The sequence below is a fragment of the Helicobacter sp. L8 genome (assembly GCF_003660355.1).
In the GTDB taxonomy this organism is placed as follows: domain Bacteria; phylum Campylobacterota; class Campylobacteria; order Campylobacterales; family Helicobacteraceae; genus Helicobacter; species Helicobacter labacensis.
In genome coordinates, this window is sequence record NZ_QXQR01000001.1 from 173,015 (window position 1) to 230,185 (window position 57,171).

Here is a 57,171-nt window from a genome sequence, read left to right on the forward strand (position 1 = left end):
ATCATTGCGATGATGCTCTATGTGAGTTTTCGCTATGAGTGGCGTTTTGCTCTAGCAGGGGTGATCGCCCTAGCCCATGACACTTTAGTTACGGCGGTGAGCGTGATTGTCTTTAACATTGATCTTAACCTAGAGGTGATCGCCGCTTTGCTGACCTTATTGGGTTATTCTATCAACGACACCATTATTATTTTTGATCGTATCAGAGAGGGCATGCTTGCGCGCAAACAACAGGATTTAAACACCCTCATCAACCAAGCGATCTCTAATACTTTAAGCCGCACCCTTTTAACCTCGCTCACGGTGTTTTTTGTCTTGGCGGTGCTCTATCTCTTTGGCTCTAAAATCCTCATAGGCTTTTCTTTGCCCATGTTGGTGGGCACTGTTGTAGGGACTTATAGCTCGATTTTTATTGCGCCAAGATTGGCTGTGTTATTGGGCTTTGATCTGGGGCGTTACCATGACAACGAACTCAAAAAGCTCAAACGCAAGCAAGAAAAAGAACGCCTAAGACAGCTTTACGAACACGGGCGCGTTTAAGGGAGTGTTATGGATTGGGGTCGTGTCGCTTTTGTGATCTTTAGTTTGGGGAGCACCACTTCAGTGGCTAGTTTCTTTTACGATCCTGGTGTAGTGGTGTTATTTATTGCCCTAGCGCTTAACCTCATCACCACCACACTTAAAATCGGGGTGCAAAAACAATTCGCCTCAGAACTCTTGGGAGGCTCGCTCTGCGCTCTCTTGCACCTCATCCCTGCCTTTATTTTCTTCCAAATCCTCAATAACAATATTTACGCCTCTATGCTGATGATTGGCGCGCTACTGAGCAATGTTTTTTGTTTGATCGTCATCATCATTGATGGGGCTAAAACCACAGATACGGAATACCAATGAAACACTACAATCCACACACTATAGAAGCAAAATGGCAGGACATTTGGGCGCAAAGCGGGGTGTTTGAACCCTTGAGCGATTTTAGCAAACCCAAACAATACATCTTAAGCATGTTCCCCTACCCTAGTGGAGCGATTCACATGGGGCATGTGCGCAATTACGCTATTGGGGACGCGCTAGCGCGCTATTACCGCCAAGTGGGCTATAATGTCTTACACCCGATGGGCTTTGATGCCTTTGGCATGCCAGCAGAAAATGCCGCAATTCAATATGGTATCCACCCCAAACAATGGACTTATGAAAACATCGCTAACATGCGTGCCGAATTTCAAGCTTTGGGCTTTTCTTTTTCTAAAACGCGAGAGTTTGCCACCTGCGATCCCCACTACACCAAGATCGAACAAGGCTTTTTTTATTGAAATGTATAAAAAAGGCTTGGTCTATCAAAAAGAGGCGTGGCTGAATTGGTGTCCTAAAGATCACACAGTGCTAGCTAATGAACAGGTGGTTGAGGGGAAATGTTGGCGTTGTGATACCCCTGTGGTGCAAAAACAAATGCCCCAATACTACTTGAAGATCACTAAATACGCCGAAGAACTCTTAGACGAACTCAAAAACCTAGAGGGGCATTGGCCTAGCCAAGTTTTGCGCATGCAAGAAAATTGGATTGGCAAATCACAAGGCTTAGCCTTTGCTTTTAGTTTAGCCTCTGAAAGTGTCGCCCTCTTGGCAGACACACATGCCCAAATTGAGGTTTTCACCACCCGTATAGACACCATTTATGGGGTAACTTTCATCGCCCTAGCCCCCGGGCACCCCATAGTGAGCGCGCTATTACAAGGGGAGCATTTAGATCAAGCCAGCGCACAAGCCATACTAGAGATGCAAAACACTAGCGCACGCGCGCGCTCAATAGAGAAAAAAGGGGTTTTATTGCCCTTGTATGCTTTGCACCCCTTAACCCAAGAGCGCGTCCCCATTTATGTGGCTAACTTCGTGCTAGAGAGTTATGGGAGCGGGGCTTTGATGGGCGTGCCCGCACACGACACACGCGATGGCGAATTTGCTGCGCTTTTAAACATCCCCATTAAGCAAGTCATCAATGAAAAAGGATTTTTAGAACACAGCGATACTTACAACGGACTAACTCCTGAACAAGCGCGCGAAAAATTAAGCGATCTCTTTGAAAAGCAGAGCTTGGGGCGGCGTATCACCCATTACCGCCTGCAAGATTGGGGTATCTCACGCCAACGCTACTGGGGCGCGCTCATCCCCATGGTGCGTTGCGATCATTGTGGACTTGTGCCTGAAAAACTAGAAAACTTGCCTATTTTGTTGCCTGAAGATGTCAAAATTGATGGGGAGGGCAACCCTTTAGAAAAACACCCTGCGTTTAAAGCTTGTCTTTGCCCTGAGTGTGGGCGCAGTGCCCAAAGGGAATGCGACACGATGGACACCTTTTTTCAATCTAGCTGGTATTTCTTGCGCTACACCACACCCAAAGAGCTTTGGGACACACAAGCCTTTGATCCTAAAGAGCTCGCCTATTGGTTGGGCGTGGATGAATACATCGGCGGGGTGGAGCATGCGATCTTACACCTACTCTACGCGCGCTTTTTTACTAAAGTGTTGCGCGATTTGGGGTATCTCAAACTGGATGAGCCCTTTACTTGTCTGACCACTCAGGGCATGGTGCTTAAAAATGGGGCGAAGATGAGCAAATCTAAGGGGAATGTGGTCAGCCCTCAAGAGATTTTAGAAAAGTATGGCGCGGACATCGCACGGCTTTATATCCACTTTGTCGCCCCGCCTAGTAAAGAGCTTGATTGGAATGATCAGGCACTAGAGGGCAGCGCGCGCTTTCTCAAACGCTTTTATGAAAAGTCTTTTCTAGCCCAACCCTGCGATCACCCCCCCAGAGCACAAAACCTTAACGCCATAGAAAAGCAGGCGCGCGCTAAGGTGCATTTAGCCTTACAAAAATGCCATGCCATTTTTGCAAAAAAACAACCCGGTTACCCCTTTAACACCCTCATTGCTGCGTGCATGGAAGCTCTTAACACCCTAGAAAAAACCACCAACCCCACCCTTTGGAGCGAGGCTTATTACATTTTAACCCATGTGCTAGAGCCCCTTATCCCCCATGTTTGCTTCGAGATCGCTGAGCGACTCTTTAAATGCCAAAATTTCAAACCCCAAGAGGTGGATACCACCGCTCTAGAGCAAGATAATATCGAGATCGCTATTACGATCAATGGTAAAAAGCGCGCGAGTATCATCGTGGCTAAGGATTTAGATCGAAATGCCCTTTTAGCCCAAGCCAAAGAGCAGGCGCATAAATGGCTGGAGGGCAAGGAAATTCTTAAAGAGGTGATCGTGCCTTTTAAGTTGGTGAATTTTGTTTTGCGATGAGAGCGTGGGTTGTGGCGTTAGCATTGGTGATGGGTGGCTGTGGTTACCAACCCATCGCCACTTTTGCGCAAAACGCGCTAGGACAGGGGATTTTCGTGCGTCTAGTTGTCAACCTCCCCAACCCTAAAAACTCTGTCGCTTTTAAGGACATGCTCAACCGCGTGATTGTGCAACGCTTCCAAAACACCTTAACCAGTGAGGCGCAAGCCGATTCGATCATCACCATAGAGATCACTAGGGTGATCGACACCTCTATTAGCCAAAACCAAGAGGGTTTTACTACCTTTTATCGCGCCACGGTGTATGTGGACTACACTTATGACAATAAGAAGGGCGTGGTGAAGAAATTTAAGGATAGCGGGTATTATAACTACGCAGTGTCCTTGCAAAACCCCTTAACCACTTACAATAACCGCTTTTATGCCATCTCCCAAGCTTTGGATCAAACTTTGACTCAATTTGTCTCCCAAATCGCTTATGAGGGCAAGTTAAACAAATGAATTTAAACGCCTTTCTCACTTCTCTAGCACAAGAATACGCGCCCTTTGATCCAACGCGTTTTCCTAGAATTTACGCGCGCTTTTTAGAACGCTTTGAGGATAATGTCCCTAAAATCCAAATTGTGGGCACCAATGGCAAGGGGAGCACAGGGCGTTTTCTCACTTTAATGTTAGAGCAAGCGGGTTTCAAAGTGTTGCACTTCTCATCGCCACATCTTTTAACGCTCAACGAACGCTTTTATAGAGATCGCGCTCTGGTGGGTGATTTAGAATTAGAGCATGCCCACGCGCGTTTGCAAGAACTCCACCTAGACCCTAAGATTAGCTTTTTTGAATACATGACCTTACTTGCCCTCATCCTCGCGCAAGATTGCCATTACTTGGTAGCCGAAGCGGGCTTAGGGGGGGAATGGGATAGCACGACAAGTTTACGCGCGCGCTGTGCGCTGATCTTCACCCCCATTAGCCTAGATCATACCGATCGCTTAGGCGACACCTTGGAGCAGATCGCCCACACGAAATTAAAAGCCCTTTGCACTCTAGCCCCCCATACCCCCATCATTTTAGCCCCCCAAGAACCCCAGATCACCAAGCAAGCCAAGCAGATGGCTCAAGATTACGCTTTGCCCTTATTGAGCGTTAGCCCTCCCCAAGGAATCGCTATTGGTTATGCCAAGCAACACCGCTACCCCCCTTTTTTAGCCCAGAATTTTCAAAGCGCGCTCAGCACTTTAGAAACGCTCAAAATTCCCTACACCCCTCCCATTCCTGCACTCAATTTGCGCGCTCGATTCGAACGCCTAGAAGATCGCTTGATCCTAGATGTGGTGCATAATGTCAGCGGGGCGCAAGCCCTCAAGCTTGCTTTGCAGGAGAATTTTGGAGGTGAAAAAATCCACTTGGTTTATAATAGCTACGCTAGAAAAGACGCGCGGGGTGTCTTGGCATGTCTAAAACCCCTCATCGCGCAGGTGTGGGTCTTGGAATTTAAAGACCCCCAGCTAATAGATACGCAAGAACTCACGCGCATGTTGGAAAGTGTGGGCATAGCATGGGCGCGCTTTAGTTGGGAAGATTTTAAGGCGGTGCGCGCGCTTTGGGTGGTCGGGGGGTCTTTTAGCGTGGTGCGCGCCTTTTTAAAGGGATACTATGCAAGATAAACTCGTGCTCACCATCATTGATGAGGGCGGTTCTAAACAGCTTAGACTCTCTAGAAATCTCAAGCAATACTTGGTGATCGCGCTGTTGATCTTGTGCGTGTGCCTTGTAGTGGGGGGGGTGGGGCTGGGCTATTTAGTCAAAAAACTAGGCAAGATCACTTTAGAAAAGCGTATCAGCGAAGCCAAATACCAAGAACTCTACCACAGAAATGACGCGCTCAAGCAAGACATCCAGCACAAGACTCAAGAGATCGCTATTGTGAGCCACCAAATTAGAAATTTAGAGAACATCTTAAAAATCAACAAAGGGGACACACTCAACGCGCAAGCTTATAGCCGTATTAATTTAAAATCCCTCCCCTTAGCCAGCAAGCATTTAGCCCTAGCCTTGATCCCCAATGGTGTGCCCGTGCCAACTTACACACATAAAGTCTTCACCCCCCCCGTGCCTAACAAGCTCCACACACGCGCGGGCTATGATTTTACCACCTCTCCTAACACCCCCGTTTATGCCAGCGCAAGTGGAATCGTAGATGTGGTGTTACTAGGCAGACAGGGGTATGGGAATTTGGTGCGCTTAGAACATGCCTTTGGCTTTAGCTCTATTTACGCGCATTTGAGCCACATTGCGCTAAAACCCAATAGTTTCGTGCATAAAGGAGATTTGGTGGGCTATAGTGCTGGGTTGCACTATGAAGTGCGCTTTTTAGGGCAGGTGGTCAATATGCCCGCTTATTTGGCGTGGAGTTTAGCCAATTTTGAAAGCGTCTTCCAAACCGATTCGCCTATTAATTGGAAGAATCTCTTTTATAGCATTGAAGACATCGCCCAAACCCAAAACTACACCCCCCGCAATCCCTCTAAAGGTGTGCTAAATGTGGTTAAATAGGCGTTTGATTCTCGTCTTCACTTACCAAGATGGGAGCAAATCCCTCAATGTGTTAGCCATTTACAAGCAGATTGCCTACTATGTTTTGTTATTGGTGTTGAGTGTGATTTTATTTTTGATCGCGGTGCTCTATATCTTTGACACCCAAATAGCGCGCAATAAAGCCCAAATTAAAATTTTGCGCGCCGAATTTCTCAAAAGCTCAAAAAAACACACCTTATTGAGTAAGGAAGTGCAGGGCTATGTGGAAGATTTGCTATTAGCCGGGGAGAAAGTCAATGATTTAGAAAATACTGTGGGTGTGGAAAATGACGCTCAAGAAGACAAAACCCCGTTGAGCGCGCGCTTAGATGTGGCTAGTATCACAGGGGCACAGAAAAGTTTCATCATGCGCTTTATCCCCAATGACAACCCCCTAGAATCTTATAAACGCATTTCTGCCGAGTTTTCTAGGCGTTTCCACCCCATTTTACACCGCATGCAAGATCACACCGGCGTGGATTTAAGCACCCCCATTGACACCCCGGTGTATGCTACGGCTAATGGGGTGGTGGGGTTAGCGGGCAATGGGTGGAATGGGGGTTATGGGCGACTCATCAAGCTTTACCACCCCTTTGGGTTTAAAACCTATTACGCACATTTGCATAAAATTGTGGTCAAAGATGGGGAATTTGTCAAAAAAGGGCAACTCATCGCCTATAGTGGGAGCTCTGGGATGAGCACGGGACCCCACCTGCACTATGAAGTGCGCTTTATGGACAAGCCCATCAACCCCATCTTTTTCATCAAATGGAATATGAGGAATTTTGATTTTATCTTCACACAAGAGAGGAATATCGCATGGCCATCTTTACTAACGACCATAAACAAGCTGCTAACGGATCTGCCACCATCATCGCCCAAGGGAGCAAACTCCAAGGGACTTTGAAGATGGATTGCCACCTACATATTGATGGGGAGGTGGAGGGGACAATCCATTCTAGCAACACCGTTGTGATTGGCAAAAACGGGATTGTAGTGGGGGATATTTTTGCCCCCCGCTTGATCGTGAGTGGCAAATTCAATGGCAATGCCCATGCCGATTTAATTGAAATCATGCCCTTGGGCTTTGTAGATGGCAAGATCGTCAGCTCCGAGCTTGTCATCGAACGCAAGGGGATTTTGGTGGGCGAGAGTCGCCCCAAAGATAACGCCCATCCCTTGTTAGAAAATAGGGCGGATTCTAAAACTTGATTCAAGCCAGCCTTTATAGCGCCCTTTTAAAAGGGCTTGAGAGCACAATACTCATTGTGCAAGATGACGCGCAGGCGCGCCAGTGCGCCCAAGTAGCGCGCTTTTTTGCCCCCCAAAAAGCCCTCTTTATCTTCCCTGAGCTTAGAGCCCACTACTTGGATGACATGCGCGCCTTTAGTGCAGAACTTAGCGCGCTTTTAAGCCAGTTGCGCCTCTTTTATCAAGCCCAAGAAGCCAAACAAGATTGTTTGCTCATCGCCCCTTTGAGCGCGCTTTTATACCCCCTACCCAAGCCCTTTTTATGCCAAAGTTTTAGCATCCAAGCCCTAGAAGTCTATCCTCTATCTGAGTTACAGACACGCCTACGCGCCTATGGCTATGAATTTGTGGAGATGGTGGAGTTGGTCGGAGAGGTGAGCGTGCGCGGGGATATTATAGACATTTTTACCCCCGGATCGCCCAAACCCCACCGCCTAAGCTTTTTTGGAGAGGAATGTGAGGACATTAAAACTTTTAATCTAGCCACCCAACTTAGCGATCCACAACTCTTAGAATGCTTGCAAATCCCCCCCGCGCTCTTTAGCCTCACTGAGCAACAACACGCTACCCTTTTAGCGCGCCTTGAGGGCTTAAACACCGATAGTTTAGTGCCCGATATTGCCTCTTTGGGTTGGTGGGTTTTGCAAGACTTTGGGGTGTATCTATGGCAAGAATACAGCGCACTTTTAAGCCCAGAGGCACACCAAGAAGCCCAAGAATACGCCACTCTAGGGTATAGAGCGCCTCTAGAGAAAATCCTAGCCCTGCCCCAATTAGACACGCCCCCAAACTGCCAAGATTTGAATTTGCCCCTAAAAAACTTAAGCGATTTTTGCGCTTTGCACCCCCAACACCAGATCACGCTATTGCACCGCGCTCATGATAGCTTACCCCCTCTAGAACCCCATGTCAGAACCTGTATTTCAGATTGCGTCCTGCATTTTAGCACCCCCACGCACATTTTTATCTCTCTGCACACCTACCCCAAACCCCCCAAAGCCAAACCCTTAAACTTTGCTTTAAGTGAGCTAAGTAGTGGGGATTTTGTGGTGCATGAGGACTATGGGGTGGGGCTTTTTCAGGGGTTGGTGCAACAAAGTGTTTTGGGGAGTGTGCGCGACTTTATCGCCCTAGAGTATCAAAACCACGATCGCCTCTTTGTGCCAGTAGAAAATCTGCACCTGTTAGAGCGCTACATCGCCCCCAACACGCCCATACTGGACAAATTAGGCAAGGGGAGTTTTAGCAAGCTCAAAGCTAAAGTGCGCGCCGAGTTATTGGGGCTGGCTGGGGATATTATCAGCGCGCATGCCAAGCGCATGCTGCTTGAGGGGGTGCAAATTGTGCCTAATTCTGCCCAATTAAAAGCCTTTGAGCGCGCGCGCCCCTTTAAGCTTACAGAGGATCAAGAACGCGCCATAGAGGAGGTTTTAGGCGATCTAGCCAGTGGGCATGTGATGGATCGCCTCTTAAATGGAGATGTGGGCTTTGGCAAAACTGAGATCGCTCTTGTAGCCATTTATGCGCTCGCCCTAGCCAAGAGACAGAGCGCGCTCTTTGTGCCCACCACGCTTTTATCCAACCAACATTTCGCCACCTTGCAAGCGCGCCTAAGCCCCTTTAAAATCCAAGTTGCCAAACTCGATCGCTTTAGCAAGGACAAGGCACGCATTTTAAAAGGCTTGCAAGAGGGAGATATTGATGTGGTGGTGGGCACGCACGCGCTCTTAGGGGCAGAGTTTCAAAACTTAGGACTGGTAGTGGTGGATGAGGAGCATAAATTTGGAGTCAAGCAAAAGGAGGCGATCAAAACTTTAGCCCAAAATGTGCATCTGCTTAGCATGTCTGCTACCCCTATCCCGCGCACCCTAAGCATGGCTTTAGCACAGATCAAGGATATTAGTTATCTAGCCACCCCCCCAGAGAGCAAACTCCCCGTGCGCACCTTTGTGAAAGAAAAATCCCCGGGGTTGCTCAAAGAGATCATTTTAAGAGAGCTTAGGCGCAAGGGACAGGTGTTTTACATTTATAACCATATTCAAAGCATGCCCATCATCCAAAAGATGTTGCAAAACCTCTTGCCCCATCTTAGAGTGGAGATACTGCACTCTAAAACCCCTGCTGCCCAAGCGGAAAGCTTGATTTTGGAATTTGCACAAGGGGGCTTTGAACTCTTGCTATGCACCAGCATTGTCGAATCGGGGATTCACCTCCCCAATGCCAATACGATCATCATTGATCACGCCCATAGTTTTGGGCTAGCCGATTTGCACCAACTTCGAGGGCGCGTAGGTCGGGGCACGCATGAGGGGTTTTGTTATTTTTTGATAGAGGATAAGCGCGCTTTAAATGAGAGCGCGCAAAAACGCCTGCTTGCCCTAGAGAAAAACGCCCATTTGGGGAGTGGGGCGCATATCGCTTTGCACGATTTGGAGATTCGAGGCGGGGGGAATTTGCTAGGGAGTCATCAAAGCGGGCATATTAAGAGTATTGGGTATGCGCTGTATGCGCGTATGCTTGAAGACGCGTTACAAGAAAAAAGTGGCTCTTTGGGGGCGCGTAGCTGTGTGGAGCTCAAATTAGCCGTGAGCGCTTTTTTAAATGCGCAGCTTATTACCAGTAATGCCCTGCGCTTGGAGTTGTATAGACGGCTTTGCCATTGTCAAGAGGTGGAGCAGGTGCTAGAGATTCAGCGCGAAATTCAAGATCGCTTTGGCGCGCTAGATCGCATGAGCGCGCAATTCTTGGCGATCACGCGTATCAAAATCCTAGCCAACAAACTCCAAATCCCCAAGATCACCCACCACCAACAGCATATCACCTTGCACCTCCCCAAACCCGTGTATCTGCAAGCCCCCAGCAAGGACGATAGCGAGGTGCTAAACACCTTGCTAGAGTATTTAGAGCGCGCGCTAGCTTAATTTGTCCTCTAAAATGTCAATGATGGTATTAGCCACTTTGCGCGCGGTTTTGTCCAAGAACTCTATAGGGGTGGTAAAGCCCACACAAGAGCAGTTGATCTCACCTAAAATATATTTGTCCTTGCCATGCTCATCGGTGTCTAAAATGAAATCGGCTGTCCAAATGAGGGGTAGGTCGTAATTGCCTAGTTTGGTTTGGATGTGGGGGAGTTGGCGCAAGAAGTAATGCACTAGATCGTTCCATTGTTCGGGTTTGTCATAGCGATACTTCGCCCCACTAAAAAGAGTCGCGCTAAACGCGTCTGCGCCCTCAGCGGGTTTTTTATGCACCACATAAATGGGGTGTTTGTAGAGCATTAAAATACGGATTTCGCCCTCTTTAATGCGGGGTAAAAAGGTCATATCCACGAGCATGCCATTATCCCCCACTAAATATTTCTCACAAAAATCCATAAATTCGCCCAGCTTGCGGTGCTCGACATGGTTATCCACCGCTTCAATGCATTTAATTTTAGCATCTAAGGGCACTTGGCTAACCCCTGCAGGCAGAGGCTCTTCTAATTGCACATGCCAAATGCCCTCCCCAGTAGAGCCGCGATTTTGCTTTAAGACTCGCTCACCCTTAGCTAAAGTTTTAGGGAAAGTCTTTTTCAAGTCGTGTTTATCTGCCCAAGTAACCCCAATGCGTTTTGCCTCCTCTTTGTCGTAATAGGCGTAAGTGTCATCGGGCACTAGCTCGGTGTCGGCTAATTTAGTGAGCGCGTCCTTTGCCCCATAGCCAATCATCGCGTCTGGGTGGGGCATGCCAACCACGCCATGATCGCAGAGTTTGCGCAAGAGATCAAAATAGAGTTTTTCCTCTTTGAGATTGCCCGGATTGACTCGGGAAACATAGGCATCGGCATGCGCTTGCACATACTCATAAATGCCCTTGGTTTTCTCAGCATCTTTTAAAATCTCATCGGTGAGTTGCACCACCTCAGCCTGCCAACCCATTTTTTTTAGGTAGTCCATCATGGGCACGCTGTCGCGTCTGTGCCCATCTCTGCCCTTGTCCGTCCCGCCCACTGCCTCAAAAAATACCACATGCTTTTTCATACAAATCCTCCAAAAGATTTTTGCGGTGATCCGCTAGCCTTATTGTAACATTATTGGCAAGGAATTGGGGCAGGTTGCAAGAGTTTCTTGGGGGTGTTAAGGACACCAACGCGCGTTGGTGTTGGGATTAAGCCCCTAAGCAAAGCTTTAGGGCTTCGTGTGCGCTTTTTTGGGGATTAGCCAAAGCCCTCGCGAAGGCTTTTTCTTGCGATCCCTAGCACCTACTAGAGGTTAAGTTCGACCTCTCCCTCAGCATTGACCTTCTTGTAGCTGTTGTCATAGGGCTTGGCAAACGCTCTAAGATTGCCATAGACAAGATCAAATAGCCTATCCAAGCCCTTGCGGTTAGACCCTACACTTTCAGCAAACCAAGCATTGGGGCGCACTAGGGCATTGGTGATCTCAAAGATTTTACTCTTTCCAAGCTCTAACAAGGGTTGGTAAGCCTCAATCGCCCCTAAGCCAATGCGCTTATTAATTGCCCTTGCCAAACTTAGGTTTTCTAACAAGCGCAAAAGCACTCTATGGTGTCTGCACTGCAGGGCGACAAATTCTTGCAACTTCAAGCACTCCATGAGTCTATCCATAAACTCTATAGACTGCCAGACGGCTAGCTCAAAATCCTCTAAATCATCTCTGCCCTCATAAGATAGATTCTCCATAGAGGGGCTTAAGCCACTAGCGCACTTACCACTGCCTAACTTCGCCCCTTGTTTAAGGTAGGCGTTGCTCTGCTCCTCTCTTTCTTCTGCTGTTGCCCTGCCTAGCATGCTTGCATTAAAAAAATGAGCCAAATAGCTATACCCGTCCGCATAACCTAAATCAATAGCCTTTTTGTAAAGGGGGACACTCTCTTGGTTGTCAAAGCCCATAACCTCTTTTGCAATCTCACCTAAAAGCACACAAGCCTCGCCATCGCCCTTTTGGGCTTGGGGTTTTAACAACCTGATGGCTTGCTTGCAATACTCCTTAGCTCTGTCTTCATCATCATAAGACATTTCAGCTAACCCCAAATACCCCCGCCCCTCGCCTAAGCTGACCGCTTTTTCAAAAAGCTCTTTTGCCTTTTGTTCGCAATTAGAAATGTTTTTATCTTTAAAGACTTGGCAGGTTTTAAGGATTGCTAAATAATCCTCACTCTCTAGGTCATCTTTTAGGGGGTTTAGGGCGTTTTCTATCTCTTGCCCGCTAATGGCTTCCCCACTCCCATACTCTAGGATTTGGATGTCCCCATTCTCCACATAAATCTTGCCCAACTCCATCATTGCCTGCACTGAGCCTAATTCTATGGCTTTTTCAAAACAACGCATCGCCACATTGTTATCAGGGTATAAAACAATGCCCTCAACTGCCATCTTGCCTAATTCTAGCCACGCACTAGCACTCCCTGCATCTTTGGCTTTCATGTAATCTTTAAAAGCTTGCAAAGTGTTAGCCCCGTATTTCCATAGAGGTTTGACCTGTGGGGTGTTGTCATTGGGGGGTGTGTTTTGGAGTGTGGGGGTGGCTTGGTTTGAGGGTGTGCTTTGGCTAGTAACACATAAAGAACTAAAGCCCTCTTGAAAAGTTGCTAACAAGATTTCTAAATCCTCTAGGGGTTTAGCAAGTCCATTGGCATGTTCTAAAATCTGTGCGCCCTCTTGAGCACTCTTGAGCGCACTAAGGTGGGTGTTGGTTTTAACTCTTAGGCGTTTGGATTGGGAGAGTAGATCTTCTAAATTGGGATCGTCCTCTGCGCTTTGGTGGTAAGTTTCTTCTAGGGCTTTGTTAAAGGTGTTGAGAGTGTCTAAGAGTTGGCTAAACTTAGCGCTTAAATCGCTAACTTCCTCTTGGAGGGCTTCACCCCCCCCCCCCCCCATATCTTGGGCTAGGGATAAAAACAAGCGGTGGGTGCGCTTGGTGGCTTTGAGGTGTTGGGAGAGTTGGTTGGAAATGTGTTGCATGGAAACTCCTTAGATTTGTAAAGTGAGTGGGTATGATAACACAGGTAGACTAACATACCCACTAAAATCTGAAAGGTTGGGGATTTGCGGGCATGGATTTGGATTAGGACTCATGTTAGAAGGGATGAAAGAGATGACTCAGGGGTTTCGAGGTTAAAGAGCTCTTTGCCTGCAAGCTCTTCTAAAAAGATTGTAGCATAAGCCCCTTTGGGCAAGAAAAAACGCAGTTCACCCTGAATTTTTTGGATATTGTAGTGAAAAGTAATATCCGTGGGGAACACTAGGGCATAGCGGCGATCGCCTTGGATGTCAACTAAGCCACTGTAGGGCTCTTCAAAAAAGCCAGCAATATCTTTGGCAAGCAACGCTCTATACCCCGATAATAACCCCGTGGGGGCAAGTCTGTGGGTGTATAAACGCTCCACATCATGCCCTAAATCCTGGTCGTAGTGATAAAAGCACCGCCCAAAGGGATATTGGCATAGCACATCGCCATTTAAGAGTTTAAAATAGTGCTGTTGGGCTTTGAGAATTTGGGATTGTCTTATACTAAGGCATTTAAAATGGCGCACAATCTCTCTAGGACTAAGTACCCGCACAAGGGTATTCAAGCGCATACGCGCGCTCAACCACTGGTTGAACAGGTAACTTTGTTGTTTAGAAAGCAAGACTCGATCGATCCTTTTATTGTCCTGATTCTGTTTGAAATGATCCGCCCAGCTTTCAAAGTGTTGTATCCCAAAGTAATTGGGGAAACCATAAGCCTGTAAAAAAAGCAACACCCCGCTAATCCTTTCAGCGTTGGTTGGATCGAGTTTTGTAAGGCGCACTGAAAAGTGGTTGCCCTTGAGATGCCCTAGGTGCAATTTATGGGGGTGGGCAGTGCTTCTTAGGATTTTGATCCCTTGCTCGGCAAGCATGGGGACATGCCTGTCTAGTTGGGTTTCATAGCTTTTAGGCATGGAAATGTATTGCAACGCCATTGTGTGTTTGTCTTTAAGCCCGGTATAGCCAAAGACCGAAATATTGCAACCTAGCACTTGCGATAGTAGCGTAAGCATCTCCCAAGTGCTCTTGTTTTTCTTGCGCACCTGCACGATGAGATGATCCCCATGCCCATAGAACGCATGCAGGGGTTCTTCTTGCACCGCGAAGTCCCGAGGGCATTTGTGGAAGTGAAACGCGATGGGCGCGTGGCTGCTGGCAAAAAATCTAGGCAAGTTCATGGGGAGAACCACATCTAAAAGCTATCACTCGTAATAAAAAGCACCGCTTGATATTTTTAGATATTCTAAAAGCAACCCCCCATTTTGTAGGTTGATCAAACCACTTGAGGGTATATGGGTATTTACCCCCCCCCCCCCCCCCCCAATATCCCCGCTGTGTTGCGCGCATCTGGTGGCTTTGGCTGTTGGCTGAGAGTGTCTTGCATGGGAAACTCCTCAAATTCAATAAGGCTATTGTAACATACTATTCTACTAAACACCCGTTTTCAATAAGCAAATGGCGGGCGAAATATTTTTGGGCGATGGCTTTATCGTGGGTAATAGCAATCATGGTGGTTTGGTGGCGCGCTTGGTAAGCCATCAACACTTCCATAATTTCATATTTGAGTTTCTTGTCCAGCGCGCTGGTGATCTCATCTAAGAGCAGGACTTGGGGGCGCACTAACATCGCGCGTGCGATCCCTAATCTCTGTCTCTCCCCTCCGCTCAACTCCCTAGGGTAGCGTTTTAAGAGCGTGGGGGCGAGTTTGGCTTGGTGCATGATCGCCTCTAAATCCTCTTGGATACCAAAGCGCCTACACACACTCCCCAACAAGTCTTTGACCAATTTAGCCGGGTTGAGCGCGCTGAGTTGATCTTGAAAAACATACTGGATAGTCTTTCTAAACTCTTTTTCTTTGAGAGTTAGAACATTGGTTTGTTTGTATAAAATTTGCCCGCGATGGAAACTCTCTAACCTAGCGATACACTTAGCCAGCGTGCTTTTCCCACTCCCACTAGAACCCATTAAAGCCACACATTGCCCGCTTTCCACGCAAAAACTAATGTCCTTTAAAATGGGGTATTGCCCATAGGATTTTTCTAAATGCGCCACTTCTAAACTCATGAAAAATACCCCATCTTGTCCCCAAAATAAGTCATCTGCCCGCTTTCTAGCACTAACACGGTTTCACACAGGGCGTAAGCCACTTCCTCATCATGGGTGATGACAAGCCTTTGGGTGTCTAGTTGCAAGAGTAAATCGATCACGCTTTTGGTGTTTGCGCTATCTAGAGAGCTGGTTACCTCATCTAAGAGTAAAATCTTGGCTTCTAGGGCTAAATTTAGCGCGATTTGGATTCGACTAGCCATGCCTCTACTGAGTTCATAAGGGTAAAGCCCCCAGACTTTACTAGGGATATGGAGTTGTTCAAAAATGGGGGGGGTTTGGGCGAGTTTGTCTTTTAGCACCATTTTAAAGGTGTCTTGGATACTCAGGTAGGGGAAAAAGCAACTGATACAATCTTGGAAGACATAGCCTGCACGCCCATGGGTGGCAAGTTTGGCGTATCGGGCTTTAAGGTGGTGGGGCAAAATCCCACAGATCGCCTTAGCTAGCGTGCTTTTCCCGCTCCCACTACTCCCCAAGATCGCCAAATGCGCCCCAGTGGTGAAACTCACATCGCGCAAGATTTGCGCTTGGGGGGCGTAAATATCCAAGTGCGCCACTTCAACCATGCTTTTGCACCCTCTGCCCCATTAACATAAGCCCAAAGACTAGCCCAAAGACGGCTAACCCGGGAGTTAGCACCAACCACCATACCCCTGTAAAAATAGCTTGGGAAGCCTCATTGAGCATATTGCCTAAGCTGGCTTGCCCCACCATGAGCCCTAAGCCAAAAAAGCTCAACAAGGCTTCCGCGCTGATGGCATGCGCGCAGGTGCTAACAAAGAGCACAAACACGCTACTCTTGGCTACGGGCAAGATTTGGGTAAACATGATCGCAAAACGCCCCGCCCCTAGTGCCCTTTCATTTAGGATAAACTCTTGGGTGCGGATATTGGCAAATTCGTCATGGATCACCTTAGCCACGCTCCCCCAAGAAAACACCGCCAAGAGCAAGCTCAAGCTCAACATGCCAAAGGCGCGCTGGTTGAACGCGCTAAAGAGCAAGATGAGGAGCAAGTTAGGCAAAGATAAAAACCCGTCTAAAAAGCGCAATAATAAGGACTGGATCCACTTGGGCGCGTTCAAAGAGAGGAAGGCAAAACCAAAGGCGATCAACATGGCAAATACCCCGCTTAACAAGCCGATGAAAACAGAGGTTCTGAGCGCAAAGAAGAGTCTAGAGAGTTCATCGCGCCCTAAAAAATCCGTGCCCAGCCAATGCGCGCTAGAGGGGGGGAGTTTGAGCTGGGTTAGATCCACTTGGGTGGGATCAAAGGGGGCTAGATAGGGGAGCAAGATCAGCACAGCCAAAATGCATACCGCGTAAATTGCCGCTGTTTTCATGCTTGCCATCTAGGGTTAAGGAGTTTAGCCATGATCTCCACCAAGAGATTGAACAACACAACTACGATGGTGCTCAGTAAGATGATACTCAAAGCTAGAGGGTAGTCCTTGCTAAGGAGGGCGTTGATCGTGGTGTTGCCTAAGCCCCCTATGGAAAACACGCTTTCTACAATGTAAGTCCCTCCCAAAATCCCAGCCGCATTAGCCCCAAAATAACTAATGATGGGCAAAAGAGAATAGCGCAACACCAATCTTAGCTGGATCACCCTTTCACTCACCCCCCATGAACGATAACTGGTTACAAAGGGTTCTTGCAAACTCTCCAACAAGACGCTGCGCACCAAGCGGATATAAATGGCTAGATGCGAGAGGGTGAGCACGGCGATGGGCAAGACCATGTGCCATGCTAAATCGCCCAAACTCTCATCTCCCCCCAACTCATAAACCCCCGAGCTAGGAAAAATCCCCAAGATCACGCTAAAAAACATGATAAACACCAAGCCCAGCCAAAAATTAGGGATGCTAAAAAAAGCCAAACTGCCCAACAACACCACCTTATCCAGCCAAGACTCTTTAAATAACGCGCTCAACACCCCTAACACAAGGGCTAGCACAAAACTCAACACAAAACTGCTCAAACCCAAAATCAAGGTGTAGGGCAGGCGTTCTTGAATGATCTGCGCCACACTCTGCCCGCTTGCAAAGCTGAAACCAAAATCCCCATGCAAGACGCGCCCCAGCCACTCGAAATAGCGCACCAACAAGGGGCGATCTAGACCCAAATTGGCGATCACGCGCGCTTTGATAGCCGGGTTAAGGGCTTGGATACTATCCCCATAAATTCCAGAGATCACATTCCCACTAGAAAAATGCAACACCACAAAGATCACAAAGCTAAAGACGCATAGCAACACTAACGCCCCTAGCACCCTCTTAGCGATAAAAGCAAGCACTAATGCTTACTCCATTCTTGCACGCTGTAGGTAAAGCGCGCCCCATGGTGTCCCAAAATCGTGGACTGGATGCCTGTAATATTGCTGCGGTAGGCTAGGGGGTAGCGCAAATACACCAAAAAGGCAAAGGGAGGATCTTCATGCAAGGCGCGGATGAATTTGGCATACCACAATTTGCGCTGTTCGATCTTATCTGTGGTGCGCGCCTTGAGCAGGGCTTCATCTACCGCCTTGTCGCTGTAGTGGTTGTAATTCCAGCCATTTTCATTGACGCTCGCGTCCATTTTAGTGCTAAAAACGCGGTAAGTTTGCACATCAGGGTCTAGTGGACTTCCCCACCCGATGATGAAACTATCCACCTTGCTGATCTCAAACGCCCCGTGGTTTTTGGCAATGGCATGGGCTTTGATCCCAACTTTGGCTAATTCGCTTTGCAAAATATTAGCTAAGGTAACGCGCAAGGGATCGCTATTGAAGGCGTAAATGTCAAATTCTAAGGGCTTGCCATCTTTGTAAAACACCCCCCCCTTGAGTTTCCAGCCCGCTTTGCCCAAAATCTCCTTAGCCTTTTGGGGGTTGTAGGGGTAACTTTTGGCATTCTTGTCATTAGCCCAGCTAGCTTGGATGGGGTTATTGGCTGCAAAACCATAACCATGCAAAATCTTATGGGCGATAAGTTCCCTATTGATGGCGTAGTTAATCGCTTGGCGCACCGCCAAAGACTTTAATAGATCGTTATGGAAATTAAACATCAACGCCCGGTAATCCGCGCTTTTCATGTCCATGATCTTGATATGGGGATCGCGCTCTAAAGCCCTGACCAGATTGGGTTCTACAAGCGCCACATCTAAAGAGCCATTTTTGATCTCATAGGTGCGCACATTGTAATCGGGCACGATTTTTAAAATCACCTTCTTGGCTTTGGGGCTTCCTCTATAAAAATGCTCATTGGCTACAAAACTGATATAACTCCCCTTTTGCCACTTGGCGAATTTAAAAGGTCCTGTGCCAATGGGGTGTTGGTTGTAGGCATCGGTGTTCAAATCCTTGCCCTCTAAGAGGTGCTTGGGCAACACGCCTATGCTTAAAGCGTCCAATAAGGGGGGGAAGGGGGATTTTAGGGTGATCTTGAGTTGGTAGGGACCTAGGACCTCTACGCTCTTGACTTCCTCAAAGCTAGCGCGCGCAGGGGCGTTGAGTTTCTCATTAAGAGCCTGTTCGATGGTGAATTTCACATCTTGCGCGCTGAATTTCTGCCCGTCATGCCAGCTGACATCTTGTCTTAGATTAAAAACCCACACCAAGCCGTCCTTGCTCACTGTCCAGCTTTTGGCTAAATCTGGTTCAATTTTCATGTCCGGAGAAAAGCGTGTCAAACCGCTGAAGACAAAGTCTAACGCGCTGTCATGATCCTCATCAAACAGCGGGTTGATGCGCGCGGTTTCATTTTCAATGCCAACCACAATCGTATCTTTGGGCGTGGTGGCAAACATTTGTGCCACCAAGAGAGTGGCTAAGAAAAGCGTTTTAATCATGCATCCCCTTTGCGTATAATCTAAGTGAAAAACCGCACTATTATAGTATTATTGACTTTAACGCTGTGTTAACGCGGTTTGGGCGGAACACTCTTTGCATACTCTATATATTCTATTACACCAAAAGGAGTTTTTTATGTCTAATTTAGACTGGGCTAATTTAGCCTTTGAATATGTCAGGACCGATTTTCGTTTCATCGCCCACTATAAGAATGGCGCATGGGGTGTGGGCAATTTGGTAGAAAATAACCAATTAGTCTTGCATGAAGCCTCTCCAGCCCTACACTACGGGCAACAATGTTTTGAGGGGCTAAAAGCCTACCGCTGTAAAGACGGCTCGATCAACCTATTCCGCCCTGAAGAGAACGCTAAACGGCTACAACAATCCTGCCAACGCCTGCTGATGCCCCCCGTGCCTGTGGATTTGTTCGTGCAAGCTTGCACCCAAGTGGTGAGGGCTAATGAAAAATGGCTAGCCCCCCATGGCTTTGGGGCGACCTTGTATGTGCGTCCCCTAGTGTTGGGCGTGGGCGCGGGCTTGGGCTTGCAACCGGCTAAGGAATACCTCTTTGTAGTGTTTTGCGCGCCTGTGGGACCTTATTTCCATGGTGGCATGCGCCCGGCTAATTTTGTGGTTTCTGCCTTTGATCGCGCCGCACCCAATGGCACAGGGGCGGCTAAAGTGGGAGGCAATTACGCAGGTAGCTTGCTTCCGGCTAAACTGGCTAAAGAACAGGGCTTTAGCGATTGTGTTTATTTAGACCCAGCCACCCACACCAAGATCGAAGAAGTGGGCGCGGCAAATTTCTTTGCTATTTCTAAAAAGAGTGGGGCTTTTGTTACCCCAGCTTCCCCCTCTATTCTGCCTAGTATCACGCGTATGTCCTTAGTGCACCTAGCCAAAGAATATCTAGGTTTAGAAGTGCTAGAGGGAGATGTGTTCATCGATTCTTTAGAAGATTACAGCGAGGCGGGGGTGTGTGGCACCGCTGCGGTGATTGTGCCCGTGGGGGGAATTTTTTATAAAGACAAACTGCATGTCTTTTATAGCCAAGAGAAAGCCGGGCCCACCACCCAGAAACTCTATGATATGCTGGTGGGCATGCAATTTGGAGATGTGGACGCGCCTAAAGGTTGGGTGCTGAAAGTCTCTTAACTTCAAGGGAGATTTGGTGAAGGATTTTTTACTCAAGCTCTTATACGGGATGGCTTTAGCCGTGGTGATCGCCCTAGCGCCCAACGCGATCCTAGGAGGGCTACTCAAGCCCTATAACCACATCCACGCCATTGCGCTATTTTTAGACGCGCTTGTGATCTTGCAGGCTTTAGTTTCGCTGATTACAGGCGTACTTGTGGGGCTTGCCTTCAACTTTAACCCTATGAAATCCAGTATTATTGGCGTGGCGACTTTCATCGCCTCTGGGGTAGTCAAACACGGCGCGCATGGTTTAGCCTTAGTGGGGATTGGGGATTTACTCAATGTGCTTCTCATTGCCGCGCTAGCGGTTTTGTTAACCCAATGGCTGGGCGATAGGTTTGGATCACTCACCATCATTTTACAGCCCATTGTGGTTTCTGCGCTCTGTGGTTCTTTGGGTTTACTCATCTTGCCCTACACCACCAGCGTAACTTTGAACATCGGGCAGGGGATTGTGTATTTCACCCAGCTACACCCCTTGCCCATGAGTGTGCTCATCTCGATCTCCTATGCGATCATCATCATCTCGCCTATCTCCACGGTGGCGGTGAGTTTGATCATCGGCTTGACCGGTCTAGCTTCAGGGGCAGCCAATTTAGGCGTAACCTCCACCACCGCCGTGCTCATCATAGGCTCTTTGCTGGCTAAAAACAAGATGGGCGTGAATGTGGCACTCCTGCTAGGGGGCATGAAAATGATGATCCCCAATCTCTTCAAAGCCCCGATCATGTATGCCTGCATTCTCTCCAATGGAGTGGTGGGAGGCTTGATCGCCTACTTTTTCCATGTTACAGGGGATGCCAAGAGCGCGGGTTTTGGTATTGTGGGATTCATCGGTCCTATTAAAGCCTATGAAGAAGCCCTATTGCACCATTTAGATCAACCCTTTGTGCGCGTGCTAGTGGCTTACGCGCTCTTGCCCTTTTTGGGCGCGCTGATCTTGCATTTCTTGTGTTGCAAACTCTTTAAGGGGTATAACCACCAAATCTACGCCTTTCAGGCTAGTTGATGTTTGCGCCCCTGCTAGAGGCTTATATCGCCTCCATGCATTTACCCCCATGCGCGCACAAACCCCCTCTAGTGGTGGGGTTTTCTATCTGTCCGGAGTTTCGAGCGCATGGCTTTGAATTTATCCTCTCTTCTGCTTATGAGCTAAGTTACCACAATTCCCCCTTTGAGCCTTGCGATCTAGCCTTTGGCGCGTCTTTTAGGCTGGAGGGTTACCACAAGAAAATCCTAGATTTTTCCCAAAAGCGCGTGGGCTATACGGGCGAAAATGAGCGAATCAACTTTGACATTTACGACTTTGGCATGGGCTTTGATCACCTGCACTTCCATGAACGCTATTTGCGCGTGCCTTTATACTACCTGCACTTATTCAAACTCTACAATGTAATTAGCGCGTATCAAGACTCCCCCTTTGGGCTGGCTAGTCCAACTCCTGCCCCCTCCTTTGGGCTAGATTACCCGCATTTGGACTTGTGCGCTAGGCAGGAGTGCGATTTTAACGCACGCGCTTTTGCAAGCTTTGTGGCTTCTAACTCTAATGCGCCTGTGCGCAACCATTTTTACCAAGAATTGAGTGCTTATGCCCCTGTGGCTGGAGGGGGCAAGGTGTTTAACACCACCGGAGAACCCGTAGCCAATAAATGGGATTTTCTTAGCCGTTACAAATTCAATTTGTGCTTTGAAAACACAAAGGGCTTGGGTTACACCACAGAAAAGATTATAGATGCCTACTTTGCCCACACCATCCCCATTTATTGGGGCAACCCAGAGGTGGCTAAGGATTTCAACCCTAAAAGCTTTGTCAATGCCCACGACTTTAAGGACTTTAAAGAAACCCTAGACTTTGTGCGCTACCTAGACACCCACCCCAACGCCTATTTAGACATGCTCTATGCCCATCCGCTCAATAACTATGAAGACCAACCCAGCTTTTACAACCAATTGAGCTTTTCTAAGATTTTAGCTTTTTTGCAAAACGCGATCGCCTGCCAAGAGATTTACCATGAACATTGCTTTGCGCGTGTGGCGCACACTTCTATTAGCCGCGCGTTTAAAAGCCGTTTGCATGCCCTAAAAGCCTATGGACTAAAAGGTTTCACCCACTATGATACCAGCGGACTTAAACACCCCCACACTCCGCATTAAAGCGCAGTTTTTGCTATAATACGCCCTTATTAGCTTGCATAAAGGAATCCAATGGGGCAGGATATTTTAGATCAAATCCATGAGAAACTCGATGATCTCTTGGTGAAATTAGCCCTCCTAGAAGAAGAGGTCAAGGATCTACAGCTCAAAAACGCCGCTTTAAACACCCAGCATGACGAAAAAGATCGCCAAATCAACGCCCTATATGAAGAGATCGCCAACAAGGATAAGCGTCTTGTAGAACTGTATGACAAGATTGTCAAAGTGTTTGAAACATGAACGATGCACCCCCCTTCCAAACCATTGAAGTGAGCATTGGAGGAAGGCGCTACAAGATCACCTTAGACTCTAGCTTTAGCCCGGAAACCGCTAGTGAGCTCAAAGAGACTTTTCATCTCAAGGAGATCGCCCCCATGGACCTTTTCAAAGCCTATTTAACCAAGGTGCGCGACATCTCCAAGCTCAACGCCCAGCTAAACAGACTCAACTCCCAACTCGAACAGCTCTTAGATAAAATCCCCTAACTACTTGACATTCCCCATATCCGTAACCTTACCCCACATCAAGCGGTATTTGCGTTTCATAAATTCGATCTCTTCGCGCAATTTGGTGAGCTCATCTTGCAGCACTTCAATGGTGCGCTTGTCCTCTTCATAGACCTCTTGCATGTCAATCACCGCGTCTTTCAAAAAGCCATTTTCATTTTTGTAGGCGTAAATCGCCTCATCTTTAGCCCCAATCACCTTGTCATGCAAACTCAAAATCGTGTTGATGGTTTTTTCCACAAAGACGGGATCGAGCGCGCTACTCCCCATGTTCTCCAGCAAGGCCGGGTAGCCCGCTTTCACGACATTTTTACCCACCACCCGTTTAGCCAGCACCTGCGTGGCACTGTGTAAATCCACCCAAATACGCTCTTCATCGTGTTTGCTTAGAATACTCTTATCCGCAATGAGGGCTAGAACTCTCTCTTTGGGCAATTTAGACACCTCTAAAAACTCTTCTAACGCTATCCAAGTGGCTTCCTGTTCGTCCATCTCAACCTCCACGCAATGTTTGGATCGCCTTGCTGATCGCATCGGCTAGAAAATCTACATCCTCTAAGGTGTGGCTGTAGTGCAAACTCACGCGCACCCACCCGGGTTTAAGCCCTTTTTCTTGCAAGGTGCAAAAGCTACTATCTTCCATGTCGAGCAAATCATGCCCATAAGGACCCGCGCAAGAACACCCCGCCCTAGTTTCAACGCCAAATCGGTGGCTTAAAAATTGCGCCAAAGTGTAACAAGACACCCCGCTGGCATTAAAAGCCACATTGCCTAAACGGGGCGCATGGGGGTTACCATAGATCTGCACGGCTGGGATTTTAGACAAGGCGTGCATGAAAACCTTAGAGAGCATACTCTCGCGCCGCCTGATCGTCCCCGTGCCGATTTCATCGCGCAATTGTAGAGCCAAAGCCGCCCTGAAGAGTTGCACTAAACCATAAGTGCCCACTTCCTCGCGCACATCTGGGCTTTCTACATACTCTTGCGTGCTACGACTCACATACTTCACCACCCCTCCCCCGCTAAAACTAGGGGGTAAACTGCTATCAATGAGCTGTTTTTTTAAACCCAAAATCCCACACGCCCCCACCCCCCCTAAGAGCTTGTGGGCTGAGAGAAAGAGCGCGTCAAACTCCGCTAACTCCAAATTGTCATGCGGACCAAAGGCAGCCGCATCAAAAGCCAAGCGCGCCTTGTAACGCGCACAGAGTTTAGCGATCTCTTTGTAGGGCACAATCATTCCGGTTACATTAGAAGCCACGCCTATAGAAACCAAGGGGGGGGAACTAGAGGTTTTTTGGGCTTCTTGCAAGGCTTGCTGCAAATTCTCCAAAGAGAATAGCCCCTGAGAATCTAATTCCAAGCGCACCACCTCACACAAGCCCTCCCGCCAAGAAATTTCATTAGAATGGTGTTCATAGGGACCGATGATGACTTTAGGTAAGGCGATGTTTTCTAATTTCCCAATAGTTTGGCGACTCTTGGGGGGGATGTAAATGCCTAAAATCTCCTGGAAGCGTTTGATAGCATGGCTAGCCCCAAAGCTAGCGCTCAAAATGACAAAATCCTCCCCCAAGCGCAGGCTTTTTTTAATGCGCGCCTTGCTCTCCAAATACACCTGTTGCATGAGCGCGGCGTGTTTGGAAAACTCTGAATGCGCGTTGGCATAGTAGGGCAGGAGTTTCAGCACGCGCTTTTCAACCAAGGCACTAGCCAACCCAGAAGCCGTCCAATCGAAGTAACGCACCCCCTTTTTTAAGATGAGACTCTCACGCACGCATGCAAGCTGTTCGCGTTTGGAATGCGCCTTGAGTAAGGGCGCAAACATCTGGGCTAAAAAGCGTTGCGTGTCCTTAGCATTTAGTGGAGTTTGGACCATGTAAGTTTAGCCCCCCCCAAAATGTGGAAATGCAAATGGGGCACTTCTTGCCCTCCATCGCTCCCAACATTGGTGATGAGGCGATAGCCCTTTTCTTGAATGCCCAACACTTGGACGACCTCCAACACAAACGCGCTCATGTTAGCCATGAGCTCTGGGGTGATGGCGTTGAAATCCTTCACACCCACCTTGGGGATCACTAGCACATGCACGGGAGCCTTAGGGTTGATGTCCTCAAAGGCTAGAAAATCTTGATTCTCTAACACCTTCTTGCAAGGCAACTCCCCCGCGACAATTTTTTCAAATACATTTTTTTCTTTCACGCGCCCTCTTTGTAGAAATTTCGGGTATTATAGCTGAATTTAGCCACAACGAGTCCAACTCCCTCTTGTCTAAATCTTAATAGACTTTCTTTGCTATAATCTGGCATTTAAACTAAGGAGTAAACCATGGAAGGATTGGCAGGTGTGGTGGCTGGCTCTTCAGCCATTTGTAACACGCATGAGGGTTTGTGCTACCGAGGCTACCCCATTGAAGAGCTAGCGCACAAAGCGGAGTTTGAGGAAGTGGCTTATTTGTTACTCAAGGGGGATTTGCCCACCAAGCGCGCGCTTGTAGAGTTCAAACAAGCCTTACAAGAATACAGGGAGCTCCCCTGTGTTGTCAAACAGGTTTTAGAAGCTCTGCCCATTAGCACCCACCCTATGGAGGTGCTCAAAGCGGGCATAGTCGCGCTTGGTTGCGTGCAACCAGAACAAACTGATTTCTCTAACCAATACCCATGCGCCCTGCAAATCCTAGGCGCGCTCCCTGCTATACTCCTTTACTGGCATCATTACCACAAACACGGCAAGCGGGTTTGTTTGTCTTCTGACTTGGGCATGGCGCATTACATCTTAGAGCACCTACGCGCCCAAAAACCCCTAGAATCTGAGATCAAGGCGATGGATTCGATGTTAACCTTGTATGCCGAACACGAGTTTAACGCCTCCACTTACGCCAACCGCATCACCGCCAGCACTCTCTCTGATCTGCACTCTTGCGTGGTTACGGGTATTGGCACTCTCAAGGGGCGTTTACATGGGGGGGCTAATGAATTGGCGATCGCTTTTATCTTGCGTTTTAATAGCGTGCAAGAAGCCTTGCAAGAGGTGGATAGATTGTTTGCCTGCAAGCAAAAGATCATGGGTTTTGGGCATCGCATTTACAAGCATGCCGATCCTAGAAGCGCGGTAGGCTTTGAGCTAGCCCAACAACTCAAACACTTAGGCGATCCCAAACTCTTTGACATCGCTTTAGCTATCCGCGATCATGTCAAGCAAGAAAAGGGCTTGCCGGATAATATTGACTTTTTTGGAGGGCTAGTTTACCACTATTTGCGCCTAGAGAGACTCTACTACACCCCCTTTTTCGTGTTCTCTAGGGCGGTGGGCTGGATGGCGCATGCGTTCGAACAACGCGCCCACAACCGCATCATCCGCCCTACCTCCACCTACACAGGCGCGCCCAAACGCCCCTTTGTGCGCGTTTAATCCCCCTTCAAAAAGCAGACCCCAATGTATAATGCGCCCTCAGAGCCTCTGCCATGTTTTATGGATGGCTCCTTTTCTGGTTTCTCTCCCCTTTCAGGGGAGCAAACGCTACGCGTTTCTCCGCTTAAAATCGTAGGTCCCATTTTAGCCAGTTTCTCCACACTCAAATACCTTAACTCCTCTAATTTTAAAACCTTTAGAGCGCATTTTAAGGCGCGCTTTTTGGGGGGCTTTATGTGCCCGGGCAACAGCTTTGATCATGTCAAGGGGAGCTTTCCTATCGGCTTTTTGGTGTGGGACTTGGGCGCGCCCCCTAGCCAACCTACCATCCTAGACATCTATGACTCTAAGGCTAACTTTTTGGGGGTCAAAGAGTTTAGAGCCCTAGAGGGGGTAGCCAGTATTAATGAGTGGGTATTCCAATACAAAACAAGTAGCCCTAACTGGGGTTTTGTGGAGCAGGGTAGGGGCGATGTGCAACACACAAGCTATATCCATCTATCCAATGCCCCCAAAGGGCAACACACCCGCCCCCTTTATTAATGCCACTAATCTACATGCCTTAAGTGTGTATTTCAGCGTGCAACATTGCATTAAACCCACATGGATTAACGATCGCGATCAGTTTTATGAACCCTATGATGACTCTTGGCAGAGAGATAGCGACTTTTTAGGCGATTGTTTAATCTTTATGTTGTTTCACTCCCAAAACCGCATTTCTTGCGCGCTGGGGGCTAATCATTTCATCCCCTTTAAGAGGGTGAAGTCAATCCTAAAGCGCGCTACACGCACCACACCTTGCTAGAGTTTTTGGCAGGCAAAGGCGTAGCTTTTGCTCCCACAAGAGGGCTTTTTAAAGACAATGCCCCTCAAGGCTTGCGCGTTTGCCCCACTTTTAGCCAAAGTGCTCAAGTGGTGTTGCAAGCGGGCAAAAAGCTCTATGCCTATTACCACGCACAAGAGGGCTCTAAGCCTAATGCAAGTTTTTATGACATCAAAGAGTTTTTTGCTGGGCGCAATGCCAAAGGCAAACTCAACCCCCCAAGCAAAGCTACAGATGCGTATTACAAAGAGCTTTATAGCGCGTTGCAAGAGAGTTTAGAGATTCTTGCTTTAGAGATCGCCCCCAAAGTGCGGGAGTTTGGGTTTTTACGCTAAGTTCCAATGCGCTAGAATCCATGCATGCGCCATAGTAATATCTTTAGGGTGTTTTCTCTGCTCTATGTAAGCGCGCCTAAATACATGTGCATGGCTTGTGCCTTGGTTGTGTTAGTGGGCGTGCTCCCTTCCTTGAGTGTTGCCATCACCATTAAGCTTATCAACTTTATCGCGTTGGCGTTGCAACACCACAACCTAGAATACAAACCCCTGCTCACCATTTTATCTCTAGGGGCTTTGGCGTTATTTGGATCGCTACTGGGCTCTCAAATTTTAGCCCATTGGCAAACCTTGATCGCTGAGGCTTTTTCTATGCATATCTTAAGCACGCTGGCAGACAAATTAGAAACAACCCATGATCTGCATTTCTTAGAGGATAAAGAACGCAGTGTGCAAATCAACACCCTTAAAAATGGCTTGCATATCCGTCCACTTAACTATGTCAATAACTTATTTTTTAATTCACAACGCCTCATTGGTTTATTCTCCCTACTTGTGGTGATTAGCTCCATTAGTCTTTATTTACCCTTTGTGATGTTGCTAGCCAGTGTGCCTAGCCTTTTGCTCTCTAATTACATCGCCAAGAAACACAGCCAAGAATTAGATGCCCTCCAAGCCCAAAAAGAAGCCTTACAAAATTATCTACAACTAGCTTGGATAGCGTGAAAAATAAAGATAATCTCTTGTTTAATTTTGTGGGTGCTTTCAAGGCAGATTTTAGAGCTAAAAATAGCTTGTTTTTAAATATTGTGGTGGCGTTGTGTAATGCGGGCTTGTTATTTGCGATGATCCTTGGTTGGCTAAGGGCGTGGGCGTGGGGGCTGTGGTTGGGTATATTCAGGCTTTTAACATGGCTAACCAACAACTCAACGACTTGGCTCTCTTTGGGCGGTGGTTTTTTGTCATCAACACCTATTTTGAGAATTACTTTAAACTCTTAGACAATCAGGTAGAAAAAAAGCAGGTTCTAAAGGAGGCGATCACGCATATTTGCTTTAAAGATGTGTGCTTTTCTTACCCTAATAAGCCTAAACCAGTCTTACACAAGATCAATTATACTTTTAGCGTGTCTAAAATTTACGCCATTGTGGGCAAAAACGCCAGTGGTAAAAGCACTCTGATTAAATTGTTAATGGGTTTTTATACGCCCAGCTCTGGGGAGATTATCATTAATCATCAATATTCTCTCAAAAATTTAGACCTCAAAAGCTATCGCCAACAGCTCAGCGCCATTTTTCAAGATTTTTCTTTTTATACCGGCTATAGCCTTGAAAATAACATTTTCATGCAAGCCCAGCCTAGCCCAGCCCAGCTAACATGCCAAGAGCACGCCTTAGCTCTCCTAAAACCTGCTAGGCAACTTTTAGCGCAATTTGGCAAAGACATTTTGGGTAGCCAATGCAATGGGCAGGATTTTTCAGGAGGGCAGAAACAAAGCCTAGCTACTCTAAGAGCCTTTTTAAAACCCAACTCTTGTATTATTTTAGATGAACTTTCTAGCGCGATTGACCCCATCGCCCAAAAAGACTTTTTAGATTCTATCTTTGCTATGCTAGAGGACAAAATGGCGATTCTCATCACCCACCACATCACCAGCACCAAAAACGCCCATGAAATTCTTGTTTTAGAAGAATGGCACTTAGTGCAACAGGGCAATTTTAACACCCTCTTAAGCCAAAAGGGCTTATTTGCTAAGCTATATATGGAGAGTTTGAGGGGGATGTAACAAAGACTGCATCATTAAAAAGGGCTGAATATTTCCCTTAGCGCGCTGGTTGCATTGCACCAATTCCACCATTAAAACCATGCAACACTAACCGTTTCTACAGATCTATAGTCCTATAATACAACCGCGCGGTTATCCGCGCTCTATTTCAGGAGGCTAACCTGATTGTCCTCTAGGCTTTGGTGCTAAGAGTCTTCTAGGAGGGTATAAAATCCTCGGCTAAAGATAAAAACAAGCGGTGCGTGCGCTTGGTGGCTTTAGCTTGCTGGGTGCATTGGAATACTATTTGTATGGGATATTTGTGTAATAGGATGTGCTAGGGATGGGCATGCCAAGCAAACTTTAAAGGGATTGCCATGCGCTGGTTTAAAATATTCGGCTTGTATCTTCTGAAATTTGGGTTATATCTTCTCTTGTTGTTTTTGTTTCTTTTCAGTTATGCTACTGTGTTGCTGGTGGGCGATCACTTCTTCCCTAGATACGCCATCACAGATGTAGCACTGCCTCCCTATTATTGGCAGGGATTGGCTTTTGTGCATATTGCCAGTTTTTGTCTCTTTGTCTATATCCTCAATAGGCTTTATAAACTAGGCATGCGTCTTAAGATGAATGATCTCTTGTTGCTAGCCATGTGTATGCTATACGCGGTGTTGGAAGGAACTCTTTTACTTGATAGTTATGTGCATTGGAGACAGGGTGGGGGTTGAAACTCATAGGATCTTGGGCATTGATGAAGCCGGGCGGGGGTGTTGGTGTGGATCTTTGTTTGTGGCCGGGGTGGGTTGCGATCAAGATGTCGCCGATGCATTTGTGCGCTTAGGGCTTAAAGAGAGCAAACAACTTAGCCGGGCTGAACGCTTCGCATTTGCTACACAGATTAGCCAAGATAGGCGTATCGCTAGCGTGGTGGTGGCTAAAAACGCGCTAGAGATCGATCACAAAGGCTTGAGTGGGTGCATGCAAGAGGCGATCACAGAGATTATTTTAGCATTGCCCGCTATTGAGCATGTGCGCCTAGATGGGAACACACGCTTTAAACTGGAGTTTGCGCATTTAAAGAGCTTTCAAGCCATTATCAAGGGCGATGACAAAATCCCCCAAATTGCCATGGCTTCTATCTTGGCTAAGGCGCATAAGGATCAGGAGATGTTAGCTTTAGATGAACTGCACCCTGAGTATGGTTTTGCTAGGCATTGTGGTTATGGCACGCGCGCGCATGCCCTAGCTATAGCTAAGTACGGGCTTATCAAGCAACACCGCAGAAGTTTTAAGATGGCTGGTGTGGATTCTCAAGCGCGTGTTTTGAGGTAGGCTTTCACATTTTCAATCGTGGCGGCGATGAGCTTTTTAATGCTATCCCCATAGCCCCAAGCAATATGGGGGGTGAGCAAGAGTTTATGCTGGATACTGGGGTTTAAAAAGGGGTGGTTAGCGTGCATGGGTTCTTGTTCAAACACATCGGTGCCATAATAAAAATCCTGTGTTTCTAATGCCTTAGCGGCTTCTTTTTCATTGACAATCCCCCCACGCCCCACATTGATCAAGATCGCCTTTTCTTTTAAGAGGGGTAAATTAGAGGCGTTGATGAGATTATAGGTGCGATCGTTGAGCGGGGCGTGGATGCTGATCACATCGCTGGTTTTGAGCAGGGCATCTAAAGATTTTTGGGGGTAGGTGTCATCGTGGTTGCGCCCACTTGTAGAGGTGTAACTCACATGCGCACCAAAGCTGCTAGCAATACGGGCGACATTTTTGCCAATATTGCCCAGCCCCACAATCCCCCATTGCTTGTTTTCAAGGGCGTATAAATCCTTGTTAAAGTGGGTGAAAACTTGGCTTGTGCAATATTCCCCACTCTTGCAATAGCGATCGTAATAGGGCATGTTAGACAAAAAGGTAAAAACCAGCGCGAAGGTGTGCATGGTTACGCTATGGGTGGCATACCCCTCTACATTTTTAATTTGGATACCCAGTTTTTGCGCGCAGGCGTGATCGATGACATTAGTCCCTGTGGCGGTTATACAAATGAGTTTGAGCTTAGGCAGGCTTTGGAGTGTGGGCGCGTCCATCACAATTTTATTAATGATAATAACCTCTGCATCCTGACAACGCTCTAGCACCAACTCCTTAGGCGTGTTAGGATAATAGATTAAATCCACAAACTCTTCTAGGGGGGCGAGCTTATTGGTGCGCCCCAAAGAATCCCCCTCCAACACCACCGCTTTAATTTTCATGCCAAACTCCTTTGATCCTGAATTTCTAAGATAGCCAACACCCTCACTTGACATTCTCCATGCGTTGGGCTACTTTGTCGCTGGCTTCTTTGATCTTATCCATCAAGGTTTTGCTTTGTTGGGACAATTCCACGGTTTTATCTGAAGCTTCCATCCCTGCCGTGATATGCCCCACCACTTGAGAAGTGATCTCGCGAATAGAGCCAATAATCGCCCCAATTTCGGCTACCGATTTGCCCGTGCGCTCGGCAAGTTTGCGCACCTCATCAGCCACCACCGCAAAACCTCTGCCATGCTCGCCCGCCCGGGCGGCTTCAATGGCAGCGTTCAAGGCTAACAAATTAGTTTGATCGGCGATGTCTTTAATGGTCTGGGTGATAGAGGAGATGGATTCTGATTGCGCGCTTAGAGTGTTGACTAGATCGGTGCTATTTTTCATGGTTTCAGCCACGCTTTGGATATTGGCGGTTGTCTTTTCTACCATCGTGCTCCCCTCATCGGTGAGGCGTTGGTTTTCCTTGATGAGATCCAAGGTCATGGCGAGCTTGTCCTTCGTGTTGTCCTCCTTTTTGGTTACATCGCGCGCGATTTTGATGATCTTATACACCTTGCCTTGATCGTCAAAAACGGGGTTGTAAGTGCCCTCCAAATACACAACTTGCCCGCTTTTAGTGATGCGCTTGAAGGTGGAGGCTAAAAACTCCCCAGCGCGCAATTTGTCTTGATTTTCCTTATAAGTGGGAGTTTTGGTGTATTCAGGATCGCAAAACATGGCATGGTATTTGCCCTTGATCTCATTGAGGGTATAACCCATCAATTTCAAAAAATTCTCATTGGCATTGATCACATTGATTTGGGTGTCAAATTCCACCATCAACATGGAGCGATTCACCGCGTTATAAACCGCCTTGAGATCGTTGTATTCTAAGATTCTTGCTGTGATGTCAGAAGCGAATTTGAAAAACTTGCACAATTTGCCTTGGGCATCTCTAACGGGGGTGTAATTAGCCTCTAAGAAAACGACCCGTCCCCCCTTAGCCACACGCTTGCACATCCCGCATTTGTGTTGCCCTGAAAACAGGGTGTCCCAATCCTTGCGGTATTCAGGGCTATTGACATAGGCGGGGTCGCAAAATATCTCGTGGGATTTGCCCTTGATTTCCTCTAAGGAATAGTCCATTAATTTTAAGAAATTCTCATTAGCCGTGATCACCTTGCGATCCAAATCAAATTCCACCATAGCAACAGATTTATCAATCGCGTTGTGAATCGCTTTTAACTCGCTGTGTTCTTCAAGGGCAACACAGATTTCCTCTTTCTCTTTCTCTTTCTTTTTCTTATCAAAAAACATGCGAGACTCCTTTCTTTAAATATAATTCCCATTATTATAGGATTGCTCAAGGTCTATACACCTTAATTGCGCCCATTGTATTACAACTCTATTAACCTTGCTACAATTACAAAGAAAATAATACCAGCAAAGCGTGGAAGCAACGCCCCCGCTGGGGGGGGGGGGGGGGGAGTAAAGCGCGCCAACATCATTAAAAAATCACGCTTTTGGGGTCTAGATCATCTCCATAAACGGGTTTGAGAGTCGCGTCATAAGCCTCTTTGATAAACCCGCTTTGTGTGAGCGTGTCGATCTCTTTATTGAGCCACTCTAAAAGTGCCTTATTGCCCTTTTTGACCGCTGGGGCGATCACATCTTGATCCCCCAAACTAGGAATCCCCACCTTAAACTCCGGATTCTTTTTCACCCATGCAAATAAAAGCGTGTTGTCATGGGCTAGGGCTGCCCCGCGGTTGTTTTTCAATGCCAAAAAAGTTTCGGTGTTTTGGTCGTATTTGAGCAAGGAGATACTAGGGTAATTTTTGGAAAAGTAAAAATCTGCCGTAGTGCCCTTGTTAACGATTAGGTTTTTGCCCTTGAGATCGTCTACACTTTTGATCGCCCCGTCTTTAGACACCACCCCCAAAGCCACTTTCATGTAGGGTTTGGCAAAGTCCACCACCGCCTCTCTCTCCTTAGTCTTGGTAAAATTTGCCATGATCACATCCACTTTATTAGACTTCAAGAACTCCACCCGTGCAGCCGCCTCCACAGGGACAAATTCTATTTTCTTAGCATCGCCTAGCAAATCCTTCGCCATGCGTTTGGCGATGTAAATATCAAAACCTTGAAATTGCCCCTTGCTATCCACAAAGCCAAAGGGGGGTTTGTCGCTAAACACCCCCACTTTCAACACCCCGCGTTTTTTAATCAGGGCGATGCTATCCTCTTTGGCTTGTGCCTTGTGATCAGAACACCCAACCAACACCAAACCCATGAGGGCTAACAACACCCCTAAACTCTTTGCCCATGCCCGCATGCGCACTCCTTAAAATGTAATAAGAAGCCTATCTAGCATAATAAACTCAACAATCCCCTAAAAAATTAAAAATTTCTAAAAACTTCTGGGCACGCTCAGACTTGGGGTTCTCAAAAAAGCCCTGCGGGCTATTTTCTTCCACCACCATTCCCTGATCAAAAAACACAATGCGGTGCGCCACTTTTCTAGCAAACTTCATCTCATGGGTTACAATGACCATGCTCATGCCCTCTTTAGCCAACTCTAAAATCACCTCTAAAACTTCTTTAACCATCTCTGGATCAAGGCTGGCGGTAACCTCATCAAAAAGCATCACTTCAGGTTGCATGCACAGCGCGCGCACAATGGCGACTCTTTGCTTTTGCCCCCCGCTGAGTTCTCTAGGATAAGCGTTTTTCTTGTGTTCTAGTCCCACGCGTTTTAACAGCGCGATCGCTTGCTCTTGTACCTCCTCTTTGGCGCGTTTTTGCACCTTCAAAGGGGCTAGTAAGATATTTTGTAACACGCTTAAATGCGGGAATAACTCGTAATTTTGAAACACCATGCCGATCTTTTGGCGCACAGCATTCCAATTAGTCTTGGGCGCGCTGATCTCTTGGCTATTAAAGAGAATTTGTCCGCCTTGAATTGCCTCTAGTCCATTTAAACAGCGTAAAAATGTGCTTTTGCCACACCCACTAGGTCCTAAAATCACCACCGCCTCCCCCTTTTCTAAGGCAAAATCAATCCCATTTAGCACCACATGATCGCCATAGTGTTTTTGTAATTGGATGGTTTGCAAAATTGCCATTTAAGCTCGATTATATTGGTATTTTTTCTCTAGGTATTGGCTCAAATACGATAGGGGGTAGCAAAGCATAAAGTAAAGAGCAAAGATCAAGCCATAGACATAGAAACTCGCATTAGGGATTTTTAAAATATTGATCTCAATGAGTTGTTGCCCCACTTTGAGCAATTCTACCGCACCGATGAGACTCATTAAAGCGGTGGTTTTAATGATCCGGCTAAACAAATTGATACTAGCAGGCATGAGGGCTAAAAAGGCTTGGGGGAAGATAATTAGCCAAATGGTTTGGCTTTCGCTCAAGCCCAAGGCGCGCGCGCTTTGTATTTGGTGCGTGTTAGTGGAGGTGAGCGCGCCCCGGGTTAAATCCATCATCTCAGCTGCCCCCCACACCCCAAAGACGATAATGCTCGCCAAGATCGCATGCAAGTGCCAGCCAAATACAGTCGCCGATCCAAAAAAGACTAAAAAGAGCCACACAAGAAGCGGAATAATGCGCACACTCTCCAAATACACCCGGCACACAAAGCGCGCGATTCTGCCCCCAAAAGCCATCACCACCCCCAAGCCCACCCCGCCTATTAGAGCGATCACAATGGAGATCAAAGCCACCTGCAGGGTTGTAAACAAACCCTCAGCCAAGCGCGCCAAATTATCCAGCTCAAAAACCCCCAAACCCTCTAGCATACACGCCTCTTATAATACTTCTCTAAGGCTACAAATAGCCCACTTAAAGGGAGCAAGACCACCAAATAAGAGAGCACCAATAACACCAATGCCTCATTCGTTTTATAATAAATCCCTATCAAATCTTTAGCCACAAACATCACATCCACCAAAGCGATCGCGCTCACCACTGAACTCTCTTTAAGCAAAAAGATCACATTAGCCCCCAAAGAGGGCAAGCAGATCGCTAAACTTTGGGGGAATAAGACATATCTTAACGCCTGCAGACGGCTTAAGCCCAAACTAAGAGCGGATTCTAATTGCACCTTAGGCAGAGCCTTAAGCCCGAGCAAAAAACTCTGCGCCATATATCCCCCGCCCAAAAAACCCAAACCCAAAATCGCGCACGCCTTTGCGCTCAAGGACAACCCAATTTGGTTAAGTCCATAATAAAGAAAAAAGAGCTGGATAAGCAGGGGCGTGTTGCGCGCGATTTGCACATAGCAAGCTAAAAGAGGGCTATAAAATCCCTTAAAATACAGCCCCAAAGCCACCCCAAAGCCCACCCCCAACGCGCACACAATACCGGCAAACGAAATATACAAGGTGAGCCAAAGCCCCCAGCCAAAAGCCCCCAAAGCATGGCGCATAAACTGCCAATCTAAATCCACGATCACACCCTTTACCCCTCCAAAACCAAGCTACAACGCGAAATGCTCCATCAAGTGAAAATTCATGTAACGATAGATTTCTGCTTTGCGCGCCTCTAGTTTGTCTGCCACTAGACCTAGATACTCTTGTGGGGTGGGGATTTTACCCAAAAGCGCACACACCGCGCCCAATTCTGCACTGCCCAAATACACCTGCGCGCCCTTGCCCATGCGGTTATCAAAATTGCGCGTAGAAGTGGAGAAAACCACCGCATTATCGCGCACGCGTGCTTGATTGCCCATGCACAAACTGCATCCGGGCACCTCTGTGCGCGCCCCAGCAGCCCCAAATAAAGCAAAATACCCCTCTTTAATGAGCTGTTGCTCGTCCATTTTAGTGGGGGGCACAATCCAAAGGCGAATAGGGGATGCCCCTGCTCCCTTGACAATCTCCCCAAAGGCTCTAAAATGCCCAATATTGGTCATGCAACTGCCAATGAAAACCTCATCAATCTTTTGGGGGCGTTTGGGGTTGCTCAACACCTCGCTTAGAGTGGCGACATCATCCGGATCATTGGGGCAGGCTAAAATGGGCTCTTTGATCTCAGCTAGATCGATCTCAATGACCGCGGCATATTCTGCATCTGAATCGGGTTCTAATAACACGGGGTTATCAATCCACGCCTGCATTTTTTGCGCGCGTCTTTTTAAGGTGTCTTTGTGTTCATACCCGCTAGCAATCATCTGCTCGATGAGCTGGATATTAGAGCTCAAATACTCAATGATGGGTTCTTTATTCAGGCGCACCGTGCAAGCAGCCGCACTCCTCTCAGCACTCGCATCGCTAAACTCAAAGGCTTGTTCGATCTTAATGTCGCCCAAGCCCTCGATCTCTAAAATCCGCCCATTAAAAATATTTTTCTTGCCCTTTTTCTCCACCGTGAGCAAACCCTGTTTAATGGCATAATAGGGGATGGCATTGACTAAATCCCTAAGAGTGATCCCCGGCTGCATTTGCCCCTTAAAGCGCACCAGCACGGATTCGGGCATGTTCAAGGGCATAGTCCCCGTAACTGCTGCAAAAGCCACTAAACCACTCCCAGCTGGAAAGCTAATGCCAATGGGAAAACGCGTGTGGCTATCCCCGCCTGTGCCTAGCGTGTCGGGAAGTCCCATGCGATTTAGCCATGAGTGGATAATCCCATCTTTAGGCTTGAGAGCCACCCCGCCCCGACTGGTAAAAAACTGAGGCAGAGTGGCTTGCAAACTCACATCAGAGGGTTTAGGATAGGCGGCGGTGTGGCAAAAGGATTGCAAGACAAAATCGGCTTCAAAACTCAAGCTAGCGAGCTCTTTGATCTCATCTCTTGTCATCGCCCCGGTGGTGTCTTGACTGCCCACGGTGGTGGTGATAGGCTCACAATAAGTGCCCGGGCGCACGCCTTTTAGCCCGCAAGCGCGCCCCACCATTTTTTGCGCTAAAGTGTAGCCTTTGTGGCTATCAGTGGGTTGTTTGGGTTTAGCAAAGACTTCTGAGGGCTCTAGCCCTAAAAATTTACGCGCCTTATTGGTCAAACCACGCCCAATGATTAAAGCGATGCGCCCGCCTGCTCGAAACTCATCCGCTAGTGTGGTGGGCTCTAAGCTAAAGGTGCTCACCACTTGTCCTTGCTTGTGTATCTCACCCTTGTAAGGATAAACCTCAATGATGTCGCCCTCGTGTAAGTCTTTGACATCTGCCACTAGAGGCAACGCCCCGCTATCCTCACATGTCGCAAAGAAAATAGGCGCGATCACCCCCCCGATCACCACGCCCCCACTGCGTTTATTGGGCACATAGGGGATGTCTTGCCCAAAGTGCCACATAATGGAGTTGGTCGCGCTTTTGCGTGAGCTACCCGTGCCCACCACATCGCCCACATACACCACAGGCACGCCCTTAGATTTAATGTTTTTTAGGCGTTCTTGGTAATTTTCTATGCGGTTTTTGAGCATGGCATTAGCGTGTAGGGGGATGTCGCTACGGGTAAAGGCATCACTAGCCGGGCTCAAGTCGTCCGTATTAGTTTCTCCATCAATTTTAAGCACGCATAGCTCTAATTTTTCAGGCAGGGCGGGCTTGTTAATAAACCATTCTGCATTTGCCCAAGACTCTAGCACCTCTTTAGCCAGTGCGTTTGTCTTGCTCAAATTAGCGATGCTCTCAAAGGCGTTATAAACTAAGAGTGTGGTTTTTAAGGCTTGGCAAGCCTCTTTGGCAATTTCTTGATCGCCACTTTGCAGTGCCTCAATGAGGGGAGCGACATTATACCCTCCTAGCATAGTGCCTAAATACCTCACCGCCTCTAGGGGGCTAAAGTGCGCACATTCACACTTTTTAAGCGCAAGTTTGCCTAGAAACTGGGCTTTGACTTGCGCGCCCTCATCCACGCCCGGGCTCACTCTGTGAATGAGTAAATCCTTAGCAAAAGCGCATTCATCGCCACTTTTAGAGTGCATTAAAATTTCTACCACGCTCTCAACTTGTTTGGCGTTTAAGGGCAGGGGGGGGATGTTTTCTTGTGCCCTTTCTTGTAGGGCGGCTTGGTATTCTTGGATAAAAGTTTGCATACAACTCCTTAATGAAATGGTGTTTGTTGTAGTATATAATAATTTGAAACACTTGTAGAGTGGCTCTAAGGATGAGATAATGCCTAACCTAGTTAAAATGCTCCCTCTAGCTTGCCTAGCCTGCCAAATCCTCTTGGCTGAACCCCTAGATTTTAACGCCCAATTTGAGATTTTAAAGCAAGTGCGCTTGCACGCCCCACTCCCCTTTCAAGCCCTCTTAGTGCAAGATCGTAACACAAAAATCCAACAAGTGTTGTTGGCTGATCTTAAGAGTCCCCTAAAGGTGCAAGTGGGCGAGGATTTTATTTTGCCTAATAAAGAGGATGACGCGCTGCTTAGAGAAATGCGCCGTTTAGTTGTCAAACATAATTTTTTTACCAAACATAGCAAGGATTTTAAGACCTTGATCAAGACATTGCCCTATGACAATGTCATCACTCTAGAGCCTCTATCCCAACACGCCTCTAAGGAGTTTATCTTGCTTGTGAAAGAGGGGTTAGATGAAAAGTTGGTGTCTAAGCTAGAAGATAAACTTAAAAACGCGCGGGTGTATCTGGTGCTTTTGGGCGCGTTTCCAGACGAGGAGGATAAAAGCGACTCCTTTGATGCAGCCGCCTATCTCAAGGGCTTACATGGCACTTCTAGCACGCTAAAGAAACTTACGCTCTTAAGATCGGGCTTGCAAAATGTCGCTACAGACCCGCTAAAAGAGCCCTTTTTAGATCGCATCCAAGAAAATGCAAACGCAGCGTCCGAACTTGGCTTGTTAGAGGGTATTGGTCCCTATTTGCCTTTATTTTATGAAATCCACTAAAGGGAGTTCTATGCGCTTAGTGTGTCTTTTGATTTTTGCTTTGAGTCTTATAAAGGGGGTGGATCTTGAAGATGCCACATTTAAGAAACACTTAGCGGGCTTAGGGTTTAATGTCAATCGCCTAAAGCTTTTAGAAAACACGAGCTTAAATGGGGACCTTAGGGTGCTCATCTTGCAAGAAATGAGCACTAGGGGAGTCAAAACCCATGCATTGGTGCTCAACCAAGACAACACCCAAGTGTCCTTGGCTAAGGATTTTTTAAAACGCGCCACGCCTAAGCAAAAAGCTTTCATCCAAGCGCGCCAAAAAGAGGCGCGCGCCCTAGAAGCCACACCCCCTAAAATCACGCATCTCTTTAAGTACGAAGGCAATGTGGCTCTTTTGTCTTTAAAACCCCTACCTGGGACCCCTTTTCAGATCGCTTTTGTAAAAGATTACGATCAAGCGCATCTTGAAAATTTTTATGGGCAACCGACCCTCACTTACAGCGCGTGGCTTGTAGATCAAGACTTGAGCTTTGCTATCCGCCTTGAACACGCCTTTGGCTCTAAGGGCATGCAAGATGCCATAAAGCAGAGTGTTAAAGAGGCAAAAAGTGCCAATGAGAGGTATCTTACCCACGATTTCAACACCCTTTTTGATCGCATCCCTAAATCTAGCATCATCACTTTACGCTCTGAAAATCCTCATGCCAAGCAACTCTACATCATTTTAGCGACCGCAGATGGCGACAAATCCAGCGATACGCGCGCCTACAAGCGTAGCCTAGAGATCGTTAAGAACTTGCCCCAAATGCTCAAAAACGCAACCCTCCACCTCGTGCCCACACTGGGCAAATCAACTTACGATAATTACCACATACAACCTCTGATCCAAAAAGCCAACTGTCTTAAGGACAACCGCGCCAAAATCGCGTGGATTCAAAGCGTTTATAACGCCTTGGAGCGTAGCGGTGGGTATGGTGGTTGTGGGGATGAGGGTTTTTATCTTGGAGATAAGGTTTGTGTCGTTGCGCCTAGTTGCCCCGCTTTAAAAGATTATGGAGAACAGCAAGAATGGCTAGAGATCTTTTTTGGGCAGGGGGCTTGCGGGGATGGTGTGAAAGATTGGTATCCCTTGCCCATAATCTATGAATACAAAGAAGATTGAAGAGTTTAAGCGCGGGCTTTTGGGGTAAAATGGCATAAAAAGGTTTAGCATGCGTTTTGGCAAGATCGATTATTTAAATTTATTGCCCTTTGATGTGTTTATCAAAGCCTACCCCCTGCGCTTGTCCGGGTTTAAAACTTTTTTGCACCTCAAAAAAACCTACCCGGCTAGGCTCAATACAGATTTTCTCTTCAGGCGCATCGATGCGGGGTTTATCTCCTCTATTGCCAGCCTGCGCGCCCCGCACGCCTTAGATTGTGGGATCATCGCCTCTAAGCAGGTGCGCAGTGTGCTAGCTCTCAAACAGCCCCCCCAAAATGATCACGAGTCGGCGACCTCTAATGCCCTCTGCCAAGTTTTAGGGCTCAAGGGGCAGGTTGTAATCGGGGATAAGGCTTTGTGTTTTTACTACCAAGAAAAACCTAAGGCGGACTTTGTGGATTTAGCCACGCTATGGCACACCAAGACGCGTCTGCCCTTTGTCTTTGGGCGGCTGTGTTGTGGGTGGCGTTATGTGGGTATCTATGCCCCCCTAGCGCGCGCCTTCAAACGCGCCAAGCCTAAAATTCCCCACTATATTTTGCAGCAACGCGTAAAGCAGAGTGGGCTAACAAGAGGACAAATCCTAGAGTATTTGGGCTGTATCTCTTTTGGGATTCGCTCTAAAGAACGCTTGTCCTTGCGCCGTTTCGATCGCGCCCTACGCTTCAAGGGGCTTAAAACTCCTCAGCGCTTTTGAGGCGCACTAAAACACATGGTTGACCCCTAATTGTTGTGCGCGTTCTATCACACTGTCCTTGCCGGTTTTGAGGGTTTGGCTGACTTTGTTGTAACGATCTTGGGTAGTTTTAATGCTCTTGCCTAATTCGCCCACTTGCCCCCACAAATCTTCTAGTCTAGCCCCCAGTGTGCTAAGTTGTTTTTGCAAGCGCGTGTAATCTCGATCCATTTGGGAGTGTTTCCACAGTTGGTGCACCAGCATTAAGATCGCCATCAAGGTTCCCGGACTGGCTAAAATCACTTGGGCTAAACGGGCTTTTTCAAAGAGGTTTACCCCCTCTGATTCCAACATTTGTAAATACACCCCCTCTAGGGGGATGAACATAATGGTAAAATCCACACTATTGGCGATCTCATTGTGGTAGCGCTTTGTTTCTAGTTCTTGGATATGTTTGTAGACCCCTTCTGTGAGCGCCTTGAGAGTTTTGGGATTGGGCGCGCTTTGCAAATCCATGTAGGCGTTGAGATTGAGTTTAGAATCAATAATGAGACTCCTGTTTTCTGGCAGGTGCAGGACAATATCTGGGCGTAGCGTGGTGTGTGTCTTAAAACTCTGTTGGGCGAAAAAATGCTTCCCCTTGATGAAACCATGCTTTTCTAACAGACTCTCTAGCAACATTTCCCCAAAATCCCCGCGTTTTTTAGGATCCCCCTTGAGGGCTTTGGCTAGGTCTTGGGCTTGCTGGGCTAGGTGGGTGTTGCATTGCTGGAGTTGATCCAATTGGCTTTTAAAATAGCCTTGTTGGTGGATTTGGGTTTCTTTAAGAGTTGTGATGAGGTTTTGGCAGGTTTTAAGTTCAGCTTGCAAGGGGGCTAGAGTCGCTTGTTGGGCTTGTTGGAATTGGTGGCTCTGATCGCTGAATAATTGCGCGCTGGCTTGCTTGATCTCAAGCACTAAATTGTGCTTGATCTCTTGGATTTCCCTGCTTTGTTCTTGGAAGGCTTGTAATTTCTTGGCTTCATCTTGGAGTTTTTGCTCCAAATAGGTCTTTGTTTGCGCACTCTCAATCTCTTGGCGCGCCAAAGCCATTTTGAGGCGCACCCCCCACCAAACAAGCCCCCCAACCCCACACCCTCTAGCACCACCCCCCATACCCACCACTCCATGCCACTCCTTAATCTTATTCTTAGGGCTATTATACTACACTGCTAGAAAGTCCATATAGAGAAAACGCTTGTTGAAAATACATTTTTCCCCCCTAGTGCTGATGGTAGTCGCGCTTGTATGCGTGGGCGCGCAGGCAGCAGGTTCTAAAGTGGAATCGGTGAGTGGCGAGCAGGGATCTGGTTCTAAAAACAGCTCCAAAAACCTAGACGAACAGATTCGCCAATCCATTAGCCAAACCCCCAAGCCCCCCAAGGAGCTCTCCTCTAAAGAAAAAACCCCTCCTAACAAATCCCAAGCAGATGATTTTGTGGAGGATCGCAAAGATGGCATTGTGGGAGGGATCGCCATCACGGTCAACAACGCCCCCATCACCCTTTACCAAATTGAAAGAGAGGAAAAGGAACACCACATTAGCCGCCAGCAAGCCATTAACGCGCTGATCTTGCAACGCATCCAAGCCCAAGAAATCAAGCGGCTTAAAATCGACATTGAGGACGATAAAATCGATGCCGAGATTGAAAACATTGCCAAGCACAATGGCATGAATGTCAACGACTTCATGCGCACCTTGGTGAGTGAGGGGATCAACCCTGTTACCTACAAAGAACAGCTGAAAAAACAGCTGGAAACTAGAGAGTTGCTTAGAAATATCTTGCTCTTCAATGTCAATACCCGCAATGAAACCAAAATGCGCGAATATTACAACGCCCACAAAAGCGAATTTAGCGTGCCTAGTGAGATTGTAACCGTGCGCTACACCGCCAAAGACACCCAAACACTCACAAAGGCTTTAGAAAACAAGGACTTAGCCATTGAGGGGGTGAGCAAAGTGGAAGAAAAGATCAATGTCAAAACTCTCAACCCCCAGATCGCCCAAATGTTTTTAAGCACAAAAGAACACACTTTCACCCCGATCTTGAACGCGGGTGGGGGGAATTTTGTTTCCTTTTACATCAAGGAAAAATTAGGCAAAGAAGAAGTGTCTTTCAACCAAGCGCGCAATTTCATCGCTAACAAGCTCATTGAGGAGCAACAGGACAAAATCTTAGCCGAGTATTACGAAAAATTGCGGGTCAAGGCAAAAATTAGGTATTTGCGCCAGTAGGTTGCGTGGAGCAGTTAGCCTATGTTTATAAGGATTCGCTCTTTAGTATCGCGTTGCTGATTGCGGTGATCGGGGCGGTGGTTTTGATCGATCATTTCCGCTCCCTTCTCAAGCACAAGAAGAATCTCAAGGCTCTCAACGCCCTATCTCTCTCCTATGCTCCCATTGATTTAGTCTTTGAGGTGCAACAACTCCTAGATAAAGAACAAGAGAGCGCTTCAGAAGTGCTAGGTCTTAAAACTTGGTTGTTCTTAGCCAAGCACTATAGTAGCCATGGGAGCGCAGAACAAGCCATCACGATCTATTTGCGCCTGCTCTCCAAGTACCCCAAAGATCGCATCACGCTTTTAAAGCATTTAGCCCAAACTTACATCGCTATGGGTTATATGCAAAAGGCGCATGATATTTTGGTGGAGGTGTTGCGTATCGAGCCTAGAAATATTGACGCGCTCAAAGAGATGGTGCGCGTGTATGAAATGCTGTGCGCCCCCCAAAAAGCCCTAGAGGTGTTAGAATGTTTGGACGCGCTAGAAGCCCAGGGATTATTAGAAACCTACCATTACTTGCAAATGCAGGTGTTGATCCAAGAAGACTTGAGCTTGCAAGATCGCAGCGCGCGCATTTTAGCCCTAGGGCACAAACACCCCAGCCTTTACAAATGCGCCCTTAGACATTGCAAGGCTTACCACAGGGCGTTATTTTTGCAAGAATTGCCCGGTTTGCAACAAGGCATAGACTATGTGGATTTGCTTTGGGATTTACCCCTAGAAGAAATCCAGCCCCTGCTATCCCAACTGCACCCCCCCGTGCGCGAAATCTTTGTGGCTAAGGGCTTTATAGAGGGAGAGTGCATGCATTGGCAATTAGAGGCGTTTCACACCTTCAAGGACAAATACCCCCTTGATCTGAGCTTTAGCTACCAATGCGGAGCCTGCAAGAATCTCTCCCCCTTTGAGAGTCATCGTTGCGTGGTCTGTGGCGCGCTGGGGGTGAAACAAGTCGTGTTGAATCTCAACACCCAAGCTCCTCATTACAGCCAACAACTCAATCTCAACTAGGAGGCATGATGAAACACATTGAAATGTTTTGCGATGGATCGTCTTTGGGTAACCCGGGGGCGGGGGGTTACTGCGCGATTTTGCGCTACCAAAATCAAGAAAAAATCATCACCGGGGGCGCGCCCACACCACTAACAACCGCATGGAACTTAGCGCGCTCAATGCCGGGCTCAAAGCCCTGAAAGAACCCTGTAAGATCGCGCTTTATAGCGATTCGACTTATGTGTGCGATGGGATTTCTAAATGGCTTAAAGCTTGGCAGGCGCGCGCCTTTGCTAAGGTCAAAAATGTCGATCTTTGGCAAGAATTTTTAGAGCTATCCACCCCCCATCACATCACCCCCCATTGGATCAGAGGGCATGCCGGGCATGCGCACAATGAACGCTGTGATGCTTTAGCCAAACAAGAAGCCCTAGCTTACCAAGCACAAAATAAAGGAGTTTCATGTTAGATCGGCTACAAGAACTGCTGGGCTATCGTTTTAAGAGCGCGCAACTCTTAGAGCAAGCCCTCACGCATAAGAGCACAAAGGCACGCGTCAATAATGAGAGACTAGAGTTTTTGGGCGATGCGGTGTTGGATTTGGTGGTGGCAGAAATCTTATTTGCGCGTTTTGAGGGGCTCCAAGAGGGCGATCTCTCTAAGATGCGCGCCGCCTTAGTCAATGAAAAGGCGTTTTTCAAACTTGCCTCTTTGTTGCGCTTGCAAGATCATATTTTGATCTCTCCAGCGGAGGCTAATAACCACGGGCATACCAAACCCTCGATCTTGGCTAATGCCTTTGAGGCTTTAATGGGGGCAATCTATTTAGAAAGCGGGTTAGAGCCGGTTAAAACCTTGATGAGTCATTTTTTAGACAAGATTTACCCCGATCTCTCTTTGCAAAGCACCTTTATGGACTATAAAAGCGCGTTGCAGGAGCTCACCCAAGCGCGCTTTAAAGTCGTGCCCACTTATACGCTCAAAAGCGAGAGCGGTCCTGATCACGCCAAACAATTTGAAATGCAAATCTTTATCTTAGATAAACTCTATGGCACTTGCACGGCTAAGAGCAAAAAAGAAGCCCAGCAACTGTGTGCCCAAATCGCCTATGAGCAACTCTGTGTGGAGGGGAGCGCGTGAGCTTGATACTACGCACCTTTGGGGAGTCGCATGGGGCTTTGGTGGGGGGCGTGTTGGAGGGCGTGCCTGCTGGACTCAAACTAGATTTAGAATTTATCCAAGCGCAGGTTAATAAGCGTAAAAGCGTGAATGCCTTCACCACCCCGCGCCAAGAAGAGGATAAAATTGAGATTGTGAGTGGGGTTTTTGAGGGGGTGAGCACGGGCGCGCCCATTGGGCTCATAGTGCGCAATAAAAATGTGCGCTCCCAAGATTATGACAATCTCAAAGAGAGCTTTCGCCCCGGACATGCCGATTTTACCACCTTTGCCAAATACGGCATTAGGGATCATAGGGGTGGGGGGCGTAGCTCAGCTAGGGAGAGTGTGATCAAAGTGGGTGCAGGGGCGATTGCTAAATTGCTTTTAAAGGAGGTGGGCATAGAGATAGAGAGCGGGGTTTTTAGTGTGGGGGGTGTGCAGGCTCAAGAGTTAGACTTTGAGCACGCGCTAAAAAGCCCCATTTTTAGCCTAGACAAACACGCCCAACTAGCCCAACAAGAGGCGATCTTGCAGGCAAAGAAAGCAGGGGATAGTTTAGGGGGGGTGGTGTTGGTGCGTGCGCAGGGGCGTGCCTTGCTAGGTTTGGGCGAATTTGGCGATCGCTTGGACGCGCGTATCGCCTATGACTTGATGGGGCTCAATGGGGTCAAGGGGGTGTTTATTGGCACACCACAGGCTGCGAGCATGCAAGGGAGTGCTTACAATGACGCGCTAGGTTTGCATGGGTTTAAAAGCAATCATTGCGGGGGGGTGTTGGGGGGTTTTGGCAATGGGTCGGATTTAATCGTGTGGGTGCATTTCAAGCCCACTTCTAGCATTGCCCTGCCCCAAGAGAGTATCACTATACAGAGAGAAAGCACGCAAATCACCCTTAAGGGCAGGCATGACCCATGCATTGCCATTCGGGGGAGTGTGGTGTGTGCGGCTCTATTGGCTTTGATCTTGGGGGATTTTGTGCTAAGCAATACCCATGCGCGCTTGGATCACATTAAAAGCCACTATGGCTATTAGGGATTTTGTGCTAACATGGGGGCGAAAGGCGGTAAATATGGATAACACTTCTCAAGCTAGGTTGAGCCCTAGCGACATGCAAGCAATTTATCAAAGCTTAGAATCGGGTAAAAACAAGGTGCAAGCCAAAAGGCTAGCCCCCAACCAAGTGCTTTTAGAATCTAAGGAGGGCACTCTTGATGCCAAAGAGGCTTGGTTTGTGCAAGATGAGCAGGATCAACGCTTTGTCGTGGTGCCCGAGATTTTGTTGCAATACATTGTGCAGGTGATCCAAAGGGCGTATGAAGAAAAGATCATGGTGGAGTTGGAGCGCGACATGGCAACCCTCACCCCTGTAGATTTCAAGGACGCGATGGCGGTCGCTTTTAGAAAATTAGAGGGCATGCGCGGGAGCGATGGGAGTTTGCCTAAAATCTCTTCATTGGACTTTGTCAAGCAACTCAAAAGACAACACCCTAATTTGTTTTTCAACCTAGCCGAGTTTCTAGAGTCTAAGAAAGATGGCTTTGTAGATTTAGAAGATGTGGAGAATATCCCCTTTTGAGTGCTCTAGACTTCCAGCAATTTGCCCACCACTCTAAACCCGGTCCTAGATACACCAGCTATCCCACGGCAATAGAATTCCATGCGGGTTTTCAAGAGCGCGATTTGATCCAAGCCTTAGCGCGCACCCCTAAGCAAACCCCCCTTTCTTTGTATTTTCACCTCCCCTTTTGCAAAAGTCCTTGCTATTTTTGCGCCTGCAATGTGATTTATAGCAGTAGCGAGCGCAAAAAAGAACGCTATATCTCCTACCTACAAAAAGAACTCACACTTCTAAAAGAGCATTTGGACATAGAGCGCGAGGTGGTGCAATTGCATTTTGGCGGGGGCACGCCCACTTTTTTTAGCGCGGCGCAACTAGAACGCATTATTGGGAGCATTGAAACCACTTTTACTAACTTTGCGCCCGATGCCGAGTTGGCTTGTGAGGTCGATCCGCGCCACTTTAATCGCGAGCAAATGCGTGTGCTCAAAGAACATGGCTTTAACCGCCTGAGTTTTGGGGTGCAGGATTTTGAGCTAGAGGTGCAACAAGCGATCAACCGCTTGCAAAGCTTTGATCTGGTGCGTGAAAAAGTGGAGCTAGCCCGTGAGTTTGGGATCAACTCGATCAATTTTGATCTCATCTATGGCTTGCCTTTTCAAAGTGTGCAGAGTTTTCAAAGCACCCTAGAGCAAGCCCTGCGCCTAGAGCCCGATCGCCTAGCTGTGTTTAATTACGCCCATGTGCCCTGGATCAAACACACCATGAAAATAGACCCCACCACCCTGCCCACCCCCAGCCAAAAGCTAGAGATTTTGCAATTCTTGATTGCCTTTTTAACCCAACATGGTTATGAAATGATTGGCATGGATCACTTTGCTAAAAAAGGTAATGAACTCTATTTAGCCCTGCAAAACAAACAGCTCAGGCGCAATTTTCAGGGCTACACCACTAAAAAATTCTCCCAAACCATTGGGGTAGGTGTAACGAGCATTGGAGAGGGATTGGACTATTACACCCAGAATTTTAAGGATTTAAAGGCGTATGAAAATGCGCTTGATGCGGGGCATTTGCCTGTTGAGCGGGGTATCCTCTTAAGCGAGGAAGATCGTCTAAGAAAAGAGGTGATCATGCATTTGATGAATAATTTAGAGCTAAATTTTGGTGTCATTGAGCGCGCCTTTAACATTGATTTTAAAACCCATTTTAAACAAGCCTTAGAGGCACTAAAACCCTATGAGCAAGAGGGTTTGGTGAGTGTAGACGCGCATGGCTTGAAAACCAGTCCTACGGGGGCGATGTTAGTGCGCAATATCGCGATGGTCTTTGATGCGTATTTGGACAAACACCATGGGGATCAAAAATTCAGTAAAACCCTCTAAATTAGAGGCGTGGTTAGATAGCGACATAGAGCGCACCACGCAAGCTTGTGTGAAGTGTGGTAAATGCGTGCCTAGTTGCACCATTTATCGTATCCATAAAGACGAAACCACCTCCCCGCGCGGGTTTTTAGACCTCATCGCGCTTGTCAAACAAGAGAGTTTAGAGCTCAACACCTCCCTAAAACATATCTTTGAGAGTTGTTTTCTCTGCACCACCTGCGTGCAGGTCTGCCCTTTTCATTTACCCATTGATAGCATGATTGAAAAAGTGCGCGTTTTGAGCGCGCGCAAACACGGGATCGCTTGGCATAAAAAACTTTACTTCTATCTGCTCAAACACCCCCGCTTGATGGACTTTGTCTTTTCACTCTGTAGCGTGAGCGCGCCCTGTGCCTTTAAGCAAGTGGGGGATAAATTGCAATGGCGTTTCCAATCCCTAGCACCCAAAGTCCTAGCCAAACGCGCGCTTTTCCCCTTTGCACGCACTAGCTTTTTACGCACCCATCAGGGCGTGATTCCCCCCAAAGCCCCCCTAGAAAACATGCCCGCTCAAAGTGTAGGGATTTTCATTGGCTGTTTGGGCAATTACAACTACCCTAGCGTGGGTAAGAGCTTATTAAGCATCTTAGACAAGCTCAATATCAGCGCGCACATTCCTAAGCAATTTTGCTGTGGCGCGAGCGCGTTTTTCACCGGGGACATGCACACCGCCCTTTTTTTAGCTCAAAAAAATGTAGATTTGCTCACAGAGCTAACCACGCACACAGAGGCGATCTTAGTCCCCGAGGCAACTTGTATTAGCATGCTTAAAAAAGATTATGCGCATGTCTTTGAGAGCATTCCTGATTCTAAGGCGCGCCAAGAGTGGCTAGAAAAATGGCACAAGGTGGCAGATAAATTACAATTTGCCTCTAGCTTTTTAACCCATAATAGCGCACTCCTAGAAGTGCTTAAAACCTACCCTAAAAACCCTCTGACTCTGACCTACCACGACCCCTGCCATGCCAAAAAAGTCTTAGGAGTTTATAAAGAGCCGCGCGCGCTACTAGGGGCAAATTTTAGTCTAAATGAGATGGCTGAGAGCGATCGTTGCTGTGGCTTTGGGGGGGTGAGCATGCAAAGCGATCACTACGCTTTGAGCGTGCAGGCGGGTTTGCCTAAAGCTAAAGACATCGCTAGCACCAAAGCCCAAGTGGTGAGCGCGGAATGCTCAGCTTGCCGGGTGCAACTCAATAACGCCTTGCACCAGATAGACGCACCCACGCAGTTTCTACACCCCCTAGAGCTCATCGCGCAGGTTTTACAAGCCCCGCATAACTAGATTTAAAAAAAATATGCTAGAATAAAACGACATCATCAATATCAGTAAAGAGGACGCATGAATAAGACATTTTCTAACTTCATCAAGGGTGTGGCTGTTTTGGGCGCGCTTTCTGTCCCCCTGTGTGCGGAGAGGAATGCGTGGTATGTGGGCGCGAGTTACCAAGTGGGGCAGGTGGCGCAGATGATCAAAAACCCTCCCCCCGGCGATCCACTCAATTACGCGAAGTTTCCCAGCGGTCATTACACTTATGCGGCTGTTATGCAAGGGCTTGGGATCAGTGTGGGTTACAAGCACTTTCTAGGCAAGAAAAAATGGTTTGGCTTTCGCTACTATGGTTTCTTTGACTATGGGCATGCGGTCTTTGGGGCTAATGCGTTGACTAATCTTGGGACTTCAAGCAATCCTTCTTACAGCACGGTGGCTAATCTTACCGACATGTTCACCTATGGGGGCGGTATTGATACCCTTTATGACATCATCAATAAAGATAGTGCCACTTTCGGGCTTTTCTTTGGGGTGGCGATTGCGGGTAACTCTTGGGGGAACACCACAAGGGCGTTTTTGAAAACCAAGGGGCATGTTGATCCGGCCATCTTCCAATTCTTGTTCAATGCGGGTTTTCGCACCACCATCGCCAAGCACCAAGAATTTGATTTTGGGGTCAAGATTCCCACCATCAACGACTATTATTTCCACAATGGTCCCTTGACTTTCACCTACCGCAGACAATATAGCCTATATGTGGGCTACCGCTTTAATTTTTGATGAAGGGTTGTCATGGCGCACATTCCAGCTAGGGGTTTTGCAATCCACTCCAAAGAGGGCAAGTTTGAGAGACTTGACTTCACGCGCCACCCTTTAGGCGCAAAGGATATTCTAGTGGAGATCGCCTTTTGTGGAATTTGCCATAGCGACATCCACTCTGCCTATGGCGAATGGGGAGAGGCGATCTACCCTATGATCCCCGGTCATGAGATTGCAGGCGTGGTGAAGGAAGTGGGCTTTAAGGTTTCTAAATTCAAGGTGGGGGACAAAGTGGGTGTGGGGTGTTTTGTGAATTCTTGTAAGGTGTGCGAGGCGTGCACTAGCCATCAAGAGCAGCTCTGTGCCAATGGCAAGGTTGTCTTCACCTACAACTGCCTAGACTACTTCCATGACAATCAACCCCATATGGGCGGGTATTCAGATAAAATCGTGCTAGATGAAGACTATGCCATTAAGATCCCCCATGACGCGCCTTTAGAGAAGATCGCCCCGCTCTTTTGTGCGGGGATCACCACCTACTCTCCTTTAAAATTCTCTAAGGTCAAAGAGGGCTCAAGGGTGGGAATCGCGGGTTTTGGAGGGTTGGGGCACATGGCTCTCAAATATGCCCTAGCGATGGGGGCGCAGGTGAGCGTCTTTGCGCGCAGTGAGGCTAAGAGGGAACAAGCCTTAAGCATGGGTGCAAAATATTACTACACCAGTCCCAAGGATGCCAAGCCTTGGAGTTTAGACCTCATCATTTCCACTATCCCCACAAGCTACAAGATTCTAGACTATGTTAAATTGCTCGCTTACAATGGGGAGCTTGCCATTGTGGGCGCACCCCCTAAAGAAGTGATGCCTAGCATTAGTGCCATTGAATTGATCAACCAGGGTAATAGAAAAGTCTATGGCTCGCTCATTGGGGGGATTAAGGAAACCCAAGAAATGCTAGATTTTTCTGTGCTACACAATATTTATCCCCAAGTCCAGCTCATTGAGGGCAAGGACATCGATCAAGCCTATTACAATCTCACTCACTCCAACGCGCCCTTTAGGTATGTCATTGACATTAAAAAATCCTTGGGGGGTTGATGGGGCTTGCGCCTAAGAGAGATAGCCTCTTTGGCTATCTTTACACACTCAAGCTATTTTGCGCTCCCCTAGCATTAACCTCTCTACACGCCTTTGATTATAAATTAGGAGGGTTTGCCAACCAAGCTTCTGTGATCGGGTTTAACCAACACCCTGTAGAAAAGAGCGAGGGGATTTACCCCATGCAGCAATACGCCACAATCGCGGGCTATCTCTCCCTTGCTTTTAACCTTCTGCCCAAAACTCTAGCTGGGCATAGCCTAAATGGGCGCATCGGGGGCATGGTGGGGGGAGTGCTTTACGATGGCACAAAAAAATTTTACGGAGGATCGGTGGTTTACCAAAACTTCGCCTATTACGATGGGTATTTGGGCGGAGCAGCCGATGTCGTGCAAAGCGATGATGTGTGGGCTAAAAACCGCAAACTTAGCCAATACAGCCATTTCTATGTCTTCAGCGATGCCTACTTAGAATACGATTACAAACATTACTTTGGGATCAAAGCAGGGCGTTATCTCTCCCAAGCTGCTTATAAAAGCGGACAGACCCAAGGGTTTGAAGTCTACGCCCAGATTAAGCACATGCGCTTGTGGTGGTTTAGCTCTTGGGGACGCGCTTATGCGACCGGAGTGCAGTTAAGAGATTGGTATGCCCCTAGGGTGGTTTATAGTGGGGGTTACCACAAAAACGCCCAAGGGGGCTACACTCCCAGCGGGCACAAAGTCGCTTACGGCACGCATGCTATCCAGCTTACCTACCAGAAGCACCACTTTTTAGCCGAAGGCTTTTTTTACTTTTCACCCAAAATGTTCAACGCACCGGGTCTTAGGATAGGTTGGGATAGCAACCCTAACTTTGAGGGCAAGGGGTGGCGTTCTAACACCCAGATTAGCGCGTTTTTCCCCCTTTATTACCCTTGGATGGTGCTTAACACTGCAGGGAAGGCGATTTATCGCTACGACAACCCGGCCACGCCCAATGGGCAGAGTCTCATTATCCGCCAACGCTTTGACATCGGTCAGTTCTTTCTCATGGGGACTTTTTATAAGAATTTTAGCAACGCCAACGCGTGGGTGGGCAACACAGGTAACCCCGCTGGTGTAGAACTCTATGGTAATAGCCTTTGGGCTGGTTACGCAGGCACCGCCCTTAAAGCCAACGCAATAACCGGGGCACTCATTTACGGGGGCACGCATTTTAAAAAGGCTTTTGCATGGCGGATGACTTGGCAGTGGTCTAGCGCGCCAGTGTCTTATGAGGGGCGCGTGATCCTCTCGCTAAGCTACCAATTCACTCCCTATCTCAAGGGCTTGCTAGATTTAGTCTACTATGGAATCCATACCAACAAGGGCTACCAAGCGGGCTTGAATGCCTATTGCAACCCTAGCACCACCTACTGTGGGGGTGGCTATCAAGATCGCAGCGCGCTTTATACCCAACTCATTGCCTCTTTTTAGCTCTCTTGTAGTTGCGCTAACTCTTGGGGGCTAAACACACGGCTTGTGAGGCTAAAACTCTTGCCCGTCCCATAGGCTAGGGAGAATTCACTCCCCTCTATGGGTTGGATGTCTAAGATGAGTTGGGTGTGCTGTTGGTAGTTGTATTGTTCTTGGTGCATGTAAAAGGCGACCCCCTCTATCTCCCCTAGACACACATCATTTTGCCCTAGCTTAAAATCCCCCTTAGCGTAGGCATAGACCACACTACCATCACAACACCCACAAGAGTGGTAGAAAATAAACCCCTCTGGGTGGGCAATTTTGAGCTCTGCAATGAGAGAGAGCGCTGCCTTAGTCGCTACCACGCGCTCAGACATTAAAAGAATCCTAGTTTGTGCGGGCTATAGCTCACCAAGATATTTTTAGTTTGTTGGTAATGCTCTAACATCATCTTATGTCCCTCACGCCCAATCCCACTTTGCTTATACCCCCCAAAGGCGGCATGGGCAGGATACATGTGGTAGCAATTCGTCCACACTCTCCCAGCCTTGATCGCGCGCCCGAAATGGTAAGCCCGGTTGATGTCGCGCGTCCACACCCCCGCTCCTAGCCCAAACATGGTGTCATTGGCGATCTCTAGAGCCTCTTTCTCGTCTTTAAAGGTGGTAAGGGCTAACACAGGACCAAAGATTTCTTCTTGGAAGATACGCATCTTATTATGCCCCTTAAAAATAGTGGGCTGGATATAGCACCCTTTTTCTAAACCGGCGATGTGGTTTCTAGCCCCCCCAATAAGGCACTGCGCCCCCTCTTGATGGGCTAATTGGATGTAGTTTAAAATGGTGTTGACTTGGTTTTCATCCACCTGCGCGCCTATCATGGTTTCTAAATCCAGTGGGTTACCCGTTTTGATCGCCTTGATCCTCTCTAACACCTTGCCTATAAAGTCCTCATAAATACTCTCATGAACCAAAGCGCGCGAGGGGCAGGTGCACACCTCGCCTTGATTAAGTGCAAAAAGCACTAGCCCCTCAACAGCTTTATCTAAAAACGCGTCCTCATGCTCATAAATATCCGGGAAGAAAATATTAGGACTCTTACCCCCTAGTTCTAAGGTGCAAGGAATGATGTTTTCTGTAGCAAATTGCATGATTTGTCGCCCCACTGCGGTGGATCCGGTGAAAGCCACTTTGGCGATCTTGGGGCTAGTGGCTAGGTGTTTGCCAATTTGTCCCCCGCTACCATTGACCACATTCACCACCCCAGCGGGCAAGAGATCCCCGATGATCTCTAGCAGCACTAGCGCGCTAGCCGGGGTGGGGGATGCGGGCTTGAGCACCACCGCATTGCCTGCAGCCAAAGCCGGGGCGAGCTTCCATGCACACATCAAAATGGGAAAATTCCAGGGGATGATCTGCCCCACCACCCCTAAGGGTTCGTGGAAATGGTAGGCGACTAAATTCTCTTCAATGTCGCTAATGCCCCCCTCTTGGGCACGGATACAGCTAGCAAAGTAGCGGAAATGATCGATGGCTAGGGGAATATCTGCGGCTAGAGTTTCGCGAATGGGTTTGCCATTGTCCCAAGTTTCTGCATAGGCGAGCTTTTCTAGATTAGCTTCTAAGCGATCGGCAATTTGGAACAAGAGGCGGGATCGCGTCTCAATGGGGGTTTTGCCCCAAGCGTCCTTCGCTTTGTGCGCGCTATCTAGGGCTTTATCAATGTCTTGGGGGCTAGATAGGGGCACTTCACACAGCACCTCCCCATTGATAGAACTCTTATTGGCTTTATACTTCCCCTCCACAGGCTTGACCCATTCCCCCCCGATGTAGTTTTCATAGCGGGGCTTAAAAATCTGGCGGCTATCTTTATAAACACTCATGTTTTCTCCTCAAAAAATGTGCCCCGATTCTAATCTCTAAACATTAATGCTTTTGATCCTAAATTTTTAATCACCTCCAAAAGAAAGGCGGTGTTACTAATAGTGATAGTGCCTAGTGCCTTTGTTTGAGTAAGAAAAATAAACCTAGTAACAAACCCAACCCTACTAAAAAGCCCAACATTTTAGACAGACTCAAACTAGCCACTAAAAAAGCCACTAGGGCGCATAGCGCGCTCAAGCTCGCGTAGGGTAATTGGGTTAAAAAATGGCTTTGCACAGAACAACCCGCCCCTGTGGCAGAGAGAATTGTGGTGTCTGAAATGGGCGAGGCATGATCCCCATAAACAGCCCCTGAGAGAATAGCCGCGATCACCAACACCAAATCCCCCCCCAGCCCCGCGCTCATGCTAACCCCAATGGGCAACATGATCGCAAACGCGCCCCAGCTAGTGCCTGTGCTAAAGGCGATAAAACCCGAGATCACAAACAACACCACCCCCAGCCACTCTCCCACCCCTTGAAAATGCCCCACAAGACTAGCTAGATACACCCCCGTTTGCAAGTCATCGCGAATCAGGGACCCAATTGCCCATGCTAAAATCAGCACCAAGATCGCGCCTTGCATGCTCTTAAAACCTTGCACCACAAGGGGGATTAGTGCGCCCACATACTTCCTTGCTAGAATCAAGGTGGTGCCCAGAGAAATCAACCCCCCTATAAAGAGAGAAAAGCTAGTTTGGGTGTTTTTAAGCAAGTCCAAGAGATCGCCACTTGGGGCGTTGGTATAGCCCGTATAAAAGATCAACGCGCAGGTGCTAAGAATCAAGATTCCCACACTGCTCAACAAGAGCCAAACGGGGGCTTTGGGGCTTTGGAGATTTGCAATAGGGCTTAAATCTTGCACCCCTACATTTCTGTAGCGCACCATAGCGGGCAAATTGATCTGCCATAAAATCGTCAAAAACACCGCGATAAGCGCAAACCACGCGTAATAATTGCTAGTGATACTAGCAAGCAAAAGCGCAAAACTATCTTCAATCCCCTCGTTTTGCATCACCCCCACAATATAAGCCCCCCAGCTAGAGATGGGCATGAGCATGCACACGGGCGCGCAAGTGGAATCGATAATGTAAGCTAGCCTTTCACGGCTACTTTGGTGCGCGTCATTGAGAGATTTACTCACCTGCCCTACAATGAGGGCGTTAAAATAGTCGTCTAAAAAAATCACCAACCCCGCAAAGAGGGCGACAAATTCGCACTGGCGCGCGCTTTTGACAAATTGACGCGCCTTGAGCACAAAAGACGCGCTAGCTCCAGAAGCGCTAATCACTTGGGTTAACACCCCCAAGAGCACTAAAAAGGCAAAGATATAAAGACTATTGGTATTGAGGCTAAAAGTGGGGGTGTTGCTGTAAAACACCGCACTCAATTTGGCATAAATGACGCTTAAGGTGCCCCACAGGCTATCACTCACCAGCCACGCCCCCAAGACAATCCCGCTAAAAAGCGAGAGAGCCACGCGTTTAGTCAACACCACCATGGCGATCACGCCTATAGGCACTAATAAACTTAAAATCGAATGCCCCATCAAAACCTTAAGAATGATAGAAGATGCTGGCCGGGAGAGAGGGATTCGAACCCCCGGAGGTATGACCCTCAACGGTTTTCAAGACCGCCGCTTTCAACCACTCAGCCATCTCCCGTTAAAAAGTAAGTCATATTGGAGGCGACACCCGGACTCGAACCGGGGATCAAGGTTTTGCAGACCCATGCCTTACCACTTGGCTATGTCGCCATGGTGCCCAAAGCCGGACTTGAACCGGCACGGTATTGCTACCGAGGGATTTTAAGTCCCTTGTGTCTACCTATTCCACCACCTGGGCGCATAAACGCCGTTGCAAGGGCGTTAAAGGGCTATTAATCGCCCTTGACAATTGTTGTGTAGTGGCCATAAAGTCCAATTACATTGAAAACCTTACGATCCACTGATTTAATGGTTGTAATGCCACC

Annotated in this window: 57 protein-coding genes, 3 tRNA genes and 2 pseudogenes (2 of these 62 only partly in view); 36 read left to right on the forward strand and 26 right to left on the reverse strand. The window is 47.8% G+C overall.

The window, feature by feature from the left end; genetic code table 11:
* The 9 genes and pseudogenes from secF to EAO37_RS00855 form a co-directional block, all read left to right on the forward strand.
* Positions 1-540, forward strand: partial view of a protein translocase subunit SecF gene (gene secF / locus EAO37_RS00815; RefSeq protein WP_120950983.1) — the 3' portion only. Its footprint begins 432 nt before the window's first position; the window shows 540 of its 972 coding nt (coding positions 433-972); its start codon lies beyond the left edge, outside the window; its stop codon occupies positions 538-540.
* Between the two features lie 9 nt (positions 541-549).
* On the forward strand, positions 550-894 hold the full coding sequence (locus EAO37_RS00820; protein WP_120945843.1) for a DUF6394 family protein: 345 nt from the start codon (positions 550-552) through the stop codon (positions 892-894).
* Positions 891-3,306, forward strand: a pseudogene (gene leuS, locus EAO37_RS00825) (leucine--tRNA ligase). The gene EAO37_RS00820 and the pseudogene leuS overlap by 4 nt, the downstream one beginning before the upstream one ends.
* The gene (lptE, locus tag EAO37_RS00830) at positions 3,303-3,806 is read left to right on the forward strand and encodes an LPS assembly lipoprotein LptE (RefSeq protein ID WP_120950985.1); all 504 of its coding nucleotides are present in this window, start codon (positions 3,303-3,305) and stop codon (positions 3,804-3,806) included. Before leuS ends, lptE begins: the two are co-directional and overlap by 4 nt.
* Positions 3,803-4,966, forward strand: coding sequence for a Mur ligase family protein (locus EAO37_RS00835; RefSeq protein WP_120950987.1), 1,164 nt, complete (start codon positions 3,803-3,805; stop codon positions 4,964-4,966). The genes lptE and EAO37_RS00835 overlap by 4 nt, the downstream gene beginning before the upstream one ends.
* Positions 4,956-5,855, forward strand: a complete 900-nt coding sequence (locus EAO37_RS00840; RefSeq protein ID WP_120950989.1) for a M23 family metallopeptidase — start codon at positions 4,956-4,958, stop codon at positions 5,853-5,855. The genes EAO37_RS00835 and EAO37_RS00840 overlap by 11 nt, the downstream gene beginning before the upstream one ends.
* Positions 5,842-6,783 carry a M23 family metallopeptidase gene (locus EAO37_RS00845; RefSeq protein ID WP_120945848.1) on the forward strand — a complete coding sequence of 314 codons (942 nt, stop codon included), beginning with the start codon at positions 5,842-5,844 and terminating at the stop codon, positions 6,781-6,783. Before EAO37_RS00840 ends, EAO37_RS00845 begins: the two co-directional genes overlap by 14 nt.
* Complete coding sequence (locus EAO37_RS00850; protein WP_120950991.1) at positions 6,696-7,088, forward strand: polymer-forming cytoskeletal protein; 393 nt, start codon at positions 6,696-6,698, stop codon at positions 7,086-7,088. Before EAO37_RS00845 ends, EAO37_RS00850 begins: the two co-directional genes overlap by 88 nt.
* Entirely contained in the window at positions 7,085-10,048 is a 2,964-nt protein-coding gene (locus EAO37_RS00855) for a DEAD/DEAH box helicase (protein ID WP_205589713.1), read from the forward strand. Before EAO37_RS00850 ends, EAO37_RS00855 begins: the two co-directional genes overlap by 4 nt.
* On the opposite strand, the gene EAO37_RS00860 is transcribed toward EAO37_RS00855, so the two are convergent.
* From EAO37_RS00860 to EAO37_RS00895, 8 genes are all read right to left on the reverse strand, one after another.
* Positions 10,040-11,146, reverse strand: coding sequence for a Cj0069 family protein (locus EAO37_RS00860; protein ID WP_120950993.1), 1,107 nt, complete (start codon positions 11,144-11,146; stop codon positions 10,040-10,042). The genes EAO37_RS00855 and EAO37_RS00860 overlap by 9 nt on opposite strands.
* 224 nt (positions 11,147-11,370) lie before the next feature.
* On the reverse strand, positions 11,371-13,089 hold the full coding sequence (locus tag EAO37_RS00865; protein ID WP_120950995.1) for a tetratricopeptide repeat protein: 1,719 nt from the start codon (positions 13,087-13,089) through the stop codon (positions 11,371-11,373).
* Positions 13,090-13,199: 110 nt separating this feature from the next.
* Positions 13,200-14,315 (reverse strand): tRNA pseudouridine(13) synthase TruD, encoded by a 1,116-nt coding sequence (locus EAO37_RS00870; protein WP_120950997.1) that lies wholly within the window; start codon positions 14,313-14,315, stop codon positions 13,200-13,202.
* A gap of 244 nt (positions 14,316-14,559) precedes the next feature.
* On the reverse strand, positions 14,560-15,201 hold the full coding sequence (locus EAO37_RS00875; RefSeq protein WP_120946298.1) for a dipeptide/oligopeptide/nickel ABC transporter ATP-binding protein: 642 nt from the start codon (positions 15,199-15,201) through the stop codon (positions 14,560-14,562).
* Entirely contained in the window at positions 15,198-15,812 is a 615-nt protein-coding gene (locus EAO37_RS00880; protein ID WP_120946296.1) for an ATP-binding cassette domain-containing protein, read from the reverse strand. The genes EAO37_RS00875 and EAO37_RS00880 overlap by 4 nt, the downstream gene beginning before the upstream one ends.
* Positions 15,805-16,587, reverse strand: a complete 783-nt coding sequence (locus EAO37_RS00885; RefSeq protein WP_120950999.1) for an ABC transporter permease — start codon at positions 16,585-16,587, stop codon at positions 15,805-15,807. The genes EAO37_RS00880 and EAO37_RS00885 overlap by 8 nt, the downstream gene beginning before the upstream one ends.
* On the reverse strand, positions 16,584-17,540 hold the full coding sequence (locus EAO37_RS00890; protein ID WP_120946293.1) for an ABC transporter permease: 957 nt from the start codon (positions 17,538-17,540) through the stop codon (positions 16,584-16,586). The genes EAO37_RS00885 and EAO37_RS00890 overlap by 4 nt, the downstream gene beginning before the upstream one ends.
* Positions 17,540-19,075 carry an ABC transporter substrate-binding protein gene (locus EAO37_RS00895; protein ID WP_120951001.1) on the reverse strand — a complete coding sequence of 512 codons (1,536 nt, stop codon included), beginning with the start codon at positions 19,073-19,075 and terminating at the stop codon, positions 17,540-17,542. The genes EAO37_RS00890 and EAO37_RS00895 overlap by 1 nt, the downstream gene beginning before the upstream one ends.
* A 136-nt stretch (positions 19,076-19,211) precedes the next feature.
* Between EAO37_RS00895 and EAO37_RS00900 the strand changes: the two genes are divergently transcribed.
* From EAO37_RS00900 to EAO37_RS00920, 5 genes are read left to right on the forward strand one after another with little or no spacing between them, the layout of a single operon-like run.
* A complete protein-coding gene (locus tag EAO37_RS00900) occupies positions 19,212-20,231 on the forward strand; it encodes a branched-chain amino acid aminotransferase (RefSeq protein ID WP_120951003.1) in 1,020 nt (339 codons plus the stop codon).
* 16 nt (positions 20,232-20,247) lie between these two features.
* On the forward strand, positions 20,248-21,282 hold the full coding sequence (locus tag EAO37_RS00905; protein ID WP_120946290.1) for a PTS sugar transporter subunit IIC: 1,035 nt from the start codon (positions 20,248-20,250) through the stop codon (positions 21,280-21,282).
* Positions 21,282-22,427, forward strand: coding sequence for a glycosyltransferase family 10 (locus tag EAO37_RS00910; RefSeq protein WP_205589715.1), 1,146 nt, complete (start codon positions 21,282-21,284; stop codon positions 22,425-22,427). The genes EAO37_RS00905 and EAO37_RS00910 overlap by 1 nt, the downstream gene beginning before the upstream one ends.
* A gap of 51 nt (positions 22,428-22,478) precedes the next feature.
* Positions 22,479-22,706 (forward strand): DUF904 domain-containing protein, encoded by a 228-nt coding sequence (locus EAO37_RS00915; protein WP_120946289.1) that lies wholly within the window; start codon positions 22,479-22,481, stop codon positions 22,704-22,706.
* The gene (locus EAO37_RS00920; RefSeq protein ID WP_120946288.1) at positions 22,703-22,951 is read left to right on the forward strand and encodes a hypothetical protein; all 249 of its coding nucleotides are present in this window, start codon (positions 22,703-22,705) and stop codon (positions 22,949-22,951) included. Before EAO37_RS00915 ends, EAO37_RS00920 begins: the two co-directional genes overlap by 4 nt.
* On the opposite strand, the gene EAO37_RS00925 is transcribed toward EAO37_RS00920, so the two are convergent.
* The 3 genes from EAO37_RS00925 to EAO37_RS00935 are packed head-to-tail and all read right to left on the reverse strand — an operon-like array spanning position 22,952 to position 25,174.
* The gene (locus tag EAO37_RS00925) at positions 22,952-23,464 is read right to left on the reverse strand and encodes a DUF3972 domain-containing protein (protein ID WP_120951005.1); all 513 of its coding nucleotides are present in this window, start codon (positions 23,462-23,464) and stop codon (positions 22,952-22,954) included. It lies immediately after the preceding gene.
* Between the two features lies 1 nt (position 23,465).
* A complete protein-coding gene (locus EAO37_RS00930; protein ID WP_120946286.1) occupies positions 23,466-24,851 on the reverse strand; it encodes an aminotransferase class V-fold PLP-dependent enzyme in 1,386 nt (461 codons plus the stop codon).
* Complete coding sequence (locus EAO37_RS00935; protein ID WP_120946285.1) at positions 24,833-25,174, reverse strand: histidine triad nucleotide-binding protein; 342 nt, start codon at positions 25,172-25,174, stop codon at positions 24,833-24,835. The genes EAO37_RS00930 and EAO37_RS00935 overlap by 19 nt, the downstream gene beginning before the upstream one ends.
* A gap of 126 nt (positions 25,175-25,300) precedes the next feature.
* On the opposite strand from EAO37_RS00935, the gene EAO37_RS00940 reads away from it, so the two are divergent.
* The 8 genes from EAO37_RS00940 (at position 25,301) to EAO37_RS00960 (ending at position 30,578) form a co-directional block, all read left to right on the forward strand.
* Entirely contained in the window at positions 25,301-26,383 is a 1,083-nt protein-coding gene (locus EAO37_RS00940) for a citrate/2-methylcitrate synthase (protein ID WP_120946284.1), read from the forward strand.
* 24 nt (positions 26,384-26,407) lie between these two features.
* On the forward strand, positions 26,408-26,926 hold the full coding sequence (locus EAO37_RS09485) for a hypothetical protein (protein WP_240451672.1): 519 nt from the start codon (positions 26,408-26,410) through the stop codon (positions 26,924-26,926).
* 37 nt (positions 26,927-26,963) lie between these two features.
* On the forward strand, positions 26,964-27,188 hold the full coding sequence (locus EAO37_RS09880; protein WP_162982899.1) for a hypothetical protein: 225 nt from the start codon (positions 26,964-26,966) through the stop codon (positions 27,186-27,188).
* On the forward strand, positions 27,182-27,541 hold the full coding sequence (locus tag EAO37_RS09885) for a hypothetical protein (RefSeq protein ID WP_162982900.1): 360 nt from the start codon (positions 27,182-27,184) through the stop codon (positions 27,539-27,541). Before EAO37_RS09880 ends, EAO37_RS09885 begins: the two co-directional genes overlap by 7 nt.
* Before the next feature lie 24 nt (positions 27,542-27,565).
* Positions 27,566-28,207 (forward strand): ABC transporter ATP-binding protein, encoded by a 642-nt coding sequence (locus EAO37_RS09140; protein ID WP_205589716.1) that lies wholly within the window; start codon positions 27,566-27,568, stop codon positions 28,205-28,207.
* 148 nt (positions 28,208-28,355) lie between these two features.
* Positions 28,356-29,267: an ABC transporter ATP-binding protein gene (locus tag EAO37_RS09145; RefSeq protein ID WP_162982921.1), complete on the forward strand. Its 912-nt coding sequence runs from the start codon at positions 28,356-28,358 to the stop codon at positions 29,265-29,267.
* 356 nt (positions 29,268-29,623) lie between these two features.
* The gene (locus tag EAO37_RS00955) at positions 29,624-29,974 is read left to right on the forward strand and encodes a hypothetical protein (RefSeq protein ID WP_120951007.1); all 351 of its coding nucleotides are present in this window, start codon (positions 29,624-29,626) and stop codon (positions 29,972-29,974) included.
* The gene (locus EAO37_RS00960; protein ID WP_235853049.1) at positions 29,964-30,578 is read left to right on the forward strand and encodes a ribonuclease HII; all 615 of its coding nucleotides are present in this window, start codon (positions 29,964-29,966) and stop codon (positions 30,576-30,578) included. Before EAO37_RS00955 ends, EAO37_RS00960 begins: the two co-directional genes overlap by 11 nt.
* On the opposite strand, the gene EAO37_RS00965 is transcribed toward EAO37_RS00960, so the two are convergent.
* The 7 genes from EAO37_RS00965 to acnB form a co-directional block, all read right to left on the reverse strand.
* Positions 30,557-31,501, reverse strand: coding sequence for a D-2-hydroxyacid dehydrogenase (locus tag EAO37_RS00965; RefSeq protein ID WP_120951009.1), 945 nt, complete (start codon positions 31,499-31,501; stop codon positions 30,557-30,559). The genes EAO37_RS00960 and EAO37_RS00965 overlap by 22 nt on opposite strands.
* Before the next feature lie 43 nt (positions 31,502-31,544).
* On the reverse strand, positions 31,545-32,852 hold the full coding sequence (locus EAO37_RS00970; protein ID WP_120951011.1) for a PAS domain-containing methyl-accepting chemotaxis protein: 1,308 nt from the start codon (positions 32,850-32,852) through the stop codon (positions 31,545-31,547).
* A gap of 190 nt (positions 32,853-33,042) precedes the next feature.
* Complete coding sequence (locus EAO37_RS00975; RefSeq protein WP_120945268.1) at positions 33,043-33,870, reverse strand: cysteine ABC transporter substrate-binding protein; 828 nt, start codon at positions 33,868-33,870, stop codon at positions 33,043-33,045.
* Positions 33,871-33,916: 46 nt separating this feature from the next.
* The gene (locus tag EAO37_RS00980) at positions 33,917-34,660 is read right to left on the reverse strand and encodes an amino acid ABC transporter ATP-binding protein (protein ID WP_120951013.1); all 744 of its coding nucleotides are present in this window, start codon (positions 34,658-34,660) and stop codon (positions 33,917-33,919) included.
* A complete protein-coding gene (locus tag EAO37_RS00985; RefSeq protein WP_205589719.1) occupies positions 34,661-35,329 on the reverse strand; it encodes an amino acid ABC transporter permease in 669 nt (222 codons plus the stop codon).
* 5 nt (positions 35,330-35,334) lie between these two features.
* On the reverse strand, positions 35,335-35,991 hold the full coding sequence (locus EAO37_RS00990) for an amino acid ABC transporter permease (protein WP_120951017.1): 657 nt from the start codon (positions 35,989-35,991) through the stop codon (positions 35,335-35,337).
* A 30-nt stretch (positions 35,992-36,021) separates the two neighbouring features.
* Entirely contained in the window at positions 36,022-38,580 is a 2,559-nt protein-coding gene (gene acnB / locus EAO37_RS00995; RefSeq protein WP_120951019.1) for a bifunctional aconitate hydratase 2/2-methylisocitrate dehydratase, read from the reverse strand.
* 79 nt (positions 38,581-38,659) lie between these two features.
* On the opposite strand from acnB, the gene EAO37_RS01000 reads away from it, so the two are divergent.
* The 3 genes from EAO37_RS01000 to EAO37_RS01010 are packed head-to-tail and all read left to right on the forward strand — an operon-like array spanning position 38,660 to position 41,283.
* A complete protein-coding gene (locus EAO37_RS01000; protein WP_120951021.1) occupies positions 38,660-39,394 on the forward strand; it encodes a hypothetical protein in 735 nt (244 codons plus the stop codon).
* Positions 39,395-39,404: 10 nt separating this feature from the next.
* On the forward strand, positions 39,405-40,544 hold the full coding sequence (locus tag EAO37_RS01005; RefSeq protein WP_120951023.1) for a hypothetical protein: 1,140 nt from the start codon (positions 39,405-39,407) through the stop codon (positions 40,542-40,544).
* Between the two features lie 49 nt (positions 40,545-40,593).
* Positions 40,594-41,283, forward strand: a complete 690-nt coding sequence (locus EAO37_RS01010) for an MqnA/MqnD/SBP family protein (protein ID WP_120951025.1) — start codon at positions 40,594-40,596, stop codon at positions 41,281-41,283.
* Positions 41,284-41,289: 6 nt separating this feature from the next.
* Here EAO37_RS01010 and EAO37_RS01015 read toward each other — a convergent pair whose 3' ends face one another.
* Positions 41,290-42,417, reverse strand: a complete 1,128-nt coding sequence (locus tag EAO37_RS01015; protein ID WP_120951027.1) for a DNA recombination protein RmuC — start codon at positions 42,415-42,417, stop codon at positions 41,290-41,292.
* Positions 42,418-42,499: 82 nt separating this feature from the next.
* Between EAO37_RS01015 and EAO37_RS01020 the strand changes: the two genes are divergently transcribed.
* The 11 genes and pseudogenes from EAO37_RS01020 to EAO37_RS01070 all read left to right on the forward strand — a co-directional run bounded on the left by EAO37_RS01020 (position 42,500) and on the right by EAO37_RS01070 (position 53,297).
* Positions 42,500-43,537 carry a peptidylprolyl isomerase gene (locus tag EAO37_RS01020; protein ID WP_235853048.1) on the forward strand — a complete coding sequence of 346 codons (1,038 nt, stop codon included), beginning with the start codon at positions 42,500-42,502 and terminating at the stop codon, positions 43,535-43,537.
* Between the two features lie 5 nt (positions 43,538-43,542).
* On the forward strand, positions 43,543-44,595 hold the full coding sequence (locus EAO37_RS01025; RefSeq protein ID WP_120945250.1) for a hypothetical protein: 1,053 nt from the start codon (positions 43,543-43,545) through the stop codon (positions 44,593-44,595).
* 8 nt (positions 44,596-44,603) lie between these two features.
* Positions 44,604-45,046, forward strand: a pseudogene (gene rnhA / locus EAO37_RS01030) (ribonuclease HI).
* Positions 45,040-45,717, forward strand: a complete 678-nt coding sequence (gene rnc / locus EAO37_RS01035) for a ribonuclease III (RefSeq protein WP_120945248.1) — start codon at positions 45,040-45,042, stop codon at positions 45,715-45,717. Before rnhA ends, rnc begins: the two are co-directional and overlap by 7 nt.
* The gene (aroC, locus tag EAO37_RS01040) at positions 45,714-46,769 is read left to right on the forward strand and encodes a chorismate synthase (RefSeq protein ID WP_120951029.1); all 1,056 of its coding nucleotides are present in this window, start codon (positions 45,714-45,716) and stop codon (positions 46,767-46,769) included. Before rnc ends, aroC begins: the two co-directional genes overlap by 4 nt.
* A gap of 37 nt (positions 46,770-46,806) precedes the next feature.
* The gene (locus EAO37_RS01045) at positions 46,807-47,313 is read left to right on the forward strand and encodes a DUF2603 domain-containing protein (RefSeq protein WP_235853047.1); all 507 of its coding nucleotides are present in this window, start codon (positions 46,807-46,809) and stop codon (positions 47,311-47,313) included.
* Entirely contained in the window at positions 47,310-48,677 is a 1,368-nt protein-coding gene (gene hemN, locus EAO37_RS01050) for an oxygen-independent coproporphyrinogen III oxidase (protein ID WP_120951033.1), read from the forward strand. The genes EAO37_RS01045 and hemN overlap by 4 nt, the downstream gene beginning before the upstream one ends.
* On the forward strand, positions 48,625-49,998 hold the full coding sequence (locus EAO37_RS01055; protein WP_346427012.1) for a (Fe-S)-binding protein: 1,374 nt from the start codon (positions 48,625-48,627) through the stop codon (positions 49,996-49,998). The genes hemN and EAO37_RS01055 overlap by 53 nt, the downstream gene beginning before the upstream one ends.
* Positions 49,999-50,055: 57 nt before the next feature.
* On the forward strand, positions 50,056-50,766 hold the full coding sequence (locus tag EAO37_RS01060; protein ID WP_120945240.1) for an outer membrane protein: 711 nt from the start codon (positions 50,056-50,058) through the stop codon (positions 50,764-50,766).
* 12 nt (positions 50,767-50,778) lie between these two features.
* On the forward strand, positions 50,779-51,840 hold the full coding sequence (locus tag EAO37_RS01065; protein ID WP_120945238.1) for an NAD(P)-dependent alcohol dehydrogenase: 1,062 nt from the start codon (positions 50,779-50,781) through the stop codon (positions 51,838-51,840).
* On the forward strand, positions 51,840-53,297 hold the full coding sequence (locus EAO37_RS01070) for an outer membrane family protein (RefSeq protein ID WP_120951035.1): 1,458 nt from the start codon (positions 51,840-51,842) through the stop codon (positions 53,295-53,297). The genes EAO37_RS01065 and EAO37_RS01070 overlap by 1 nt, the downstream gene beginning before the upstream one ends.
* Here the strand turns inward: EAO37_RS01070 and EAO37_RS01075 are convergent.
* From EAO37_RS01075 to EAO37_RS01105, 7 genes are all read right to left on the reverse strand, one after another.
* Entirely contained in the window at positions 53,294-53,656 is a 363-nt protein-coding gene (locus tag EAO37_RS01075) for a DUF779 domain-containing protein (protein WP_120951037.1), read from the reverse strand. The genes EAO37_RS01070 and EAO37_RS01075 overlap by 4 nt on opposite strands.
* Positions 53,656-55,161 carry an aldehyde dehydrogenase family protein gene (locus tag EAO37_RS01080; protein WP_120951039.1) on the reverse strand — a complete coding sequence of 502 codons (1,506 nt, stop codon included), beginning with the start codon at positions 55,159-55,161 and terminating at the stop codon, positions 53,656-53,658. Before EAO37_RS01080 ends, EAO37_RS01075 begins: the two co-directional genes overlap by 1 nt.
* A 112-nt stretch (positions 55,162-55,273) precedes the next feature.
* Positions 55,274-56,749, reverse strand: a complete 1,476-nt coding sequence (locus tag EAO37_RS01085) for a Na+/H+ antiporter NhaC family protein (RefSeq protein WP_120951041.1) — start codon at positions 56,747-56,749, stop codon at positions 55,274-55,276.
* Between the two features lie 27 nt (positions 56,750-56,776).
* Positions 56,777-56,864 (reverse strand) — tRNA-Ser (locus EAO37_RS01090).
* A gap of 18 nt (positions 56,865-56,882) precedes the next feature.
* Positions 56,883-56,956 (reverse strand) — tRNA-Cys (locus EAO37_RS01095).
* A gap of 1 nt (position 56,957) precedes the next feature.
* Positions 56,958-57,044: transfer RNA gene (locus EAO37_RS01100), tRNA-Leu, on the reverse strand.
* Positions 57,045-57,078: 34 nt separating this feature from the next.
* A protein-coding gene (locus EAO37_RS01105) for a TRL-like family protein (RefSeq protein WP_240451673.1) crosses the window boundary here: on the reverse strand, positions 57,079-57,171 show its end. 219 nt of this gene lie beyond the right edge of the window; 93 of the gene's 312 nt are visible here — the last part of the coding sequence; its start codon lies beyond the right edge, outside the window; the stop codon is at positions 57,079-57,081.

Bases quoted from the DNA above. Each gene is read 5' to 3' on its own strand.
- EAO37_RS01010 (WP_120951025.1), top strand. From the start codon at position 40,594: ATGCGTTTTGGCAAGATCGATTATTTAAATTTATTGCCCTTTGATGTG.
- EAO37_RS09485 (WP_240451672.1), top strand. From the start codon at position 26,408: ATGTATAATGCGCCCTCAGAGCCTCTGCCATGTTTTATGGATGGCTCC.
- rnc (WP_120945248.1), top strand. From the start codon at position 45,040: ATGTTAGATCGGCTACAAGAACTGCTGGGCTATCGTTTTAAGAGCGCG.
- EAO37_RS01085 (WP_120951041.1), bottom strand. From the start codon at position 56,749: ATGGGGCATTCGATTTTAAGTTTATTAGTGCCTATAGGCGTGATCGCC.
- EAO37_RS00980 (WP_120951013.1), bottom strand. From the start codon at position 34,660: ATGGCAATTTTGCAAACCATCCAATTACAAAAACACTATGGCGATCAT.
- EAO37_RS00925 (WP_120951005.1), bottom strand. From the start codon at position 23,464: ATGGACGAACAGGAAGCCACTTGGATAGCGTTAGAAGAGTTTTTAGAG.
- EAO37_RS00860 (WP_120950993.1), bottom strand. From the start codon at position 11,146: ATGAAAAAGCATGTGGTATTTTTTGAGGCAGTGGGCGGGACGGACAAG.
- EAO37_RS01000 (WP_120951021.1), top strand. From the start codon at position 38,660: ATGCCTAACCTAGTTAAAATGCTCCCTCTAGCTTGCCTAGCCTGCCAA.
- EAO37_RS00820 (WP_120945843.1), top strand. From the start codon at position 550: ATGGATTGGGGTCGTGTCGCTTTTGTGATCTTTAGTTTGGGGAGCACC.
- EAO37_RS00910 (WP_205589715.1), top strand. From the start codon at position 21,282: ATGTTTGCGCCCCTGCTAGAGGCTTATATCGCCTCCATGCATTTACCC.
- EAO37_RS00845 (WP_120945848.1), top strand. From the start codon at position 5,842: ATGTGGTTAAATAGGCGTTTGATTCTCGTCTTCACTTACCAAGATGGG.
- EAO37_RS00900 (WP_120951003.1), top strand. From the start codon at position 19,212: ATGTCTAATTTAGACTGGGCTAATTTAGCCTTTGAATATGTCAGGACC.
- EAO37_RS01070 (WP_120951035.1), top strand. From the start codon at position 51,840: ATGGGGCTTGCGCCTAAGAGAGATAGCCTCTTTGGCTATCTTTACACA.
- EAO37_RS00955 (WP_120951007.1), top strand. From the start codon at position 29,624: ATGCGCTGGTTTAAAATATTCGGCTTGTATCTTCTGAAATTTGGGTTA.
- EAO37_RS01080 (WP_120951039.1), bottom strand. From the start codon at position 55,161: ATGAGTGTTTATAAAGATAGCCGCCAGATTTTTAAGCCCCGCTATGAA.
- EAO37_RS00915 (WP_120946289.1), top strand. From the start codon at position 22,479: ATGGGGCAGGATATTTTAGATCAAATCCATGAGAAACTCGATGATCTC.
- EAO37_RS00885 (WP_120950999.1), bottom strand. From the start codon at position 16,587: ATGAAAACAGCGGCAATTTACGCGGTATGCATTTTGGCTGTGCTGATC.
- EAO37_RS01005 (WP_120951023.1), top strand. From the start codon at position 39,405: ATGCGCTTAGTGTGTCTTTTGATTTTTGCTTTGAGTCTTATAAAGGGG.
- EAO37_RS01075 (WP_120951037.1), bottom strand. From the start codon at position 53,656: ATGTCTGAGCGCGTGGTAGCGACTAAGGCAGCGCTCTCTCTCATTGCA.
- EAO37_RS01055 (WP_346427012.1), top strand. From the start codon at position 48,625: ATGCGTATTTGGACAAACACCATGGGGATCAAAAATTCAGTAAAACCC.
- EAO37_RS00940 (WP_120946284.1), top strand. From the start codon at position 25,301: ATGGAAGGATTGGCAGGTGTGGTGGCTGGCTCTTCAGCCATTTGTAAC.
- EAO37_RS00975 (WP_120945268.1), bottom strand. From the start codon at position 33,870: ATGCGGGCATGGGCAAAGAGTTTAGGGGTGTTGTTAGCCCTCATGGGT.
- EAO37_RS00895 (WP_120951001.1), bottom strand. From the start codon at position 19,075: ATGATTAAAACGCTTTTCTTAGCCACTCTCTTGGTGGCACAAATGTTT.
- EAO37_RS00970 (WP_120951011.1), bottom strand. From the start codon at position 32,852: ATGTTTTTTGATAAGAAAAAGAAAGAGAAAGAGAAAGAGGAAATCTGT.
- acnB (WP_120951019.1), bottom strand. From the start codon at position 38,580: ATGCAAACTTTTATCCAAGAATACCAAGCCGCCCTACAAGAAAGGGCA.
- EAO37_RS00865 (WP_120950995.1), bottom strand. From the start codon at position 13,089: ATGCAACACATTTCCAACCAACTCTCCCAACACCTCAAAGCCACCAAG.
- EAO37_RS01060 (WP_120945240.1), top strand. From the start codon at position 50,056: ATGAATAAGACATTTTCTAACTTCATCAAGGGTGTGGCTGTTTTGGGC.
- EAO37_RS01065 (WP_120945238.1), top strand. From the start codon at position 50,779: ATGGCGCACATTCCAGCTAGGGGTTTTGCAATCCACTCCAAAGAGGGC.
- EAO37_RS00920 (WP_120946288.1), top strand. From the start codon at position 22,703: ATGAACGATGCACCCCCCTTCCAAACCATTGAAGTGAGCATTGGAGGA.
- lptE (WP_120950985.1), top strand. From the start codon at position 3,303: ATGAGAGCGTGGGTTGTGGCGTTAGCATTGGTGATGGGTGGCTGTGGT.
- EAO37_RS00930 (WP_120946286.1), bottom strand. From the start codon at position 24,851: ATGGTCCAAACTCCACTAAATGCTAAGGACACGCAACGCTTTTTAGCC.
- EAO37_RS00835 (WP_120950987.1), top strand. From the start codon at position 3,803: ATGAATTTAAACGCCTTTCTCACTTCTCTAGCACAAGAATACGCGCCC.
- EAO37_RS01045 (WP_235853047.1), top strand. From the start codon at position 46,807: ATGGATAACACTTCTCAAGCTAGGTTGAGCCCTAGCGACATGCAAGCA.
- EAO37_RS00870 (WP_120950997.1), bottom strand. From the start codon at position 14,315: ATGAACTTGCCTAGATTTTTTGCCAGCAGCCACGCGCCCATCGCGTTT.
- EAO37_RS00880 (WP_120946296.1), bottom strand. From the start codon at position 15,812: ATGGTTGAAGTGGCGCACTTGGATATTTACGCCCCCCAAGCGCAAATC.
- EAO37_RS00965 (WP_120951009.1), bottom strand. From the start codon at position 31,501: ATGAAAATTAAAGCGGTGGTGTTGGAGGGGGATTCTTTGGGGCGCACC.
- EAO37_RS00875 (WP_120946298.1), bottom strand. From the start codon at position 15,201: ATGAGTTTAGAAGTGGCGCATTTAGAAAAATCCTATGGGCAATACCCC.
- EAO37_RS00840 (WP_120950989.1), top strand. From the start codon at position 4,956: ATGCAAGATAAACTCGTGCTCACCATCATTGATGAGGGCGGTTCTAAA.
- EAO37_RS09140 (WP_205589716.1), top strand. From the start codon at position 27,566: ATGCGCCATAGTAATATCTTTAGGGTGTTTTCTCTGCTCTATGTAAGC.
- EAO37_RS00850 (WP_120950991.1), top strand. From the start codon at position 6,696: ATGGCCATCTTTACTAACGACCATAAACAAGCTGCTAACGGATCTGCC.
- EAO37_RS01015 (WP_120951027.1), bottom strand. From the start codon at position 42,417: ATGGGGGGTGGTGCTAGAGGGTGTGGGGTTGGGGGGCTTGTTTGGTGG.